The organism is Glutamicibacter sp. BW78 (genome assembly GCF_002332245.1).
Taxonomy (GTDB): Bacteria; Actinomycetota; Actinomycetes; order Actinomycetales; family Micrococcaceae; genus Arthrobacter_H; species Arthrobacter_H rhombi_A.
The window spans coordinates 113990-171660 of the sequence record NZ_NRGU01000042.1 but is presented as its reverse complement, the minus strand read 5'-3'; the positions used below and the strand labels follow the sequence as shown (position 1 = coordinate 171660).

General features: G+C 64.9%; 46 protein-coding genes (2 of these 46 running past the window's edge). 29 read left to right on the top strand and 17 right to left on the bottom strand.

Features of this window, described 5'->3' with window-relative positions; all coding sequences use genetic code 11:
• Positions 1-345, top strand: the end of a protein-coding gene (locus CIK75_RS15760; RefSeq protein WP_086994339.1) for a Gfo/Idh/MocA family oxidoreductase. It extends 666 nt beyond the left edge of the window; 345 of the gene's 1011 nt are visible here — the last part of the coding sequence; its start codon lies off the left edge, out of view; the stop codon is at positions 343-345.
• Positions 346-381: 36 nt separating this feature from the next.
• Positions 382-2274 carry a DUF2264 domain-containing protein gene (locus tag CIK75_RS15755; RefSeq protein WP_086994342.1) on the top strand — a complete coding sequence of 631 codons (1893 nt, stop codon included), beginning with the start codon at positions 382-384 and terminating at the stop codon, positions 2272-2274.
• Positions 2275-2284: 10 nt separating this feature from the next.
• Here the strand turns inward: CIK75_RS15755 and CIK75_RS15750 are convergent, their stop codons facing one another.
• The 3 genes from CIK75_RS15750 to CIK75_RS15740 are packed head-to-tail and all read right to left on the bottom strand — an operon-like array spanning position 2285 to position 5994.
• Positions 2285-3052: a copper homeostasis protein CutC gene (locus CIK75_RS15750; protein ID WP_086994345.1), complete on the bottom strand. Its 768-nt coding sequence runs from the start codon at positions 3050-3052 to the stop codon at positions 2285-2287.
• Positions 3053-3110: 58 nt separating this feature from the next.
• The gene (locus CIK75_RS15745) at positions 3111-4541 is read right to left on the bottom strand and encodes a sulfatase (RefSeq protein ID WP_158225985.1); all 1431 of its coding nucleotides are present in this window, start codon (positions 4539-4541) and stop codon (positions 3111-3113) included.
• Entirely contained in the window at positions 4534-5994 is a 1461-nt protein-coding gene (locus CIK75_RS15740; protein ID WP_086994351.1) for a sulfatase-like hydrolase/transferase, read from the bottom strand. The genes CIK75_RS15745 and CIK75_RS15740 overlap by 8 nt, the downstream gene beginning before the upstream one ends.
• Before the next feature lie 212 nt (positions 5995-6206).
• Here CIK75_RS15740 and CIK75_RS15735 point away from each other — a divergent pair, with 212 nt between their 5' ends.
• Positions 6207-7433: a substrate-binding domain-containing protein gene (locus tag CIK75_RS15735; RefSeq protein WP_241895506.1), complete on the top strand. Its 1227-nt coding sequence runs from the start codon at positions 6207-6209 to the stop codon at positions 7431-7433.
• Here CIK75_RS15735 and CIK75_RS15730 read toward each other — a convergent pair.
• A complete protein-coding gene (locus CIK75_RS15730) occupies positions 7411-9837 on the bottom strand; it encodes a polysaccharide lyase 8 family protein (RefSeq protein ID WP_086994357.1) in 2427 nt (808 codons plus the stop codon). The two genes, CIK75_RS15735 and CIK75_RS15730, sit on opposite strands and share 23 nt — an antisense overlap.
• A gap of 167 nt (positions 9838-10004) precedes the next feature.
• Here CIK75_RS15730 and CIK75_RS15725 point away from each other — a divergent pair, with 167 nt between their 5' ends.
• Positions 10005-10841: a sugar phosphate isomerase/epimerase family protein gene (locus CIK75_RS15725; protein ID WP_158225984.1), complete on the top strand. Its 837-nt coding sequence runs from the start codon at positions 10005-10007 to the stop codon at positions 10839-10841.
• A 194-nt stretch (positions 10842-11035) separates the two neighbouring features.
• Entirely contained in the window at positions 11036-14269 is a 3234-nt protein-coding gene (locus CIK75_RS15720) for a chondroitinase family polysaccharide lyase (protein WP_158225983.1), read from the top strand.
• Positions 14270-14276: 7 nt separating this feature from the next.
• On the opposite strand, the gene CIK75_RS15715 is transcribed toward CIK75_RS15720, so the two are convergent.
• A complete protein-coding gene (locus CIK75_RS15715) occupies positions 14277-15344 on the bottom strand; it encodes a LacI family DNA-binding transcriptional regulator (protein ID WP_086994366.1) in 1068 nt (355 codons plus the stop codon).
• 176 nt (positions 15345-15520) lie between these two features.
• On the opposite strand from CIK75_RS15715, the gene CIK75_RS15710 reads away from it, so the two are divergent.
• The 10 genes from CIK75_RS15710 to nrdF all read left to right on the top strand — a co-directional run bounded on the left by CIK75_RS15710 (position 15521) and on the right by nrdF (position 29902).
• Positions 15521-16690, top strand: coding sequence for a Gfo/Idh/MocA family oxidoreductase (locus tag CIK75_RS15710; RefSeq protein WP_086994369.1), 1170 nt, complete (start codon positions 15521-15523; stop codon positions 16688-16690).
• Positions 16690-17904: a dihydrodipicolinate synthase family protein gene (locus tag CIK75_RS15705; RefSeq protein ID WP_086994372.1), complete on the top strand. Its 1215-nt coding sequence runs from the start codon at positions 16690-16692 to the stop codon at positions 17902-17904. Before CIK75_RS15710 ends, CIK75_RS15705 begins: the two co-directional genes overlap by 1 nt.
• Positions 17901-18740, top strand: a complete 840-nt coding sequence (locus CIK75_RS15700; protein ID WP_086994374.1) for a sugar phosphate isomerase/epimerase — start codon at positions 17901-17903, stop codon at positions 18738-18740. Before CIK75_RS15705 ends, CIK75_RS15700 begins: the two co-directional genes overlap by 4 nt.
• A gap of 327 nt (positions 18741-19067) precedes the next feature.
• Positions 19068-22772 carry a nitrate reductase subunit alpha gene (locus tag CIK75_RS15695; protein WP_086994377.1) on the top strand — a complete coding sequence of 1235 codons (3705 nt, stop codon included), beginning with the start codon at positions 19068-19070 and terminating at the stop codon, positions 22770-22772.
• A complete protein-coding gene (gene narH / locus CIK75_RS15690) occupies positions 22772-24430 on the top strand; it encodes a nitrate reductase subunit beta (protein ID WP_086994380.1) in 1659 nt (552 codons plus the stop codon). Before CIK75_RS15695 ends, narH begins: the two co-directional genes overlap by 1 nt.
• Positions 24427-25086: a nitrate reductase molybdenum cofactor assembly chaperone gene (gene narJ, locus CIK75_RS15685; RefSeq protein WP_086994383.1), complete on the top strand. Its 660-nt coding sequence runs from the start codon at positions 24427-24429 to the stop codon at positions 25084-25086. Before narH ends, narJ begins: the two co-directional genes overlap by 4 nt.
• Entirely contained in the window at positions 25086-25835 is a 750-nt protein-coding gene (narI, locus tag CIK75_RS15680; protein WP_086994386.1) for a respiratory nitrate reductase subunit gamma, read from the top strand. The genes narJ and narI overlap by 1 nt, the downstream gene beginning before the upstream one ends.
• A 413-nt stretch (positions 25836-26248) precedes the next feature.
• The gene (nrdI, locus tag CIK75_RS15675; protein ID WP_241895511.1) at positions 26249-26683 is read left to right on the top strand and encodes a class Ib ribonucleoside-diphosphate reductase assembly flavoprotein NrdI; all 435 of its coding nucleotides are present in this window, start codon (positions 26249-26251) and stop codon (positions 26681-26683) included.
• Positions 26680-28833, top strand: coding sequence for a class 1b ribonucleoside-diphosphate reductase subunit alpha (nrdE, locus tag CIK75_RS15670; RefSeq protein WP_086994391.1), 2154 nt, complete (start codon positions 26680-26682; stop codon positions 28831-28833). Before nrdI ends, nrdE begins: the two co-directional genes overlap by 4 nt.
• 34 nt (positions 28834-28867) lie before the next feature.
• Positions 28868-29902 carry a class 1b ribonucleoside-diphosphate reductase subunit beta gene (nrdF, locus tag CIK75_RS15665; protein WP_086994394.1) on the top strand — a complete coding sequence of 345 codons (1035 nt, stop codon included), beginning with the start codon at positions 28868-28870 and terminating at the stop codon, positions 29900-29902.
• Positions 29903-29963: 61 nt separating this feature from the next.
• On the opposite strand, the gene CIK75_RS15660 is transcribed toward nrdF, so the two are convergent.
• Complete coding sequence (locus tag CIK75_RS15660; protein ID WP_086994397.1) at positions 29964-30713, bottom strand: NAD(P)H-binding protein; 750 nt, start codon at positions 30711-30713, stop codon at positions 29964-29966.
• Between the two features lie 138 nt (positions 30714-30851).
• Between CIK75_RS15660 and CIK75_RS15655 the strand changes: the two genes are divergently transcribed.
• Positions 30852-31190, top strand: coding sequence for a YnfA family protein (locus tag CIK75_RS15655; RefSeq protein ID WP_086994400.1), 339 nt, complete (start codon positions 30852-30854; stop codon positions 31188-31190).
• Between the two features lie 42 nt (positions 31191-31232).
• Here the strand turns inward: CIK75_RS15655 and CIK75_RS15650 are convergent, their stop codons facing one another.
• Positions 31233-32471, bottom strand: a complete 1239-nt coding sequence (locus CIK75_RS15650) for an acyl-CoA dehydrogenase family protein (protein ID WP_086994403.1) — start codon at positions 32469-32471, stop codon at positions 31233-31235.
• Between the two features lie 289 nt (positions 32472-32760).
• Here CIK75_RS15650 and CIK75_RS15645 point away from each other — a divergent pair, with 289 nt between their 5' ends.
• The gene (locus tag CIK75_RS15645) at positions 32761-34014 is read left to right on the top strand and encodes an acyl-CoA dehydrogenase family protein (RefSeq protein ID WP_086994405.1); all 1254 of its coding nucleotides are present in this window, start codon (positions 32761-32763) and stop codon (positions 34012-34014) included.
• 6 nt (positions 34015-34020) lie between these two features.
• Here CIK75_RS15645 and CIK75_RS15640 read toward each other — a convergent pair whose 3' ends face one another.
• The gene (locus CIK75_RS15640) at positions 34021-35160 is read right to left on the bottom strand and encodes a hypothetical protein (RefSeq protein ID WP_086994408.1); all 1140 of its coding nucleotides are present in this window, start codon (positions 35158-35160) and stop codon (positions 34021-34023) included.
• A gap of 93 nt (positions 35161-35253) precedes the next feature.
• On the opposite strand from CIK75_RS15640, the gene CIK75_RS15635 reads away from it, so the two are divergent.
• On the top strand, positions 35254-35847 hold the full coding sequence (locus CIK75_RS15635; RefSeq protein WP_086994411.1) for a TetR/AcrR family transcriptional regulator: 594 nt from the start codon (positions 35254-35256) through the stop codon (positions 35845-35847).
• Positions 35848-35971: 124 nt separating this feature from the next.
• Positions 35972-37510, top strand: coding sequence for an AMP-binding protein (locus tag CIK75_RS15630; protein ID WP_086994414.1), 1539 nt, complete (start codon positions 35972-35974; stop codon positions 37508-37510).
• A 55-nt stretch (positions 37511-37565) separates the two neighbouring features.
• On the opposite strand, the gene CIK75_RS15625 is transcribed toward CIK75_RS15630, so the two are convergent.
• The 6 genes from CIK75_RS15625 to CIK75_RS15600 form a co-directional block, all read right to left on the bottom strand.
• Complete coding sequence (locus CIK75_RS15625) at positions 37566-39032, bottom strand: DnaJ domain-containing protein (protein WP_086994417.1); 1467 nt, start codon at positions 39030-39032, stop codon at positions 37566-37568.
• A complete protein-coding gene (locus tag CIK75_RS16090) occupies positions 39029-39811 on the bottom strand; it encodes a hypothetical protein (RefSeq protein ID WP_143269160.1) in 783 nt (260 codons plus the stop codon). The genes CIK75_RS15625 and CIK75_RS16090 overlap by 4 nt, the downstream gene beginning before the upstream one ends.
• 164 nt (positions 39812-39975) lie before the next feature.
• Positions 39976-41397: an NAD(P)/FAD-dependent oxidoreductase gene (locus tag CIK75_RS15615; RefSeq protein WP_086994423.1), complete on the bottom strand. Its 1422-nt coding sequence runs from the start codon at positions 41395-41397 to the stop codon at positions 39976-39978.
• A gap of 57 nt (positions 41398-41454) precedes the next feature.
• Positions 41455-41742 carry a YrhK family protein gene (locus tag CIK75_RS15610; protein WP_086994426.1) on the bottom strand — a complete coding sequence of 96 codons (288 nt, stop codon included), beginning with the start codon at positions 41740-41742 and terminating at the stop codon, positions 41455-41457.
• Between the two features lie 51 nt (positions 41743-41793).
• Positions 41794-42483, bottom strand: a complete 690-nt coding sequence (locus tag CIK75_RS15605; protein ID WP_086994429.1) for a methyltransferase domain-containing protein — start codon at positions 42481-42483, stop codon at positions 41794-41796.
• Position 42484: 1 nt separating this feature from the next.
• Entirely contained in the window at positions 42485-42829 is a 345-nt protein-coding gene (locus CIK75_RS15600; RefSeq protein ID WP_086994432.1) for a hypothetical protein, read from the bottom strand.
• A gap of 190 nt (positions 42830-43019) precedes the next feature.
• Between CIK75_RS15600 and CIK75_RS15595 the strand changes: the two genes are divergently transcribed.
• Complete coding sequence (locus CIK75_RS15595) at positions 43020-44018, top strand: NAD(P)-dependent alcohol dehydrogenase (protein WP_086994470.1); 999 nt, start codon at positions 43020-43022, stop codon at positions 44016-44018.
• 88 nt (positions 44019-44106) lie between these two features.
• Here the strand turns inward: CIK75_RS15595 and CIK75_RS15590 are convergent, their stop codons facing one another.
• Entirely contained in the window at positions 44107-44652 is a 546-nt protein-coding gene (locus CIK75_RS15590; RefSeq protein WP_086994434.1) for a YceI family protein, read from the bottom strand.
• Positions 44653-44998: 346 nt separating this feature from the next.
• On the opposite strand from CIK75_RS15590, the gene CIK75_RS15585 reads away from it, so the two are divergent.
• A complete protein-coding gene (locus CIK75_RS15585) occupies positions 44999-46396 on the top strand; it encodes an NAD(P)/FAD-dependent oxidoreductase (RefSeq protein ID WP_256382367.1) in 1398 nt (465 codons plus the stop codon).
• Positions 46397-46546: 150 nt separating this feature from the next.
• Entirely contained in the window at positions 46547-47977 is a 1431-nt protein-coding gene (locus CIK75_RS15580) for an aldehyde dehydrogenase family protein (RefSeq protein WP_086994440.1), read from the top strand.
• A gap of 26 nt (positions 47978-48003) precedes the next feature.
• On the opposite strand, the gene CIK75_RS15575 is transcribed toward CIK75_RS15580, so the two are convergent.
• Complete coding sequence (locus CIK75_RS15575; protein ID WP_086994443.1) at positions 48004-49662, bottom strand: AarF/ABC1/UbiB kinase family protein; 1659 nt, start codon at positions 49660-49662, stop codon at positions 48004-48006.
• 67 nt (positions 49663-49729) lie between these two features.
• Here CIK75_RS15575 and deoD point away from each other — a divergent pair, with 67 nt between their 5' ends.
• The 6 genes from deoD (at position 49730) to CIK75_RS15545 (ending at position 56292) form a co-directional block, all read left to right on the top strand.
• Positions 49730-50437: a purine-nucleoside phosphorylase gene (gene deoD, locus CIK75_RS15570; protein WP_086994445.1), complete on the top strand. Its 708-nt coding sequence runs from the start codon at positions 49730-49732 to the stop codon at positions 50435-50437.
• A gap of 103 nt (positions 50438-50540) precedes the next feature.
• Positions 50541-52085 (top strand): DASS family sodium-coupled anion symporter, encoded by a 1545-nt coding sequence (locus CIK75_RS15565; RefSeq protein ID WP_086994448.1) that lies wholly within the window; start codon positions 50541-50543, stop codon positions 52083-52085.
• A gap of 30 nt (positions 52086-52115) precedes the next feature.
• Positions 52116-52523: a thioesterase family protein gene (locus tag CIK75_RS15560; protein ID WP_086994451.1), complete on the top strand. Its 408-nt coding sequence runs from the start codon at positions 52116-52118 to the stop codon at positions 52521-52523.
• A gap of 283 nt (positions 52524-52806) precedes the next feature.
• Positions 52807-54423, top strand: a complete 1617-nt coding sequence (locus tag CIK75_RS15555) for a ribonuclease J (RefSeq protein WP_086994454.1) — start codon at positions 52807-52809, stop codon at positions 54421-54423.
• Positions 54424-54557: 134 nt separating this feature from the next.
• On the top strand, positions 54558-54998 hold the full coding sequence (gene umuD, locus CIK75_RS15550; protein WP_342744331.1) for a translesion error-prone DNA polymerase V autoproteolytic subunit: 441 nt from the start codon (positions 54558-54560) through the stop codon (positions 54996-54998).
• The gene (locus CIK75_RS15545; RefSeq protein ID WP_086993875.1) at positions 54991-56292 is read left to right on the top strand and encodes a Y-family DNA polymerase; all 1302 of its coding nucleotides are present in this window, start codon (positions 54991-54993) and stop codon (positions 56290-56292) included. The genes umuD and CIK75_RS15545 overlap by 8 nt, the downstream gene beginning before the upstream one ends.
• A 56-nt stretch (positions 56293-56348) precedes the next feature.
• Here CIK75_RS15545 and CIK75_RS15540 read toward each other — a convergent pair whose 3' ends face one another.
• Complete coding sequence (locus CIK75_RS15540) at positions 56349-57353, bottom strand: NADP-dependent oxidoreductase (protein ID WP_086993872.1); 1005 nt, start codon at positions 57351-57353, stop codon at positions 56349-56351.
• 142 nt (positions 57354-57495) lie between these two features.
• On the opposite strand from CIK75_RS15540, the gene CIK75_RS15535 reads away from it, so the two are divergent.
• Positions 57496-57671 carry the beginning of a TetR/AcrR family transcriptional regulator gene (locus CIK75_RS15535; protein WP_086993869.1) on the top strand. 451 nt of this gene lie beyond the right edge of the window, so the window shows 176 of its 627 coding nt (coding positions 1-176); its start codon is at positions 57496-57498; the stop codon falls past the right edge of the window.

The window sequence follows — 57671 nt, the reverse complement described above, 5'->3', positions numbered from 1 at the left end:
GAGATCAACATCGTCATCGTCTCGGATCCACCGCAGCGGCTGGACGAGATCCTGTTGATCTGTGAGGAAGGCACGATCTCCTGCACCCCCGACCACGGGACCATCATTCGGCACCACGGACAAAGCAGTACGCTCCACGTCCCCTCGGCGGATAACATCCAGACGGGGTTCACCGCCCAGCTGGCCGACTTCCTAGCTACGGTCAACGGGGCCTCACCACAGGTGAGCAACAACCATGCCCGCAGCATCGTGGAAACCATCCTCGCTTCCTACCGTTCCGCCAGCTCACGGAAGACCGAACCCGTCCGTGCAGAAACCGTAGCGGATCTGCAACAGGCACTGTAGCGACAGCAGGTGGGACCGACGGAAAAAGAGCAGGACATGGAGAAAGCCCGGACCTTCACCGGATGGGGCCGCGTCGAGTGGGAACGGTTGGCCGACCGGTTGATCGCCGGGGCCCACCGCCATTCCTCTCCCGCGGGAGCACGCGTGGTCTTTCCGCCGGCAGCGGGACAAAATGCCACCGACCAGTTGGAGGGTTTCGCGCGGTCGTTCTTGCTGGCTGCGCTGCGCATCGCCGGTTCGGCAGGTTCAGATCCTGCCCTGGTGCAGTGGTACGCCGACGCGCTGGCGGCAGGAACCCGGTGCGGCGATGCCGAACAATGGCCGGGATTAACCGACCACGGCCAACCCACGGTGGAAGCCACCGCGATCGTCCTCGGCCTGCATTTCTCCCGCCCCTGGCTGTGGGACGGACTCGATGACGGGGTGCAAGCCCGGATCATCCACTGGCTCTCCGGAGCCACCGGCCAGGCCTCTGCCGATAACAACCATGTCCTTTTCGGGGCCACCATCCAGGCCTTCCTGGCCTCGATCGGCGCGCCCTGCGACCGGTTCGGCATTGAGGCCGCGTTGGACCGCATCGAGGATTGGTACGCCGGGGACGGCTGGTATTCCGACGGCGAGGGACGCCGATTCGACCACTACAACGCCTGGACCTTCCAGCTTTACCCGTTCTTCATCCTGGAGATGCTCTCCGGAACCGTGGCGGCGGCCACGGCGTCGGCCGAACGCCTGCGGCTCTACCGGGAGCGCCTGGAGATGTTCCTTCGGGGCTACCAGCACCTCTTCGCTGCCGGAGGGAGCCCGTTGATCCAGGGGCGGTCGCTGATCTATCGCTGGGGCGTTGTCGCACCTTTTTGGATGGGCGAGCTCCAAGGGGTGGAGGCATTGCCTCCGGGGCGGACCCGGCGGCTCGCTTCCGGGGTGGCCCGGCATTTCACGGATCGGGGCGTCGGGGACGACGGGGTGCTCCCGCTGGGATGGTGGGGGCCGCGATCCTCCATCCTGCAGTCCTATAACGCCCCGGGCTCCCCGTTGTGGGCGGCCAAGGGGTTTTTGGGGTTGCTGCTCCCGGCCGACCATCCGGCCTGGACCGCGCCGGAGGCGGCCCTGGAGATCGAGGGGGCCGATGTGAATCGGGTCCTGTCCGGACCGCAGTGGCTGGTCCGGGGGGACCACCGTGACGACATCGTGAAAGTCGCCAACTTCGGCACCGGGGGCCACCCGCGCCACGATTCGGCCCTGTATCGACGACTAGCCTTCAGCACGGCCAGTGCCCCGGTCCAGCAGGGCAGCCTGCGCGATAACGACCTCTATGTGCCGTTGGGCGACTCAACGAGTGTGCACCGCGGACCGGTGGCCGGGGTGGCCCGTCCGGGAGGTGGCAGCAGCAGATTCCGGCTGGACGCCGCGGGACGTGATGTCGAGGTCGACTATGCGACGGCGCTGCTGCCCGACGGCGTGGAGCTGCGTGCCGCGCGTATCCGTGGTGCCGTGGCCATGCCCCTCGAAGCCAGCGGCTATGCCTTGGCTGGTGATACCGAGCCGGAATCCGTGCTCACCGCCGCGGGAGCCCTGGCCGCCGGTGCGGACGGGTTGCGCTCCGCCATCCAGTTCGTCGGTGCCCCGGAAGATGACACGGTAGCGGCCACTCCCCGCATCCGCGAAGCCTCCGGATCGATCCTTGGTGAACGGGTTGCCGTACCGGTGATCACGGTGGATCCGGCCGCTGGCGCGGAGACGCGATGGTCCTGGCTGGTCTGCTTCACCCGGCGGAACATCGATCTGGAGGCGGTGGCCAGGCGCCTCGTTCTGAACTGGACGCCCGACGGGCTGCAGGCGTCGGACGGGGCCATCACCGCGAATCTGTCGTGGATTCGCCATGAACGATGGCCGGCCGACGCGATCAATCAGGGAGTCTTCGGGGCCTGAAGCCGATGGGTTAGCGCGAAGCGGCGCGGGCTTCCTTGACCAGTTCTCGGTCGGTTGCGGTTTCCTGCGACGGGGTCAGCACCATCGGCATGGTCCCGGTGCTCGTGCGAACCCCGGGGCTTGCAGCTGCTGCGCCGGCCGGCACCGGAGCGGGCTTCCTTCTGGCGGAGAGGTGTACGGCGTCCAGACCCGCGGCCTTCAACGCCGGGATATCCTCGACGACGAGCCCGCCACCAGCCATGACCTGAAGCCGTCCGGCGGCACGCTGGACCAGACGGGCGAGCAGGTCCAGGCCCGCCCCCACGGAGTCCTCGGCCCCCGAGGTCAACACCCGGGTAAAGCCGAGGCCGGCCAGCAGATCGATGGCTTCCAGCGGGTCGCGGCATTCGTCGATGGCTCGATGGAACGTGATTTCCATGGCGGGGTTGGCCCAGCGGGCCGCATCGAGAAGAGCGCGGGTTCCCGCCCGGTCGATCCAGCCATCGGGGGTGAGCGCCCCGAAGACGACGCCGTCGGCGCCTCGGGCGGCACAGGAGGCGATTTGTTCCGCCATGGTGCCCAGCTCTTCACCGGAGTAGACGAAGTTCCCGGGACGGCAACGGATGATCGGATGGATCTCGGTGGTGCCGGCCAACGGGCCGCGGCACGATTCGAGCAGGGCAGTGGAAGGGGTGAGCCCGCCGACCTCCAGATCCGCGCACAGCTCGACCCGGTTGGCGCCCTCCTCGGCGGCAATCAGTGCTCCGGGAAGGTCGACGACGGCGATCTCGAGTTTCATGGCGTCCTCTTCAGGGGATGGGGGCAGGCTGGCCGGGGCGGCTTGGGCCGATGCGGAATCAGGGTGACCAACGGTCCAGGTCCGCGACCATCGCCCGGAGGTCCTCCAAGGCCGGCCAGGTGTCGCCGGCGACTTCGAGCTCATGAAGCAACTGTACGCAGTATTCTTTGCCGCGCGCGTCCTCCATTGCTGCCAGATGACGCATTTCGTAGGGGTCTGCCCGCAGATCGAAGAGCCGCGGTGTGAGCAGGTACCGGCCCGGCCGGCTGGGATCAGCACGGCAATCGACCAGGAGCTTGGAATCGGCGGTGCGCAAACCGCGGATTCCCGGGCCGCAGTCGGGCGCTGGTGGGCCGTAGTAGATGGCCGATCCGGCTCCGTTGGAGCCGGAAGGCGTCCGGTCCACCAGATCGGCGGAAACGTCGGTGCCCTGCATGGCGTCGGGGATCTTGTCGGACAGTCCGGTCAAACCGAGCAGGGTCGGGGCAACATCCACCGAACCGATCAGCGTCCGTTCGTTACGACCGGCGGCAATATGTCCGGGCCAGCGGATGAGGAACGGCAGAGACATCGACTCCTCCCACGGAACGTTCTTGTACATCAGACCGTGGCTGCCCAGTTGCATCCCGTGGTCGGAGGTGAAGATGACGATCGTGTTCTCCCGCTGTCCGGTTTCCTCCAAGGACGCCAGGAGGCGGCCAATCTGTTCATCTACGGCAGAGACGGCGGAAAAATAGTCGGGGGCCTTCTCCACGGCCTCCCGGCCGGCCGGCGTCCCAAGGTCGACGTTGGGCCGGGTCAACAGTTCCTCGGGTGCCAGGGCGGTATAGCGATCCCGGAACGTGGTCGGGGCCTGGTCGAAGGGTTGGTGTGGGGGATTATGCGAGACCACCAAGGCGAAAGGACCCTCGGACGTGTCCACGGTTCGCAGGAAATCGACCGCGACGTCCGTTTCGTGTTCGACCGACCACTGTTCGACGATCGTCTTTTCCTCGCGCGGCGCGTCACCCATCCAGTAGTGCGGACGCAGATGATTGTCGGCGGCGCCGTAGGAATACCAGAAGGAGAAGCCGTGCCGGCGATCCGGTGGGGAATAGGCGTCCCAGACGGCGCCTTCGCGGAAGCCCTCGCCCCAGATGGCGTCCTCGGCGGTCACGGCCTCCAGATGCCATTTGCCGATGTACCCGGTCTGGTAGCCGGATTCCTGGAGAACCCTGGACCAGGTGTCGATGTCTGGTGGAAGCCCGGCACCGGTGTTGGAGTTGATGTTCACCGGCACCCCGTTGCGGTGCGGGTGTTGGCCGGTCATCAGCATCGCCCGATGCGGGCTGCACACCGGGTAGCTGCTCACGGCATGGGCGACATCGGCTGATTCCCTGGCCAGGCCGTCGAGATTGGGCGTGTAGGTGGGGTCGGCATCGCGGAACCCCAGCGCCGCATCGCGGAACTGGTCCGCCATGATGAACAGCAGGTTCGGTTGCTCAGGCATCATGGTGTTCCTTCCGTGCTGCGTCCCCGATCGGGGTTCCGTCCCAATTCGGGGCAGTGAAGGCGCCCAACGGGTTCCCGGTGAGCGGATGCAGTTGTCCGGCGCCGGCCACTGGCAGGGAACTGCCGTCGAAGTCCTCAGATCCGTAGGTGTCGAACCACTCCTGCAGTTCGGCGCGCATCTCGGCGACCCGGTCGGCATGGGCCGGGTTATCAACCAGGTTCTCCCGTTCCTCCGGGTCGTTCTCCAGATCGTAGAGCTCGTGTGGGCCGTGGGGGTAACGGTGGTTGTACTTCCAGAAGCGATTGCGGATCATGCGGGAGGGGCCGTATTCGTCGAAGACCACTACGGGCCGGGGAACGGCCGCCGCCTCCGTTTCCTGGCCAGTCAACACTGAGGCGAAGGAGCGACCGGGCCCCGTCTCGAATTCACTCGCCTCGAGACCGGCTAGTTCCAGCAGGGTGGCGGCGACGTCATAGGCGGAGAGTAGCTCCTGCGCTACCCGGCCGGTCTGGATGCTGCCGCGGTGGGAGAAGATGGCGGGAACCTTCACCGAGGAGTCGTAGAGGTTCTGCGGGAAGGTGCCGTTACCCTTGCCCCAGATGCCGTGATGACCACAGTTGAAGCCGTTGTCGCTGGAGAAGACCACGATCGTGTCCTCACGCAGTCCGAGTTCCTCGAGCCGGTGCAATACGCGCCCGATGCCGGCGTCCATGGCGCTGACCGCCGCGAAGTAGCCCACCAAGGCCGCACGGGTATCGGCCTCGCCGCCCAGCGGGACCCCGCCCACGGTGGTGGTCCACGGGTGCATGGGTTCCTGCGGGCAGGAGGCGAAGGCCGTGTCCTCGTAAAGTCGCGTGAACTCTTCGGGGTGCTGGTCCTTCCACGGCATATGTGGGGCCGTGTAGTTCAGCGCCAAGAAGAACGGGGCATCCTGGCGTGCAGCCTGCTCGATGAACCCCACAGAGTCGTTGGTGATCGCGTCCGTCAGGTAGTCGGTGACCAATTCCTTCTCACCGTTGCGGTATATGGTGGCGTGGTCGTAGGGGCATCCGCCACCCTCCAAGGCGTACCAATGGTCGAAGCCATGGCGGGCCTCGTCATTGGCGCCAAGATGCCATTTGCCCGACAGGCCCATGTAGTAGCCAGCGGCCGCCAACTCATCGGTGAAGAGTGGTTGGCCGGAGAGGAAGTCCGTGGCGTTGGGGCCGGCCTCGACGCCGTGCAGATAGTCGTGGACTCCATGCCGGGAGGGTGGTTGGCCGGTCATGAGGCTCGCTCGGGCCGGGGAACACACGGGTGAGGCACAAAAGAAGTTCTCCAACCTGGTGCCTTCGGCAGCCAACGCGTCCAAGGTGGGTGTCTGGATGTCCTCGTTGCCCGCGCATCCCATGGCCCAGGCGCCCTGATCGTCGCTGAGGATCATCAAGATGTTGGGTGGGTTCCGATTCACGGGCACTCCTAGTCCTACACGGGATATGGCGGGTGTTCCTTACTTCATACCCGGCATTGTCGAGAGGAATAAAGAATGACTAGGTGGCATCAGCGTCCGCCTGGCGAGAAAAAACGGCTAAAATCCAACGATTTCAGAAATCATTGACGAATCATCCCTTAAAACTCCTTCAATGATCGTGCATTATGGAAGGAATGACCAAGGGAGTATCCGTGCCAGACTACCGACGGCTCGTCGCCGACCAGGGGGAACTGCGTAACGTCCGCAAGCAGCCCCTGAAATTTCAGGAACTCAGTGAAGACCTTCGCCGGGAGATCCTCGCGGGCACTTGGGCCGTGGGCAGCAAGCTACCCACGGAGGCCCAACTCGCCCGGGAAACCGGCCTGTCCCTGACCACGGTCCGGCGTGCCTACGAGGATCTGGTCGAGAAAGGGCTCGTCATCAGGCGGCAGGGCGCCGGCAGCTTCGTCGCCACCCCACCCTCGCGGGCCTTGAAGAAACCGCGCTACACCATCGGTGTTCTGCTGCCGGATACCCAGCTGTACTATCCGAAAGTCCTGCAGGGGATCGAGGAGCACCTCACGGCGCAGGGGGCCAGCCTGCAGTTGTCGACCTACCATTACGATCTGAGCCGGGAGAACTCCAGCATCCAGTTCCTGCTCGACGCCGGCGTCGACGGGCTGCTGCTCGTACCGACCCTGACCGGCATTCCCGATCCGGAGCGGAGGGTCGCCGAACTGGCGGCCCTGCCGGTCCCGGTGGTGCTGCTCGAGCGCAGCCTCGAGGACCTCGGGGCTGCGGATCGGACCGAACACATCTGCTCGGACCACCAGGGCGGGGCCTACGACGCGGTGAAGCACCTGGCCGGACTGGGGCACGAACGCATCGCCGTGCTGACGAGGTCCAATGTGGCGGGCAAGAGCGCCAACCCCACCCAATCGGCCGTCGTCGCCGGGTACCGCAGTGCCGTCGCCGACCTCGGACTTTTTGCCGACGGGGAGGAACTGCCGATTTTCAGTTCGACAAAACCCGAATGGGAGCAGGATCAGGCCGAGGCCATGTATACCCGGCTACGGGACAGCGGTGCGACGGCGGCCTTGGTGTTCGGGGACCGCGAAGCGACACTGCTGCAGACCGCCGCCCTGAGGCGTGGGGTGAACGTGCCCGAGGAACTATCCCTGGTCTCCTATGACGATGAGATGGCCGATATCGCCCCGATCCCGTTGACGGCGATCTCGCCCGCGAAGCACCGTTTGGGCATGATGGCCGCAGAGATCCTGCTGCGCCGGCTGAAAGAAGGCGATGCCTGCCCGATCTACCAGATCCGTCTGCGACCGCGCATTGTGGTGCGCGAATCCTGTGCCACCGTGCCGGAGGCCGCTACCGCGGGCCCGACGGACCGCCGGGCCCCGGCCGCTACCGCGGGCCCGACGGCGTGAAGGTCCGCGGGCCCTTGGCCTGAACGGCGAGGTGCACCGTGGCCCCAGCCAGGCCGCGGGTATCGACCTCTAGCGTCGTCGACCCGTCGGCGTTGCGGGTCAGCCTGGCTCTATCACCCTCGAGGAGCCGGTAGCGCCGCCTGGTCCTGAAGGTCAACGAGAGCGAGGAAGCGCCCTGGGTGGGTTCGCTGAGCGACAACTGAAGCCGGTTTCCGTCCTCGCGCTGGACGACGCAGGCCGGGCCCGACAGTTCGAGGTCGGCGACCGTGCCCTGCCCCCAGAACGTGGCGGCCAGCGTCTTCTCGTGGGCGAAGGAGACCGCCTGGGCGACCGCGTCATTACGCAGCACCGTGTGCTGCTTCCGTCGGGCGAGTTTCGCAGCCCCCTGGATCGAGGCGCCCGGGGCGATCAGGTACGCGTAGCCGGCCTGCTCCGGTGAGGTGCCGTGATCGAAATAGAGCGTGGCGTAGTTGCGTTGCTGCACCTCGGTGCTGCCCTTGGCGTTGACATCTGACCAGGACCCCGACCGGCGTTCGCGCAGTACGTGAAGTGGCGCTTCGTCCAGCGCGACGTAAGCGCCGAAGCCCTCTAGATGGACCCAGCGGTCCGATGAGAGGACTGACTCAGCATCAGTCGTAGCTGCGACGCGCCCCGAAGCGGTGACCAAGGCGTTGGAGCCCTGGTGCAGGTTGCGGTGGTCCACGATGGTTTCCACCGGCGCCAAGGAACCGGTGTGGATGTCGGAGCCCAGACACACGATGACGTCCTCGCTGACGAACCATGACTTCCGGGCACTGAGTCCGGTGCCTCCGGGGCCGATGAGGTGCTGTCCGACGGCGGCGATCTCCTCGTTGGCGCTCGAGCCGGTCCATTCGTTGTCCGGTGTCCCGGCCCCCCACTGGCCCTCGACCTGATCCGGCAGGGACGTGGTGTCCACGGTGGTCCCGGGCAGCCTGACATGGTTTGCGGTGGCCCAGAAGGCGTCGTCGTACTGGCCCAGATCGGCGTCATGGACATAGGTCATGCCCGAGCCGGAATGGTAGCCCCGGTCATTTTCGCCGTTGCCGCATTCGTACCAGGAGATCCGGTTGCTGCACATCGCCGTGGACAGTGACCACTGGGGGCCGCGGTGCATGGTGCGGTCCATCGCCGGGAACAGGAAATGGCCGGCCAGTGGGGCCGCCGGCGACAGGCCCAGCGACAGGAGTTCCTTCACCAGTGCCGTGCGCGCGACGCTGGCTCCGTCCAGAATGGGGGCGTGGTCGTTATCGGTGATCCATTGCAACGCGCGCCGGCGCCAGCGCTTGGCGGTGGGTGCGTCGACGGCACGTGCCAGCAGCAGCACGGCCTCGATGGTGCTGGCCCCCAAATCGAAACCGGTGTTTTCCTCGCGGGAGACGCTGCGCCCGCGCACCGAATCGGCCATGGCCCCGGCCATCAGGCAGGGGGCAAAGGAGTCCTCAACGGTTGTGAAGAGGATGTCCCGGCTCGGATCGGAGACCGCGGCATCGGTTCCGCCGAGCAGTGCGAAGAGCTTGGCGAGACCACTGAGCAGAACCACCCCGTAGGAGCCGGTATAGGGGGTGGTGCTGTGCTGGATGAAGGAGCCGTCGGCAAAGAAGCCGTTGCCGCTGGTGACGTACTGCCACACCTCGGAGAGTCCGGCGACGGCATGGTGGAGCTTCTCTTCGTTCCCGTCGACCAGTGAGCGGACGATGATGCCCTGGCACAGGTCCACGCGGTTCGCCCCGACCGAGGTGATCTTCCCGCGCGAGGGCGGGAACTGCTGCCACGGGTCCGGCACGAAGTGGTCGATCGCTGCGCAGTGCGCGGCCCGCTCGTCCTCGTCCAGCTCGTCGAAGAGCAGTACCAGCGTGTCCGCCAGGGCCCGGGGAACCCCGATTTCCCAGGCCCACCAGTTGCCCTCCTCGTCAGTGGTGTCGTTGTAGCGCAGCCGGTGGGCGTCGGACAGCCCGGCACGGATCTGCTTCAACAAGGTGCCCTGGCCGAAGGAAGCCGCCCCGGGGGTGGCCCAGGCAGTGGCCATCTGGGATAAGCGCACATACGTATAGCGCAGGTCCCCGGCTGCGGCCAGGTCCAAGTCCGTGAAGATCCGGGTTCTGGCCGTGGAGGAGTCCAAGGTGGCCACGGCCGATGCGGCGGCGTGGTCCAGAGTGGCCAAGGCGTTGGCGAAATCCCGGTCGCCGGCAATGAATTCCCTCCGGCCGGTGAGCTGGTCCACCCAGGTGGAGCGCAGTGTGGCGAAATCGGCGCTGGTCAAGGCCGGGGTTTCCGCGGCCCGGGCGGGCTGGGCGGTTTGGCTGATGAAGCTCAGGAGCAGGCCGGTCACGGCCACCCCTCCGGCGCCCTTAAGCGCGGTCCTGCGGGATAGTTCCTGGTCCATGACTTCGCTCCTGATGTCCGTGACGGGGCCGGCCCTGAGTGCCGGTGCCCTGTTGGATGGGAACTCAACGGCACGTCAAGGTAAGGAATAAAGCAGTAGCGCCTGAACGGAACATGGCCAACAATGGAGCACACCACCGTCAGCGATACCAAGGAGCACCACGCCCCATGCAACTTTCCTTCTCCACGTTGGGATGCCCAGACGCCGATGTCGACGAAGTGCTGGCGCTCGCCGGCGAGCACGGGGCCACCGGCGTCGAACTGCGGATGCACGAGGGTGGAATTATCTCCGCCAGCATGGACGACGCCGAGCGTGGGAAGGTCAAGACCGCCTTCGCCGATGCCGGGATCACCATCTTGGCGGTGGGGAGCTATGTCAAGATCTGCGCTCCCGGAAAGGACATCGACGTCTTTCGGGAACTCGAGGCCGCGCTGCGGCTCGCGGCAGACATCGGGGCGAAGGCCGTGAGGGTCTTTCCCGGTGCCGGACTGGATTCAACCTCCGAGGCCGACCGCGAGGAGGCCTTTGAGCTGGAGGAAAATGCAGTCCGGAGGCTGACGGCGGCCGAAGGGCCGGCGGCCATGCATGGGGTCCAGCTCTTATTGGAGACTCATGATTCGCATCCACGCGGGGTCGACGCCGCACGCATCCTGTTCCCCCTGGGGCCGCAGGGCGCGGTGCGCACCATTTGGGATGTCCTGCACCCGTGGAAACGCGGGGAGGAACCCGAAGCGACCGTGAAGGCGCTCGCCGGGCGCATCGAGTACCTCCAGCTCAAGGATGCCCGCCGTGGCTCCACCGCCGATGCCCCGATCCTGACCCTGCCAGGGGAGGGGGACATCCCGTTGGAGAAGATGCTCCGGCTGTACGGGGAACAGGCGCCGACCGGAGTCGATCCCTGGGTGTCCTTGGAATGGGAGAAGGCCTGGAACCCCGATTTGCCGGAGCTGGGCGAGGCGCTGGCCGCCACCCGGAAGATCCTCGACTCGCTGTCCTCGAGCTAATCCGCCGTCCGGCTTGAGGCCCGCGCGGCCGGACAGAACTTCGGGGTGCTCATTTATTCCTATGGTGTACGTCACCTTGACTGACCGTGTCCCAGCTGGAGGCACCCGGTGAAATGCCGGAGGTGTCTACCAGATTGAGCTCATGGAAAGCCCTTCCGGTCGCCCGTTCGCGTACCGGAGAAGATTGGAAAACAATGAACTGGACCAACCTCGAATTTAACCGACGCACCCTCATCAAGGTCGGCAGCGTCGCCAGCGCGGGGGCTGCGTTCGCGCTCAGCGCCGCACCCGCCCAAGCCGCCGGTGCCCGGGCCCCGATGGCCCCCGCGGTTCCCGGTGACGTCGAAGCGAAGGCCCTGGCCCTGCAGCCGCCGACCTTCCTCTTCGAAACGAAGGTGCCCGAGCAGGTCACTGCGGTCTCGGGGGCGGAGCCCGCGATCAGTGACGAGCAGGCCATCATCGGCAAGCACTCCCTCCGCTGGGACTACTCCGCCGGCTCCATCCTGCAGATCGATGCGGCACTGGACGCCGAGGACTCCAGAATCCCGGAGGACGACGAGACGAAGCTCGGATCGTGCAGCACCTTCGGCCTGTGGATCTACAATTCCACGGCCCGCCAGGGCACCCTGCGCCTGGAATTCGGCCGGCAGGGAAGCAAAGACGCCTGGTGCGACCTCCATCTGGACTTCACCGGCTGGCGAACCGTCTGGATCCGCCTGGCCCAGGACCTGAAAGGCAAACCGCGCCGCGACATGGATACCCTGCGGTTCGTCGCCCCGTCTTCGGGTTCCGGGACGCTCTTCCTGGACCAGCTGGTCCTGAACATGTCCATGCGCACCGACCATCCGATGCGGAGCGAGCAGGCCCCATTCGTCAATCCGGAAGCCGATACGGCGCAAAATGCGCATTGGCTCGCCCTGCTGAAGTTCCAGGAACTACAGGATGCCCAGGCGCCGGCACCGGTCACAGATGCGACGTTGCTGGCCGATGTGTCGACGGTGAAGTCAAGATACCTTGAGGCCTACCTCACCGGTGGCGGCGCGACCACGGGCGCGCAGGTGGCCGATCTGACGGCGCAACTGGCCAAGCTCGGCATTCCCGAGCGGTCCACCAGTGGGCCGGCGACACCGGTCTTCTTGAACCAGCAGGCCATCTTCCCGCCTCAGATCGCCCCCGAACTGGCTGCGCTGGCTGGAAGCGCCAAACTGCGCACGCTCACGGATCTGATGCAGAAGATCGCCCGGGCCTGGGAACGTGCCGATGCCACCCGCAGGCCGCTGGTGGCCGAGCTGTACGTCCGGGCCGTCTTGCATCTTCGCCGCGTGGGTTGGGCCAAGGGCAGTAGCCAGGGCAGTGTCCACCATCTCGGATACAACATTCGTGGGTACTACGACTCCGTCTTTATCATGAAGGACGTCCTCCAGGATGAAGGATTGCTGGAGGAAGCCCGGGCCGATATCGACTGGTTCGTCGGCCTGGGGCGCGTTCTCGAACGCCCGCTGCGACGCGATGGCATCATGGACATCTACAACACGAATGTCCGGGGCCTTGTGGCAGCGGCCATGCTGCGGGAGACTCCTGGCGAACAGGCGGCTTGGCTCTCAGCCGTCCGCGACTTCCTCGATATCACCCTGCAGCCAAGTGACGGTTTGCAGGGCGGAATCAAGGCCGATGGCTCGGGATTCCACCATGTCGGGTTCTACCCCGCCTACAGCGCTGATGGCCTCTCCGGACTGGCGCCAATGGTCATGGTCCTGGGTGGCACGTCGTTCCGTCTGTCCGAGGCGGCGCACTCCCTGTTGAAAAAGGCGGTGCTGGGGATGCGCACCTTTGCCAATAAATTCGAATGGTCGCTGACCGTGTGTAACCGCCATCCGAAGGCGGGCCAAACACTCAAGCTCGATCCCTTCCAGTGGCTGTTCCAGGCTGGCACGCCCGACGGGAAGAAGGCCCTGGACCCCGAACTGGGGGCTGCCTTCCTACGCCTGCTGCCGGAAAAGCAGTCTTCGATCCACCAGCGGTTGGCCGCCAAATTGGCTGCTACCGGGGTCACCGTGGAAGATTCCCCGACGGGCCACTGGACCTACAACTACGGCGCCCTCGGAGTGCACCGCCGCGAGGACTGGTCGGTGACCGTTCGCGGACACAACCGCTACCTGTGGAGCTCGGAGACCTACGAAAACGCCAATATCTATGGCCGCTACGGCACCTACGGGCAGATCAACGTTCAGTCCACGGGCGACCCGATCACCCTGCTGGATAGCGGGTTCTCCCAGGAAGGCTGGGATTGGGGGCGGTTCCCGGGCACGACGGCGATCCATAAGCCGGTTGATGACCTGTTCATCGACCTCGGGCTCGGAGTGGAAATCATGCCGCTCTCGGATTCGCGCTTCGGCGGGGCCACCAACATCGATGGCCGGCACGGCCTCTTTGCCATGGACCTGCACGAGATCCCTTCCTGGGATCCCAGCCACCGGGCCCGCAAATCGGTGTTCCTCTTCGACGAGCGGGTCATCGCGGTGGGTACGGGGATCGAAAACAATGACCGCCGAAACGAAACGGGGACGACCCTGTTCCAGAGCCACCTGGCGGCGACGTCGGAGCCCACCTACATCGACTCCACCCGGCCCGTCGCCGACTTCCCGCTCGAGCGCAAATCGCGCAAGAAATCCAAGCATGCACAATGGCTGGCCGACGGGAAGGGCAATGGCTACTACATCCCGGCCAAGCAGCACCTGGGGATCGAGCGTTCCACGCAGAAGTCGAAGGACCAGAGCTCCGGAGAACCCACCAGTGGGGACTTCGCCACGGCGTGGCTGAGCCATGGGACCAAACCGAGGAACGGCTCCTATGAATACGCGATGTTGATCGGGCGGACTCCACAACAAACGGCGGCCTTCGCGAAAGCCATGGGCGGCCGGCGAGCCCCCTATGAGGTGTTGGAGGCGCGCTCCGACCGGCATGCAGTCCGCGATCGGGAGACCGGTATCACCGGCTACGCGGTCTTCGAGGCGGGGCACGGGTTCGAGGGCGATATCGAAGGGGTGGATACTCCTTCGCTGTTGATGACCCGGCGTGAAAAGAACCGTCTGGTCATGTCGGTGACGGATCCGGATCTCCGCCTGTATTCGGGCAAAGACCCGGACCAATACGATGCCAAGGGCCGTTTCGTCGGCGGAGTCCTTCCCTACGTGGTGTCCTGGAGGGAAAACGCGAGCCAGGCCCACACCCTGACCGTGAAGGTCAAGGGCTCCTGGAAGCTAGCCGAAAAGGTCGACGGCGTGAAGGTCACTTCCCGCAAGGGCCACGGCGGCCACGACCATCATGGAGGACGCCACGGCCATGATCATGGCCGGCAGGGGCATACCGAGATCGCGGTCCGCACCCGGGACGGGCTGCCGGTGCAGTTCAGCCTGGCGCGGCACTAATACCGCGTTAGCCCTGCCCCGCCGCGGTGGTGCTGCGTCGGAGCACGAGCTCGCCGGTGACGGTGGGCTCGGCTCCGGCGGCACCTCCAGGGAGTGCCACGGTGCTTTCGACGGCGATCCGTCCGATGTGCAGCAACGGTAGCCGCACGGTGGTCAATCCGGGATGGAAATCCCGCAGCGTTTCGATATCGTCGAATCCCGCGACGGCGGCGTCGCGCGGAACCTGGACCCCGCCCTCACGCAGCCCGGCGACCAGCCCGATGGCCATCACGTCACTGACCGCAAAAAGGCAGACAGGGGCCCCTTCCCGGTGAGCCGCGGCGACCCGTGGTGCCAGCTCGGCGCCGGTGGCATGGCCGCCAGCTCGGTCCAATCCGGTATGCAAGACCTCGGCCGCCGGAACACCCGCGGCGTGTAGACCATGTTGGAATCCACGGACCCTATCGTCCGAGGTGGCCAAGCCCTCGGGGCCCGCCACAATCAGGAAGGGGCCGCGATGGTTGGCGGCCAATGCGCCCGCCAGCTGACACGCCAGGTCTTCGTTGGGAATGGCGATGACGTGGTGGTGTTCGGGGGAACCGGTCCCCTCCACGGGGCGACCGATGACGGCCACCTGGCCATCATTACGGCAGTAGAGGTCCAGCTCGTTGGCCAAGGTGCTGTTGGCTTCACGGTCCGCAGCAGCGGTGGTCCGCGAGCCCGCCAGGATGATGGCATCAGCCCGGTGGGCGGCGAAGGCGGAGACTGCGGTGGCCTCCTCTGCAGGGGTGCCGCCGGTGGTGGCGAGCATGACGAGTTTATTGCGTTCCCGGGCAGCTTCCTGGACGCCGTGGGCGATGGCCGCGAAGTACGGGTCGGCGATGTCGTGGACGATGAGGCCGATGACCCCCGAGCTGGATTTCGCCAGCCCCTGAGCTTGCGCATTGGGCACGTACCCCAGTTCGAGGGCCGCCCGCCGGACGTTTGCGGCAATCTCCGGTCCGGGGATCCGCGCCGAACCATTGAGCACCCGGGACGCGGTGGCGGCGGAGACTCCTGCCTTGCGGGCCACCTCGGCCAGTGTCGTTGCGGACATCGCTACCCCTTCGCCGGCCGTCACGGCTCACATGGTGGACAAGAGTTCCAGTATCGCATGACAGAAAAGTTTGGGAAAGCGCTTGCCAAGCATTGTTTGGATGGGCATGATGGACACAACGGGAATGCGCTTTCCCGATCAGATTTCATACCATCCACCCCTAGCAAAGAGGTCCCATGGGCTCGACACCACGCACCATCCGTATCGCCATGAACGGCATTACCGGCCGGATGGGCTACCGCCAGCACCTGCTGCGATCCATCCTGCCGATCCGCGACGCCGGAGGCTTCACCCTGGCCGATGGCAGCCGCGTCCAGGTCGAGCCGATCCTCATCGGGCGCAACGAAGCCAAGGTCCGCGAACTTGCAGAACTGCATGGGGTAGCCGAATGGAGCACCGATCTGGACGCGGTCATCAACGACCCGACCGTCGACGTCGTCTTCGACGCCTCGATGACCAGCCTGCGCGCCGCGACGCTGAAGAAGGCCATGCAGGCCGGCAAACACATCTTCACCGAGAAGCCCACCGCCGAAACCCTCGACGAAGCCATCGAGCTCGCCCGCATCGGCACCGAGTCCGGGGTGACCGCCGGCGTCGTGCATGACAAGCTCTACCTGCCCGGGCTGGTGAAGCTGCGCCGCCTCGTCGATGAGGGATTCTTTGGCCGCATCCTGTCCATCCGCGGCGAATTCGGCTACTGGGTCTTCGAAGGCGATGTGCAGTCGGCGCAGCGTCCGTCCTGGAACTACCGCAAGGAAGACGGCGGGGGCATGACCACCGACATGTTCTGCCATTGGAACTACGTCCTCGAGGGGATCATCGGGAAGGTCAAAAGCGTCAACGCCAAGACCGCCACCCACATCCCGGCCCGCTGGGACGAGCAGGACCAGGAATACGTCGCGACCGCCGATGACGCCTCCTACGGCATCTTCGAACTCGAGACCCCCGCCGGCGACGAGGTCGTCGGGCAGATCAACTCCTCCTGGGCCGTGCGGGTCTACCGCGACGAACTCGTCGAATTCCAGATCGATGGAACCCTCGGCTCGGCAGTGGCCGGCCTGAATAAGTGCGTCGCCCAGCAGCGCGCCCACACCCCCAAGCCGGTCTGGAACCCCGACCTGCCGGTCACCGAATCCTTCCGCGACCAGTGGCAGGAAGTCCCGGCCAACGCCGAGCTGGACAACGGCTTCAAGCTGCAGTGGGAAGAGTTCCTGCGCGATATCGTCGCCGGACGTGAACACCGCTTCGGTTTGCTGTCCGCAGCACGCGGCGTCCAGCTCGCCGAACTGGGGCTGCAGTCCAATGACGAGCGCCGCACCATCGACATCCCGGAAATCACGCTCTGATGGCCTCGCTGATCCTTCCCGCTACCGGCGGTGGAACCCGAAGGCACCAGCTCGCCGAGGCGCGGACCTGGCTCAAACCCAGCACCCCGATCACCTCCCGGCACGCCTACGCCGCGGCCCACGTCATCCCCGACGTGCGCGCCGAGAACGTGCCCGGCGCCCCGGCGCAACTGGACTGGGATACCACCCTGGCCTACCGCCACGAACTGTGGTCTTACGGCCTGGGTGTCGCCGATGCGATGGACACCGCCCAGCGCGGCATGGGTCTGGACTGGGCCGCGACCGGAGAACTGATCCGCCGCAGTGCCGCCGAAGCCGCGGCAGTGGTCTCCTCAAAGGCCTCCGCCACCGCCGGCAAATCGGTGCGCGATCTGCTCGCCTGCGGCGCGGGAACCGACCAGCTGGACCTGGCCACCGTCCCCTCGGGCCCTGCCGGGCTGAACGTCGTGCTCGAGGCCTACCGCGAGCAGATGGCCCTGGTGGAGGAGGCCGGAGCGAAGACCATCCTGATGGCCTCCCGTGCGCTGGCCGCCGTGGCCACCGACGCCGAGGACTACCTGCACGTCTATTCGACGTTGCTGCGTGAGGCCAAGCAACCGGTGATCCTGCACTGGCTGGGCACCATGTTCGATCCGGCCTTGGCCGGCTACTGGGGCTCCGATGACGTCGCCACGGCGACCGATACGTTCTCCTCGCTGGTCAGCGGTCATGCGGAGAAGATCGACGGGGTCAAGGTCTCCCTGCTCGACGCCGGCCACGAGGTCGCACTACGGGCCTCACTGCCTGCAGGGGTCAGGCTCTACACCGGGGATGACTTCAACTATCCCGAACTCATCGACGGGGACGGCAGTCACCACTCCGATGCACTGCTGGGCATCTTCGCAGCCATCTATCCGGCGGCCTCCGCAGCGCTGCAAAGCTACGACGCCGGTGATCCGGTGGCGGCACGAGCCACCCTGGACTCGACCCGGGAACTGGGAAAGCACATCTTTAGCGCCCCCACGTTCTACTACAAGACGGGCATTGCGTTCCTCTCGTGGATCAACGCGCAGCAGCCTGGCTTCCAGATGGTGGGCGGCCTGCATTCTGGCCGGTCGCTGATGCACCTGAGCCGGACGTTCGAACTCGCCGACGCCGCCGGGCTGCTCCTGGATCCTGAGCGCTCAGCGGCCCGGATGTCTACGTTCCTGCAAGCCAATGGGGTGGGCGCATGAGCGATTATTCGCGGTTGGCCCTGAACAGCGCCACCACCAAGAAGTGGACCCTGCCCGAGGTCGTGGACGGCTGCGTCCGCGCCGGCATCCCCGCGATCGGCCCCTGGCGGGACATCGTCGCGGACCACGGTCTCGCGGAATCGGCGCAGCTGATCCGCGACGCCGGCCTGAGGGTCTCCTCGCTGTGCCGGGGAGGATTCCTGACGGCAGCCGATGCCGAAGGCCAGGCCGCGGCGCTGGCCGATAACCGCGCGGCAATCGAAGAGGCCGTGGCGCTGGGCACCACCGAGTTGTTCCTGGTGGTCGGCGGTCTAGCCCCGGGGGAGAAGGACGTCATCGCGGCCCGCCAACGCGTGGCCGACCGCCTGAAGGACTTGGTGCCTTTCGCCGTCGAACACGGGGTGCGACTGGTCCTTGAACCGCTACATCCGATGTATGCGGCAGACCGGGCCCTGATCTCCACGCTAGGCCAATCCCTGGACCTGGCGGCACCCTACGATCCGGCAGCCGTCGGCGTCGCCGTGGACACCTTCCACGTCTGGTGGGACCCTGATCTGAAGGCGCAGATTGAGCGGGCCGGCCGCGAACAGCGGATCGCCTCCTACCAAATCTGCGATTTCAACCTGCCCATCGCCGCCGACGCACTGCTCTCCCGCGGCATGATGGGCGACGGGGTCATCGACTTCGCCACCATCGGCTCCTGGGTCCGCGATGCCGGCTACACCGGTGACATCGAGGTGGAGATCTTCAACCAGCAGATCTGGGATGCCGACGGCCACGAGGTGCTGGCCACCGTGAAGGAACGCTACGCCGAACTGGTGCTGCCTTTCGCCTAGCCCACGGTGGCTGACCTGCGACCCGCGAGCGTGATGGTTCCGGTTCCCCTTGAGCCGCGTCCGCGCCGATCAGCTCTTCGAAGGCCGCTCCCGCGGGGGCGGCCTTCGTCGTTCCCTCCGCGGGCCGGAACCTGAGAGCGTGAAGAATTTCCCCTGTCACCTGCAGTTTTGTTGATTGCGACTATGTGATGGTGGTCTCATTTTTTCCCTGCTACTGTGAGTTTCATCGACGCGGGGTCTTTGATTCCACCGGCTTCGGAAACCCCCTGTCCGAGGAGGCATACGGCCTCATGGCGGGCCGTATACGGCGAATGCGGGAGGGCCGACATGAGCACGACCATGAATAGCGGACTACAAGATGCGCTGATCAGGACCCGGAGGTTTTTCAAACCGAAGGAAGTCGTCTCGCCCGATGGGCGCACGCTACTCAAGGTCGGTGGTCGGTCCGGTGATTCCTTCTACCGGGATCGTTGGAGCCACGACAAGGTGGTCAGATCGACCCACGGGGTGAACTGCACGGGGTCGTGCTCCTGGAATGTCTACGTCAAGGACGGCATCATCACCTGGGAAACCCAGGCCACCGATTACCCCACCACCGGCCCCGATAAGCCGGAATACGAGCCGCGCGGTTGCCCGCGCGGCGCTTCTTTTTCCTGGTACACCTATTCGCCAACCCGAACCCGCTACCCATACATCCGCGGCGTCCTGCTGGAGATGTACCGGGAGGCCAAAGCCCGGCTGAAGGACCCGGTCCTGGCGTGGGCCGATCTGACCGAGGACCCGGAGCGGGCCGTGAAGTATAAGAGCGCCCGGGGCAAGGGCGGTCTGGTGCGCGCGTCATGGGACGAAGCGGTCGAGATCGTCGCGGCGGCTCATGTGCACACCATCCGCAAATACGGTCCCGACCGAGTGGCAGGGTTCTCGCCCATCCCGGCCATGTCGATGGTCTCGCACTCCTCAGGTGCCCGGTTCGTGAACCTCATCGGCGGGTCCATGCTCAGCTTCTACGACTGGTACGCCGATATGCCGGTCGCTTCCCCCCAGGTTTTCGGCGACCAGACCGACGTACCCGAATCCGGGGACTGGTGGGATGCCGGCTACCTGGTCATCTGGGGCACCAACGTCCCGGTGACGCGGACCCCCGATGCCCACTGGATGATCGAAGCCCGCTACCGGGGACAAAAAGTGGTTGTCGTTTCCCCCGACTTCGCCGACAGCACCAAATTCGCCGATGAATGGATGCCCGCCGAACCGGGAACCGACGGTGCCTTGGCCATGGCCATGGGGCACGTCATCCTCAAGGAATTCCACGTGGACCGGCAGACCCCCTACTTCACCCAGTACGTGAAGAAGTACACCGACCTGCCGTTCCTGGTCACCCTCGACGAAGCGCAGGACGCCGACGGAGAACGGATGTTTACTGCCGGCAAGTTCCTGACCGCCGCCGACCTGGACGGAGAGATCGAGCCGGAGGCTGAGAACCCCGAATTCAAGACGGTCCTGGTTGATGCGGCCACCGACCGCCTGGTGGTGCCCCCGGGCACCCTCGGGCACCGCTACGGCGAAACCGGTGAGGGCAAATGGAACCTGGACCTCGGGGATATCGACCCCAAGCTGACCCTGATCGATGGTGCCGACGAAAACGTCTCCATCGACATGCCACGCTTCGACGCCGGCCAGGGCAATATCGGTGTCATCCGCCGCGGCGTCCCGGCCCGTCGAGTGGCCGGACGGCTGGTTACCACGGTCTTTGACCTGATGCTGGCCCAATATGGTGTGGGGCGCCCCGGGCTGCCGGGGGAGTGGCCCACGGGCTACGACGACGCCGAATCGCCGAACACCCCCGCCTGGCAGGCCAATATCACCGGCGTCACGGCCGAGGCCTGCGAACGCATCGGTCGGGAATTCGCGCAGAACGCCGAGGATTCCAAGGGCCGCTCGATGATCCTGATGGGAGCCGGCACCAACCACTGGTTCCACTCGGACACCATCTACCGCACCTTCCTGACCTTGACGACCGTCACCGGTTGCCAGGGCGTGAACGGTGGCGGCTGGGCGCACTACGTCGGACAGGAAAAGGTCCGTCCACTGACCGGATACAACCAACTCGCAAACGGACTGGACTGGCTGCGTCCTCCCCGCAACATGGTGCAGACGGCCTACTGGTACCTCCACACCGACCAGTTTCGCTATGACCAGTTCGGTGCCGATGCCCTGACCGCCCAAACCGGCAAGGGGCAGCTCGCCGGAAAGACGACGGCGGATATCATCGCCCAATCGGCACGGCTGGGCTGGATGCCTTCCTACCCGACCTTCGACCGCAACCCGCTGGTCATCGGGGCCCAGGCTCGGGAAAAGGGGCAGTCGGCCAAGGACTACGTGGTTGACGAGATCAAGGCGGGTCGGCTGAACTTCGCCGCCGAGGACCCGGATGCCCCCGATAACTACCCCCGGGTGCTCTCGCTGTGGCGCTCGAACCTGATCGGTTCCTCGGCCAAGGGCAACGAATACTTCCTGAACCACCTGCTCGGGGCCTCGCACACCATCAGTGCCGAGGAGACCGCAGAACGCTTCCGCCCCAAGGACGTGAAGTGGCGGGAGAAGGCTCCGACGGGGAAACTCGACCTGCTCACCACGCTGGACTTCCGAATGACCAGCTCCACGCTGCACTCGGATATCGTGCTCCCGGCGGCCACCTGGTATGAGAAGTACGACCTGTCCACCACTGACATGCACCCGTTCGTGAACTCCTTCAACCCGGCCATCGCCCCGCCGTGGCAATCCCGTACGGACTGGGACGCCTGGCAGGAAATCTCCCGGGTGTTCAGCCGTCTGGCGGAACCGCACCTGGGCAAGCAGACCGACGTCGTCGCGGCGCCGCTGACCCATGACACCCCCGATGCGATGGTTTCCCCACATGGGAAGGTCAGGGACTGGAAATACGGCGAATGTGAGCCCGAGCCCGGGGTCACCATGCCCAAGATCATCGAAGTCGAACGCGACTACACGAAGATCGGCGACATGATGCGCTCGATCGGACCCCTGATGGACACGCTCGGGGCCACGACCAAGGGCATCACCTTTGACGTGAGCCGGGAAATCGAAGAACTAAAGATCAAGAACGGAACCGTGAGGGGAGGTGCGGGCCATGGGCGCCCCGACATCCTCAAGGACTACCAGGCCTGTGAGATGATCCTGACCCTCTCCGGCACCACCAACGGACATTTGGCGACCCAGGGTTTCAAAACGCTGGAAAAACGCACCGGCACCTTGCTGCACGACTTGTCCTCGGAGAACGAAGGCCACCGGGTGACGTTCGCCGATACACAAAACGGTCCGGCGCCGGTGATCACCTCACCCGAATGGTCAGGTTCTGAAACCGGCGGCCGGCGGTACTCCCCGTTCACCATCAACGTTGAACGGCTCAAACCGTGGCATACCCTGACCGGCCGGATGCACTTTTATCTGGATCACGACTGGATGACCGAACTGGGGGAGGGATTGCCGATCTTCCGGCCACCGCTGGACATGACGGCGCTATTCGATGAACCGGCCATCGGTTCCACCTCCTCCAAGGGCGTGTCCGTCAGATACCTGACCCCGCATAATAAGTGGTCCATCCACTCCGAATACCAGGACAACCTGTTCATGCTCTCGCTGTTCAGGGGCGGCCCCGGAATCTGGATGAGTCCGCTGGATGCCGAGAAGATCGGTGTCAGGGACAACGAATGGATCGAGGCCGTCAACCGCAACGGCACCACCACCGCACGAGCCATCGTCTCGCACCGGATGCCCGAGGGCACCGTGTTCATGTATCACTCGCAGGACCGGCTGATCGATATGCCCATCTCCGAGACCAGCGGCCAGCGCGGCGGCAACCACAACTCGCTGACCCGTCTGATGATCAAGCCCACACATATGATCGGCGGCTACGCCCAGCAGACCTACGCCTTCAACTACATGGGGCCGACGGGAAACCAACGCGACGAAGTCACGGTCATTCGTCGCCGCAACCAGGAGGTGACGTACTAGTGCGTGTCATGGCCCAAATGGCAATGGTGATGAACCTCGATAAGTGCATCGGATGCCACACGTGTTCGGTCACGTGCAAGCAGGTCTGGACGAACCGCTCGGGAGCCGAGCACATCTGGTTCAACAACGTCGAAACCCGGCCCGGTCAGGGGTATCCACGCACCTACGAGGACCAGGAAAAGTGGAAAGGCGGCTGGACGCTGACCAAACGTGGTCGGCTCAAGCTCAAGGCTGGAGGCCGGCTGAAGAACCTGATGACCATCTTCGCCGCACCCAATCTGCCAGGCATCAAGGACTACTACGAGCCGTGGACCTACGACTACGAGAACCTGACCACGGCTCCCGCCCAGGACCATATGCCGGTGGCACGGCCCAAATCGTTACTCACCGGGCAGGACACCACCGTCACGTGGTCGTCCAACTGGGACGACGACTTGGCAGGTTCGGTGGAGAACACGCATAACGACCCGATCCTGCAGAAGGTCGGGGACAAGATCAAATTCGAATATGAACAGACGTTCATGTTCTACCTGCCCCGCATCTGTGAACACTGTCTGAACCCCTCCTGCGTTTCCTCCTGCCCCACCGGCGCCATCTATAAGCGTGAAGAGGACGGTATCGTGCTGGTGGACCAGGATCGTTGCCGCGGTTGGCGGCAGTGCGTGGGTGGTTGCCCATATAAGAAGATGTACTTCAACCACAAGACCGGCAAGGTCGAGAAGTGTACGTTCTGCTATCCGCGCATCGAGATCGGCCAACCCACGATCTGCTCGGAAACCTGTGTTGGGCGCCTGCGCTACCTCGGCCTGATGCTCTACGACGCCGATCGCGTGCTCGAAGCCGCGTCGACCCCGGACGAGCACGGCCTATATGAAGCCCAACGCGAGGTGTTCCTGGATCCGAACGATCCCGAGGTCATGCGCGAGGCGGCGCTGGCCGGGATTCCGGAGGACTGGATCGAGGCCGCCCAACGTTCTCCGATCTACGCGCTGATCAATAAGTACAAGGTGGCCCTGCCGTTGCACCCGGAGTACCGCACCATGCCGATGGTCTGGTACATCCCGCCGCTCTCACCGGTGGTGGACGCGGTCAGCGACACCGGCGAAGACGCCGAAAAGCAGGACAACCTGTTCGCGGCCATCGACAAGCTCAGGATTCCCGTCGAATATCTCGCGGGTCTCTTCACGGCCGGGGACACCCAACCGGTGGATCTGGTGCTGCATAAGTTGGCGGCCATGCGCTCCTATATGCGCGATATCAACATGGGATGGGAACCCAAGGAGTCCATTGCCGAATCGGTGGGCATGACCGGCCAGGAAATCCAGGACATGTACCGTCTGCTGGCCATCGCGAAATACGAAGAACGCTATGTCATCCCGTCAGCCCACTACGAAGACGCCCATAAATTGGAGAACATCGCCACCGAGTGCTCGCTCGACGTCGACGGCGGTCCGGGCATGGGCGGCATGGACGGTTCTTTCGCCCAAGACCCAGATCAGGGCAAGGATCCAGGCATCGGTTCCCCCGACGTACCGGGACGTCCCGAAGGAGTGCGGATCAATCTGTTGAACTGGGACGGTCAAGGCACACCCGAGGGCTTGTTCCCCGAAACACCGTCGGGTTCGGCGGCTTCCACGCAGGGAGGAACCTCGTCATGACACCGCCCAAGGCCCCAGCACTCAAATATTCCGCCGAACAGCTCACCGGGATCTGGCAGTCAGCATCCATCCTGTTGGACTATCCCGATGAGGAACTGTTCTCGCGGCTGGAACTGCTCAGTGAAGTGGCCGCCGGCCTGCCCGCCAAGGTCGGTGCCGGCTTGCAGAAGACGATCCGTCATCTACAGCAGGGGACGCTGCGCGAGATCCAGAGTGAGTATGTCGACACCTTCGATACCCGCCGTCGGGGGTGTTTATTCCTGACCTATTTCTCCAATGGGGAGACCCGGAAGCGGGGCCTGGCGCTCCTGCGCATCAAACAGGTCTATGTGAAGGCCGGCCTGACGTTGACCGACGACCAGTTGCCAGACCACCTGTGCGTAGTTCTGGAATTCGGGGCCATGACCGACGTCAAGGCGGGGCTGAAGATCATCCTCGACAACCGGGCAGGCCTAGAGCTGCTGCGGATACATCTGCGGGAAGTGGAATCCCCGTGGTTCGGGGCCATCGATTCCGTGTGCGCCACCTTGCCAGCACTGAAGGGCAAGGACCACGAAGCCGTGCAACGGCTGATCGCCGAGGGTCCCGAAGAAGAGGAAGTCGGCTTGGACACCTATGGAACGCCGGATCTGGCGCCGATGCCGGGAGGCATGTAATGGACGACCCGTTGAATGTCTTTTTGTGGCTGATCTTTCCCTATATCTGTCTGACCATCTTCATCCTCGGACACATCTGGCGGTATCGCTATGACAAGTTCGGATGGACCTCACGGTCGAGCCAAATGTATGAGAGCAGCATCCTGCGCTGGGCGAACCCCATGTTCCACTTCGGCATCCTGGCGGTCTTCCTCGGTCACGTCATGGGTTTGGGAATTCCCCAAAGTTGGACCGATGCCGTCGGGATCTCTGAAGGGATGTACCACTTCATGGCGATCTCGGTCGGAGCCATCGCGGGGGTCTTCACGATCGTCGGATTCATCGGGCTGCTGTATCGGCGACGCTTCACCAAGGCCGTACTGGGCGCCACCACCAAGATGGACAAGACGATGTACTTCACCCTCGGGCTGGTCATCGTGGCAGGACTGGCCAATACCGTTTCGGGCGTGGCTGGAGCCTATAACTACCGCGAAGGCGTTTCCATCTGGTTCCGCAGCATCTTCTATTTCAACCCGCAGCCCGATTTGATGGTCGATGCCCCGTTCACGTTCCAGTTCCACGCGCTGATCGCCATCTTCCTCTTCGCGCTGTGGCCCTTCACCCGCCTGGTGCACGTCTTCACGGCGCCAGTGGGGTACATCTTCCGCCCCTACGTCCTCTACCGCAGCCGTGATGCCCATGCGGGATCGCGGGACGTCCGGCGCGGCTGGGAGAAGGTCGACACCATTCCCAAACGTCGTCCCGACTGATCGGAAAAGGACAACAGCAGATACTCCTCCCGGCGAGGGGGTGCCAGGTGCACCCCCTCGCTGTGCTGTCATATCGCCCCGGACCACTGTCCGGGGCGCCGACGTCAAGCGCATTTCCGCACGCAAATCCCTGTTTTCATGCTCTTGAGCTTCAATGGTCCGGCATTTCCTGCGGGGGCATCTCAGAGGTAATCACAAAGTTTGGCGCTTCGAACTAAATACTACGAGGTCACGTAGACAAATGTTCCAGCAAGGTGTTATTACTAGATGTAGGCCACCAAGGGTCTACTGACCACAACATCTAGATCCGCCGCCACGGCGGGAGCCAAGGAGCCTTGCGCATGAAGACGACTGAATCGGGGCGTTTGGACGGGGCCGGGCGCACGGCGTCCACCCCGCTCGACAAGGACACCTTGCCGGAGGTGGTGTATTTCTCCAGCGTCTCAGGAAACACCCGACGCTTCATTGAACGGCTGGACCTGCCCGCGGCGCGGATTCCCTTGCGCCCCCGGGTCGAGGGAGACCTGCGGGTGTCCCGTCCGTTCGTCCTGGTCGTACCCACCTACGGGGGAGGCCACCGTTCCACCGCAGTGCCGAAGCAAGTGATCGGTTTCCTCAACGATCCCGTCAACCGCGGCCTGCTGCGCGGGGTGATCACCGCCGGGAACACGAACTTCGGTGAGGACTATTGCCTGGCCGGCGCGGTCATTTCCGATAAATGCCAGGTGCCCGAGCTGTATCGGTTCGAACTGCTGGGTACCGAACGCGACGTACACAGGGTCCGCGAGGGCCTCTCCAGCTTCTGGCACAACCACCACGCCACCACACCACTCGAGGAGTACGCATGACCACCGACATCATGGAGCCCACCACCGAGGGCATCGGCGCCCGCAAGGACTACCACGCGCTGAACGCGCAACTGAACCTCTTCGCCGCAGACGGTTCGATCCAGCTGGATAAGGACCATGAGGCGGTCGAGGCCTACCTCTGCGGCCAGGTCGAGCCGCAGCTGATCCGCTTCGACGACCTCGAAACCAAGATCGACTACCTCGTTGCCAACGACTACTACGAGGAGGCGCCCATCCGCGCCTACCCCTGGTCGTTCGTGAAGGACCTCTATCGCAGCGCCTACGCCTACGATTACCGTTTCGCGACCTTCCTGGGAGCCTTCAAGTTCCATGCCGGCTATAGCCTGAAGACCTTCGACGGCAACAACTACCTGGAATCCTTCGAGGACCGGGTGGTTTCCACCGCCCTGTTCCTGGGCCGCGGGGACGAGGAGTTGGCCAGCAGTCTGGTCCAGGAGATGCTCAGCGGACGGTTCCAGCCGGCCACCCCGACATTCCTGAATGCCGGCAAAGCCCAGCGCGGGGAACTCGTCTCCTGCTTCCTGCTGCGCATCGAGGACAACCTTGAATCCATCGGGCGCAGCGTCAACTCAGCCTTGCAGCTCTCCAAACGTGGCGGTGGCGTCGCACTCTTGCTGACGAACCTGCGTGAGCAGGGGGCGCCGATCAAGAAGATCGAGAACCAGGCCTCCGGCGTCGTCCCGGTCATGAAGATCCTGGAGGACTCCTTCTCCTACGCCAACCAGCTCGGCGCCCGGCAGGGCGCCGGCGCCGCCTACCTGCACGCCCACCACCCAGACATCCTGGCGTTCCTGGACACCAAACGGGAGAACGCTGATGAGAAGATCCGCATTAAAACCCTCTCGCTGGGTGTGGTCATCCCCGACGTCACCTTCGAACTCGCTAAACGGGGCGAGGAGATGCACCTGTTCTCGCCCTATGACGTCCAACGGGAATACGGCACCGCACTGTCCGACCTGTCGGTGACCGAACACTATGACGACTTGGTCGCGAACCCGAGGATCGGGAAGAAGACCATCAGCGCACGGGCATTTTTCAGGACCATTGCCGAACTGCAGTTCGAATCCGGCTATCCGTACGTGATGTTCGAAGACACGGTCAATGCCGCCAACCCGCTGAAGGGGTGGATCAACATGTCGAACCTGTGCTCGGAGATCCTGCAGGTCAATGCCCCGTCGGTCTACGACCGGGCGATCGGATACCAAGACGTCGGCCGGGACATCTCCTGCAACCTCGGGTCGCTGAACATCGCCGCGGCCATGGCCTCCGGTGATCTGGGGGCCACGATCGACACCGCGGTGCGCGGGCTGACCAGTGTCTCGGAACTCTCGGATATCGACGCTGTCCCTTCCATCGCCCACGGCAACGAGCTCTCCCATGCGATCGGCCTGGGGCAGATGAACCTGCACGGCTATCTGGCCTCCCAGCGCATCCATTACGGCAGCGAGGAGGGCGTGGACTTCACCAACATGTACTTCTACACGGTCACCTACCACGCATTGCGCGCCTCGAACCGGATCTCGATCCAACGCGGACGGGCCTTCGGGGACTTCGAGAACAGTTCCTATGCCGACGGTTCCTACTTCGAAAAATACACCGAAAGGGTCTGGGAGCCGGCCACGGCGAAGGTCCGCGACGTCTTCCGGGACGCCGGCGTGGACATCCCGACCCGGCAGGACTGGCAGGAGCTGAGTGAATCCGTGCAAAAGCACGGGATCTACAACGCCTACCTGCAGGCGGTGCCCCCGACCGGGTCGATCAGCTACATCAACAATGCCACCGCATCGATCCACCCCATCGCCTCGAAGATCGAGATCCGCAAGGAGGGCAAGCTCGGACGCGTGTACTTCCCGGCCCCGCATATGGACAACGACAATCTGGAGTTCTTCAAGGACTCCTACGAGATCGGCTACGAGAAGATCATCGACACCTACGCGGCGGCCACCCAGCACGTGGATCAGGGCCTGTCCTGCACCTTGTTCTTCCGTGACACCGCCACCACCCGTGACATCAACAAGGCCCAGATCCACGCCTGGCGCCAGGGCATCAAAACGCTCTACTACATCCGGCTGCGGCAGATGGCCCTGACGGGCACCGAAGTTGAAAACTGCGTTTCCTGCGAACTCTGACCCCACCAACCGACGAAGGAAGGCACCAAAACCCATGAGCTTGTCCCCAGAGGCCCCGGTCGCCGAACACCTCCTGCGCGACTCAGTCACCCCTCCCTCCTACCGAATCGACCCCGCAGCCCGGCTGCGGCCGATCAATTGGAACCGGGTCACCGACGAGAAGGACCTGGAGGTCTGGAACCGTTTGACGGCAAACTTCTGGCTGCCCGAGAAGGTCCCGCTCTCCAACGACATCCCTGCCTGGCAGCGCATGTCCCGGGAGGAAAGAACCCTCACCATGCGGGTTTTCACCGGGCTGACCATGCTTGACACCGTCCAGGCGACCGTCGGGGAGATCAGCCAGATCCAGGACGCCCGCACCGAACACGAGGAGGCCGTCTACACCAATATCGCGTTCATGCAGGCCGTGCATGCCCGCTCCTATTCCTCGGTCTTCTCCACACTGACCAGCACCCGGGAGATCGACGAGGCCTACGAATGGGCCGTGGGGAACGACCAGTTGCAGGAACGCTGCAAGAAGGTCCTGCAGCACTACTACGGGGATGATCCGCTCAAGCGCAAGGTCGCCTCCACGTTGCTCTCCTCGTTGCTGCTTTATGCGGGTTTCTACCTTCCCCTGCACTTTTCGGTGCACGCGACGCTGACCAACACAGCAGACATGATCCGCCTGATCCTGCGTGATAAGGCGGTGCACGGGTACTACTCCGGCTATAAGTTCCAGCGGGGCCTGGAGACCCGCAGCCGGGAGGAACAAGAAGAAATCCGGGCGTTCACCTATGAGCTGCTCGAGGAACTCTACGCGTTGGAACTGGAGTATTCCGGGGCGCTCTACGAACCGTTGGGACTGATGGAGGACGTCGCGGTCTTCGTGCGGTACAATGCCAATAAGGCGCTCATGAACCTGGGGTACCCCGCGCGGTTCCCTGCCGAGGAGACCGAGGTCAACCCGGAGATCCTGGCGGCCCTGTCGCCGGCAGCCGACGAGAACCACGACTTCTTCTCCGGTTCAGGTTCCTCCTATGTCATCGGCAAGGGGGAGGACACCACCGACTCCGACTGGGCGTTTTGAGCCGAGCTTCCCGAGGATGTGGGCACCCCGGGAAGTATGGGGCGGGGGTGCCGGTCACGGGCTAAGAGGGGAGAGCAGGTCGTTCCTGTAGGTATTGTGCGAAGGTCTGGTCTCCGAAGGGTTCTCCGGGGACCAGGTTCGCACCGGCGTCGAGCCCCTTGAAGACCTGGAGGAACGGCAAGCGCACCCGTAGCGAGGGGCGTCTGCCTCCCCGGACCGTACGCCATTGGCGGTACATCTGACCGATGTCCAGCTGTTCGGGACCGCCGATATCCGCCACCCGTCCACGGGGGACGCCGGCAGCCAGTTGCGCCAGCCGACCGGCCACCTCGGAGACGGAGATGGTCTGGAACCGCGCTGCCGGCGTCAGCACGACCGGCAGATGTCGTTGGGCGGTGAAGAGCCCCTCGATCAACGAGTGGAATTGGGTGGCCCGTTGCAACGTGAACGGGACGCCGGAGCCCTGCACGATCATTTCGATGGCGAGCCGCTGGTTGTAGTAGGCCAGCGGGATGTCCTCGATGCCGACGATCGAGATGAGCACCACATGTCCGATGCCGGCACGCTGGGCCGCGGCCACCAGATTCCGTGCCAACCTCAAGTCCCGTGCCCCTCCCGTATGGGCGCAATGGATGACCGTATCCACGCCGCGCAGGGCCTCGTCCAGGCCGTCCCCGGTGAAGAGGTCGACCGGGAGCAGGCCTGGGCGCCCTGAGCTGGAGGTACCCACTGCCTCCTGGCCGGCGGCCTCCACCGCGGCAAACGTCTGGGCCCCGAGTTGTCCACCGGCACCGGTGACCAGGATCTTCATCTCTGCCCCTTCCCTGCAGCGTCCGGGGGAGCGCCGGTTCGCGGTTGATCGTGTGACTAGTCTGCCCCGCTACCGCCACGAAGGGTACACCCGAGACCAACGACGACCGGGCGGCTCGGCGTCGGCCAGACTAGGGGCATGACCATCACGAAATCCGTCATTCTCTTCGCCCTGGCGGCCGTCGCCGAAATTGGTGGCGCCTGGCTGATCTGGCAGACCGTGCGCGAGGACCGGGCCTGGTGGCTCGCGGGCCTCGGCATCATGGCCCTGGGAGCCTACGGGTTCGTGGCAACCTTGCAGCCCGAGGCCAATTTCGGCCGCATCCTCGCCGCCTATGGGGGAGTGTTCGTCGCCGGCTCCCTTCTCTGGGGGATGGCCTTCGACGGGTTCCGGCCCGATCGGTGGGACCTCTTGGGCGCCATGATCTGCCTGGCGGGCGTCGCGGTCATCATGTTCGTTCCCCGGCAGGGAAGCTGAATCGGGCCGGGTCTGGGCGGTTTCCACCCTCGGCCCCGGGGATCAGGTGTACCAGGAGGGCTCGGGCAGACGGCCCAGGAGTTCGTATTCACCGACTTCACGCTTCTTATGGGCCACCGGGTCATGCAGTGAGTGGGTGCGGATATTGCGCCAGTAGATGTCCAGACCGACCTTATTCGAGGTCGCCCGCGCCCCGGTCAGCTCGAAGATCCTGTTGGTGGTCTCCAGTGCGACGTCGTTGGCGACCTGTTTCGCTGCCGCGACCCGTACCGCGACCTGGCCGCGCTCGCCGGCGGTGAGCTCCCCGCGCGGGGCATGGAGCAGCCCCGAGAGTTCGGCGTCCACCGCCCCGGCGAGCGCCTGGCCGGCCCAGAGCCGGGACCGGAGTTCGCCATAGGCCTGCAGGATGTAGGGGGCCTCGGTGGCGGAGTCCTTCGGGTCGGATCCGTAGGGCCAGGCCCTGGTCCTCTCGCGGGTGTAGGCGCCCGCGGTGGCCAAGGCCCCCTCGGCGATGCCCAGGTAGATCGCGGTGAAGATCTGCTGGGTCAGTGGCAGGTTCAGCGTGTTGTAGACCAGCGGCTGGAACTGCTGGTCGACGTAGCCGGCCGCTTGATCCCAGCCGACCTCGACCCCGGTGATGCTCACCCCGCCGGATTCGGAGAGGCGCTGGCCCAGGTTGTCCCAGTCACCGGCGAAGACGATGCCTTCCTGCGCCGTCGGGACGATCGCGAAGACGTGGTCGCCCCCGGGCAGCGCGCCTTCGAGGACCACCAGATCCGAGACCCGCGCCCCGGTGGAGAAGGACTTGCGGCCAGTAAAGACGAGGCTCCCGCCCAAGTCCTGGATCGCCAGGTCATGATCGCGCGGGTTGACGGCACCACCGAAGAACAGGTTGCCGGTGGTGTAGAGCTCCTCGACCGCCGCGATCTGCGCGTCCGTCCCCACCAGACGTACGGCCCAAGCCCACAGCAGGTGGTATCCGAGCAATTGGCCGATCGAGGCGTCCCCTGCCGAGACGGCACGAATGGCGCGCAACGCCGTCGTCCACTCCTGGCCCCCACCGCCATGCTCGACGGGACCCAACAGGACGGTCAGCCCCGATTCCTTGAGCAGACGGACCTCCGCCCACGGCGTGGCACCGGCGCGATCGCGTTCGACGGCGTCCAGGGTCAGGATCGCCCCGACCTCCTCGGCGCGAGTGATCCAGGCGGCGGGCGTGGCCGGCGCCGGCCGGCCGGACCAGGGTGAGGCGGCCAGTGCCTCGGTGAGCGTGGTGGTCATGGGTGGTCCCTTCATCGAGGGCGTCATGCGCCCGGTTCAACATCGGTGCACCCCACGCTAGGAACCGGGGCGGCCGCGCAACAGCAGATGACCGGGAGGGACGTCCCGCGACCGATTGCGTCCCGGTATGACACCGAAAAGTCATGGTACGACGGCGGCTCACACAGTTTCTGGATTGGCTCCGCGTCATCTTCGGTCACCGGGCGTCATCCGCTGTCACGGTGCCCCGGCAGGTAACCATCGGGACTAGTTTCGGCCCAAGAGCCACGAACCAACGTCAGGAGCAACCATGATCCAGCAGACCGCCGAACCCACCACCGTGTCCTCCCCGGAACTGGCCGCCCGCTTCCGCCCCATCTTCGGGCGCATCGCCGCGGGCGCCTCGCAACGGGAGAAGGACCACGAGCTGCCTGCCGCCCAGATCCGTGAGCTGGCCGACGCCGGGTTCGGTGCCCTGCGCGTGCCCGTCGAACACGGCGGCCTTGGCGCCTCCCTGCCACAACTCTTCGCGCTGCTGACCGAGCTGGCCGGCGCCGACTCGAACATCGCCCAGGCCCTGCGCGCCCACTTCGCCTTCGTCGAGGACCGCATCCTTGCCGGGCCCGGTCCGGGGCGGGACGTCTGGCTGGATCGGTTCGTGCGGGGGGAACTCGTCGGCAACTCGTGGACCGAAATTGGTGCCGTGGAGGTCGGACAGGTGCAGACCAAGGTCGTCCCTGCTCCGGATCTGGGGCCGGGGAAGTTCCGGGTGAACGGGGCCAAGTTCTACTCCACCGGCAGTATCTTCGCCGACTGGATCGATGTCTACGCCGAACGTACCGACACGTCCACCCGCGTCATCGCCGCGGTCGACGCCCACCAGTCCGGGGTGCGGCACGGCGATGACTGGGATGGCTTCGGACAGCAGACCACCGGCTCGGGATCCTCCACGTTCACCGACGCCGTGGTGACGGAGGAGAATCTCATCGACTTCGGCACCCGGTTCAAATACCAGACGGCCTTCTACCAGGCGGTGCTGCTGGTGGTGCAGGCCGGCAGCATCCGGGCGGCCCAGCGCGAGTTCTCCGACGAGGTCCGCACCCGGACCCGGACCTTCAGCCACGCAGCGGCACCGGTATGGCGCGAGGATCCGCAGATCCTGCAGGTCGTGGGCGAGCTGGCCGCCGCCGGGTTCGCGGGGGAGGCGATCGTCGACAAGGTGGCGGCTGCCCTGCAGGGGGCCCACGACGCGGCTCTCCAGCTGCGGGCCGGGGACATTACCGGCGAACAGGAGGAGCAGGTCAACGACGCCGCCGAACTTGCCTCGGCACAGGGGCAGGTCGCGCTGACACCGCTGTCGGTCAACGCGATTTCACACGCCTTCGACGCCCTGGCCGCCTCGGCGACGTCCACGACGAAGAACCTGGACCGGCACTGGCGCAATGCGCGGACGGCCTCGAACCACAACCCGTACGTCTTCAAGGCCCGCCTGATCGGCGACCTGGCGGTGAACGGGGCCTCCCTGCCCCGAGTCTGGGCCATCGGCGCCTCGGCGAAGGGGTAGGTGACCTCAGGCGAGGTGCTTGGCCATCGTTCGCGACCCGGCAGCCTGCCCGGCATCCTCGTGGGGCCCGTCGATCGTGGCCACCGGGTGGGCGTGCCTGCCGGATTCCTGCCTGGTCGCCACGGCGTCAGTGGAGCCCTGGACGTGGACGACTTCCTGGTTTCGATAGTGACCTGCCAGTGTGAAGACCAGGCCCAGCAAGGCCCAGCCGACCAGGACCAGCCACTCGAAGGAGGTGTTCACCGCCGGGAAATAGGACAGATCCTTCAGCAGGGTCGTCGAGGATCCCGGGACGAACCATTGGCCGATGGCCCCGAACGGTTCGGGCAGGAACTGCGAGGGGGCCGTGGCACCCGAGATCGGGTTGGCCACCAGCATCGTCAATACGGCGCCCACGGGTATGCCCAACGTTCCGAGGAGTGAGTTCAGCCCCACGATCAGTGAGCTGGTTCCCAGCAAGGCCAATCCGGCCGCCACCAGGTTGAGCAGGGCGTTGCCCTGCAACACCCCGTACATCCCCTGCATGAACACGGTGATGATCGCGCCGCCGAGGAGGGCGTAGACCACCAAAGCCGTGAGGCGGCGCCGATTTCCTGTGATCAGCAACGAGACCAGGATCCCGCCGAGCATCCCGCCCAGCGTCAGGGGGAAGGAGGCAAGCGCCAAGCCCGAACCGTTGGAGTCCGCCGAAAGCAGGGGAACGACGTCGGTGAAGGTCACCTGAGGTGCTTCCCGGCCGTTCGCACCGGCGGCTTTGGCCAGCTGCCCCTGCAGCTGCTGGCCGAGCCCCTTCATGAGCTGGGTGACGGCGGTTCCGTTGGCGCCGCCGTCGAGCACTTCGGGGTGGGACCCGAGGATGACGGCACCGAAAGCCTCGCGGTTCTTGACCAGATCGACCGCGTCGGCACGGCTGTCGACCGTCGTGATCTCGAAGACCCCATCGGCTTCCTGCCCGAGAGCATGGGTGACTTGACGGACCTGGGCGTCGGGCCCCGATACGGCCACCGGGATGTTCTGGGGTGATGAGTTCATCCCCGGCCAGGTGAAGGCGAGCAAGAGGATGCCGACGACCGCGGCAGCGGCGACTGCGAGCACGATGACGCGCTGCCATCTGGTGTGTGGGGTCGAGGTGGTGGTGTTGGACATGGGTGCCCCTCGCTAGTAAAAAGAATGAACGTTCTCTATAGTGGGGGTTGTTAGCTTTCCCGTCAAGAACGATCATTCTTTTTGGAGTGGATCATGCCGAAGGTCACCGAGGACTACCGGGCGGCCCGCCGCCTGGAAATCAGCCAAGCAGCGCTGCGCTGCTTCGTTCGAAAGGGCTTCCAGGGCGCTTCGATGGCCGACATTATTGCCGAATCGGGGCTCTCCGCCGGGGCGATCTACGGGCACTTCAAGAGCAAGGACGAATTAATCGAGGCGGCCATCCACGAAGTGGTCGAGCTTCATGAGGGCCTGGTGTCCGAGGCGGACGAGGACGGGGCGCTCCCCTCGCCGCATCAGGTTCTGCGGCGCTTCATTATCGGGTTGACGGGTCGGTTCGAGGACCTGGGCCTGCTGGTCCAGGTCTGGGCCGAAGCGACCACGGATGCCTCGTTCCGGCGGACCGCCGCGGGTGCCGCCGCCGGACTGCAGGCGATCTTCGAACGCTATGCGCTCGCCTGGTTGACCCGACCCGGCTCCATGGTGGAGGGGGATCCGGCGGGACTTTCCCGCCGATACGGCGCCGTCATGCTGGGCGCCTGCCAGGGGTACATCGTCCAGTCGGCGCTGCTGGAGGATTTCGATGCCGAGTCCTACCTGGCCGGGTTGGAGATCCTGCGCCTGCCCTGAATGACCGGGGCTACTCCGGCCCCGACGACGCTTCCTTCAGCTGCCCGTGAAACGGAGTTTCTTGACGTGGGCCTCGGTTTCATTACACACTGATGTGACATACCCCACGAGCCGAGGAGCGGCAATGTTCGCCACCCTGTCAGTTGCCGCCATCATCGCGGAATCCGCACAACGCTTCGGCGACCGCCCGGCCATGACGCTGGCCGGAGAAACCGTGACCTACACGCAGCTGTGGGAGCAGACCCGCACCTACGCCGGTGCCCTGCGTGATCGAGGAGTCGGCCCCGGATCCCGGGTGGCCGTGCTCATCCCCAATGTCATCGACTTCGCCCGCACCTACTATGCGGTGCTGGCCCTTGGCGCGACGGTTGTCCCCGTACACGCGCTGTTGAAACGCCACGAAATCGAATACATCCTCAACGACGCTGAGGCGTCTCTCTTGGTCTGTGCAGCCCCGCTGTTGGGGGAAGGCGCGAAGGCTGCCACGGCAGCCGACGTCGATCTAGTAACTGTCTTGGCCCCGGAAGGTGAGGGTCCTGACCGCCTCGAGGACCTGGCTGGCCAGGCAACCCCCATCGACACCTACCTGCCGATGCGCCCCGACGATACTGCGACGATCCTCTACACCTCGGGCACCACCGGCAAATCCAAGGGGGCGCTGGGCTGCCACTTCGCCCTCCTGGAGCAGGTCAACGTGCTGCTGACCAGCACCTTCGACTACCGCGAGGGCGACCGGGTCTTCGGTGGACTACCCCTGTTCCACACCTTCGGGCAGACAGTGGTGCTCAACGCGGGACTCCGTGCCGGAGCGGAAATCATGTTGCTGCCCAAATTCACCCCCGCCGCCGCCCTGGATCTGTTGCTCGATCAGGACGTCGATATTTTCTGCGGGGTGCCCACCATGTATATGGGACTGCTGCAGGCCCACCGGGATCGACCGGAGAAGCCGACCAAACTGCGTTACGCAGTGTCCGGCGGCTCGGCACTACCGGTGGCCGCGCTCCACGACTTCGAAAAGGGGTTCGGTGCCCCGGTCCATGAGGGCTGGGGGCTGACCGAGACCTCACCGGTGGCCGCCTTCAACCACGTGGGCGACGTGCCGGTTCCCGGCAGTGTCGGCAAGGCCATCTGGGGTGTGGATATCGAGGTCGCCCGTCCCGAGGTGGCCGAATCGATCGAATTCCTGCCCCGCGGAGAGCTGGGCGAGTTCGTGGTCCGCGGACACAACCTCTTTTCCGGCTACCTCAACCGCCCCGAGGCCACCGCCGAAGCGGTCGTCGACGGCTGGTTCCGTACCGGAGACTTGGGCACCAAGGACGACGACGGCATCCTGCGGATCATGGACCGCAAGAAGGAAATGATCCTGCGCAACGGCTACAACGTGTATCCACGCGAGGTGGAGGAGTTCCTGATGGAACATCCTGACATCGACAGCGTTGCCGTCTTCGGCGTGGAGGATGCAACCCACGGCCAGGAGGTCGCGGCAGCGGTCTCGTTGGTCCCGGGTAGCAAGCTCACCGCAGATGACATTCGTGCCTATGCCAAGGATGGGGTGGCTGCCTATAAGTACCCGCGGATCGTGCAGATCGTCACCGAGTTCCCGGTCGGACCCAGCGGCAAGATCCTCAAACGCGAACTCGTCGCCCAATACTCCAAGGAGTAGCCCCGATGGTCGTCCGGGGCGCTGGGGGCCCCGCACGGCCGTGACGGCTGGGCACTTAGTTACCTGGTGGGGCCATGAAAGTGAAGAGCAAACGCGATAGTTGCCGTCGATCCGTTTTCACAACGGCTCCTTCGGACAGCCAGTTGCCGATATCTCTCAAAAAGGGCTCCGGCGTGTGAAGAGCCGGCTTATCCCCCGCCTGTCGATTGTTGGTCCGGATGACTCCTCCGTCTCGGCTGTGGAGGATGTACCAACCCCGGACCTCCAGTTTGGGGAAATGGTGCTGGTAGGTGGCAACCGTCGTCGGAAAACTGGTGGCCACCATTTGGGGTTGCTCGTGGGGACGGGCATGGAGCAGGGAGTGCCCCAACCAGTAGTAGTCGCCACGTGGCCAATTTTTGGAATCGACGAGGGCCAGCCGGTTGCCGCAGAGTACGGCTTGGATAACGTCAGACGTGGCGCCACCGGGGGAACCCAAGCCGTGAATGATCTTAGTCCCGGGAATTTTGATCAGCGTTCCCATTAGTTGGCCGGTCATGATTTTGCTGAGCGCTACGGCGCTAATGTTTCGCTGGTTGTTGTGGCCGTGTGCGGCAGCTGTCCCGCCGTCAGGATTGCCCCAGGTATCGAACACCTTGAAATCTTTGGTGGGGAGCATCTGACTGGCTTTCAGATTTCTTCTCGAGGAACTGGCATGGAACAGCTCAACCGTGAGGATGAAGAGCACGAGCCAAGCTGCTGGCATCAGCCAACCGGGCCCGGGCTCGCTATAAGCGATATACCACGTTGCCGCAGCGCCGAGGAGCAAACCGATGATGTAGCGCACCAGGCCGAGATGATGACGGGCGCGTGCATAACCGAAGAATAATGTGATGGCGGGAAGCACCGCCACGAAGATCAGAACGTCGGTAACCCAATTATCTGAGCGTGAAGTCTCGAAGGCGCTGATGAGCGCAGGGATGATGTAGAGCAAACTCAGCATGGAGAAAGCCAACCAGGCAAAGAACCGTTGGCTCCGCTTGAAGATCTTCGGCCAGGTGATTCCCGGAGCGGGCTTTTTGGGTCCCGAGTACTCCTTTCGGAACCATTCCATGGAATTGAGATCGATGGATTCGCGGTCGAATACGTTGTAGCCAGCGAGTCGGGATGGATCCTCGTTTGCAAAATCGGGGACAGCGGACTTCGCGTCCGGTGTCTTCTGGCGAGTGGTGGGGGAGACGTCTTGCTCTTGACCCCAGCCGACATCTGGCTCGCGCTCCGGTTCAGTTGGAGAGTCCGCTTTACTATTCTCCGCGTCGTTTTGGGAACGCATGCGCGCGAGCGCGCGGTCGAAATCTGCCCGTTCCTGTGGGTTGCTGAGTACCCGGAACGCCTCGTTGACCGAGGCAGCCATGGCAACGTCACCGTTGGCACCCGAGTCGGGATGCACTTCCTTCATCCAGGCGCGGTGGGTCGCCTTGATGACGTGGAGTGGTGCTTGGTCCGCAACGCCAAGCACCTCATAGTGATTTTGAAAACTCATGCGATTCCCCGTCCGGTGGAAGACGGGAGGCTTGCCTCATTTTTGCGTGGGGCCAACCGGTACTGCAGCTGCTGCACTTGCCAGTGACGAGAACCATGCTGGCGCGAAGCCTGGATGGCGACTGCTGTATCTTCGGACATTCGCAGGGCTGAAACGCTGTGCCGGCTGACGTCCCCCTCCGGGGAGGAATGGCGGACGGCTTGGCATTGGAAAAAGGTAGGGCTTGGAACCAGGTCCGTCAGTCCCTTACGGACTGCGTGGGGCAGGTACTGCAGTTGACCATGTGCTTCGGCATAGACTGCTTCGGATGAGGGCACGTCGGCGCTGGTAGAGGCGGCCCCGGTGCTTCGTGAATCGAACTGCATATTCTCGGAATCGTCGATCACATCACCAGTGCGCTCCTTGGCAGTGCCTTCTATCGCATATTCGTCAATGCTGGAAATAGCCCATGGCCCTTGTGGTCGGAAACGACCGTCTGGCGATGGGGCTACTTCACGTTCAGAGGTGACGACGAGGATGCGTTGAAGTTGGGCCTGCCAGCCGGTGCGCCGGAGGAAGTGCCGGCCACTTTTCTTGCTGCGCCGTACTTTTCCATCGCTGCTGGCAGCGTTGATGACGACCGCCCCACCCCCGGGCGAAGGGCGTGCTTTGAGATCTTCGAAGGAGATGACCGTACCGCTCCAGCTGCCTTCAGAGACATCGGCTCCCTTGCTCCCGGCTTCGGGCCGTCGCGCTGGCGACTTGGACCCTTGTGACGCGTACGCGGATATTTCACCCATGGGATCCCCCACTATCGACTTTTGAGACTATGGCGATCGTACTCATCCGGGTATGAGGGATACAAAGCAGACGGGATCGTATCGATGGGGCCGTCGCTGTCCGAGCGCTGCTCGACTACGACGAAGCGTATGGACTGGTCGGCGCGGGTGGCACCCGCGCGCGGTCACCGGTCCCACTGTGGTTTTCTGGCCAGTCGTGCGCGCCGGATTCGGGCCAGCAGGCCCAGAACAAGACTCATCGGAGGGGCGGCCAACCGGCCCCGGACCTCCTCCAAGGCGGCCTGCTGCAAGGCCTCGGAGTAGGTCGGATACGGGTGGATGGTTCCGGCGATATCTGCCGCGCCCAGTTTGGCCCGTACCGCCAGCGTGAGTTCGCTCAGTTGGTCCCCGGCCCGTGGTCCCACGATCGTGCCGCCGACGAGTTTGCCCTTCCGGTCCACCACGATCCGGGTATAGCCCTGCGTCCGGCCCGCGGTGATGGCCCGATCCAGCTCGTCATGCCAGCGCGTGTGCACGCGGTCCCCCGGTTTGGACGCGGTGATGCGCCCGACGGCGGCGACTTCAGGAGAAGTGAAAGTGACCCGCGGAACGGCGCTGGGGATCCGGCGGCGTAGACCGAGTGCCGCGTTGGAGGCGGCCACGCTTCCGTGGGTTCCTGCCACATGGGTGAACTGTTCGTGGGTCGTCACATCACCCGCTGCGCGGACGGACGGGTTCGACGTGCGCAGGGTCCCGTCGGTGACGATGCATCCCTGCCCATCCAGTTCGACACCGAGGTGCTCCAACCCCAGCCCACGGGTCCGCGGCCTACGCCCGGTGGCCAGAAGGACCAGATCGGCGTCGACTTCCTCCCCGGTGTCCAGCAGCAGCCGGGCCCCACCTGCTGCACGGGTGGCTTCGGTGATACCGATGTTCTCCAGGATCCGCAGGCCGTCCGCTTCCAGGCTCCGGCGCAGGATGTCCGCCGCATCCTGGTCTTCCTTGGGCAACAGGCGGGAACGGACCACCAGGGTCACCTTCGATCCCAGCCGGGCGAAGGCCTGACCGATTTCGCAGCCGACTGGTCCGCCTCCGATGATGACCAGGCGGTCCGGTAGTTCGGTGAGGTCCCAGATCCCCTCCGATGTCACGGTCAAGGCCGGGTCCAGGCCCGGGATATGGGGGACGGAGGGAGTGCTGCCGGTGGCCAGGAGCCCCTGCCGGAAACGGATGGTGCGCCCCTCGACTTCGGCCACGCCCGGCCCCCGGAAGCGGAGTGTTCCCTGGAGGACCTCGACCCCGGCGGCGCGCAACGCCTGGGGCGAATCCATGGGTTCAATGGTCCTGATTGCAGCGGCGATGTGCTCCCGTACCGTCGAGAACTCCAGTGCTTCTCCGGCGGCTTGTTGGCTGGCGATCGATGCTTTTGCTGCCGTGAGCAGCGTCTTCGAGGGGACGCAGCCGAAATACAGGCAGTCTCCACCGGTGCGTTCCTGTTCCACCAGCAGTGTCTGGACGCCGAATTCGGCGGCTGTCATGGCGCCGACCATTCCCGCTGCCCCACCGCCGACCACCAGGAATTCGACGGTCCGGTCCCGAGCTGTCATGTCTGGCCTTCCGCTTGCTGCGTTTCTTCGAATGCTACGACCGGGACATGCCCGCGGCTATGGGGTGGCTTGTTGGTTGCCGCCTCCGGAGGCCTGCAGCTCGTCGAGACGCGCGAGCTTGATTTCACGGATCAGCCGCAAGGTCGGTTTCAACGCGAAGCAGAGGGAACCGATCAGGAAGAGCCAGGTGGCGAAGAACGTGGTCGACTCCGAGAAGAAGAAGATGCTGCCGACGATGAACAGGAGCGCGGCCAGGAAATCGACGCTGGTGTAGGCGATCTCGTACCGGGCCGTGAGTCGGCTGTGTTCCCGGCTTTGGTGTTGGTGGTCGCGGGTGAAAAGCATGGGGACCCCTGATTCGTGGTTGGTTTCGGCCGGGGCGGTCGGTCCTGGTCATTATCCACCCGATGCTCCGGGGTCGTGCCCTGTTGATCCGTGGGGACGAAGGGGAATCCTTCCGGCGCGGATCTGTAGATGGCCCCCACGGGCCTGGTCGGGGACGACGTCGGTGCATTGCTCCTCCACGGCGGTCCAGGGGTGGGCGGTGATATCGGAACCACCGAGCCGGCAGGCGGCTTCCGCCAGCCAGCCCAGCGCACGGGCCGCCCCGAGAGGGCGCTGCATATCAACGACGCAGATGGTCCCGCCGGGTACCAACGTCGAGCACACGTGGTCGAAGGCCGTGTGCCAGTGAGGCATCAGCGATAAGGAATAGGTGGCCAGGGCCTTCGCCGAATGCGGGCGGGCCCCCTGCTGGCGCAGCGTTGAGGACAGCTCGGCGGCGGTCATGGTTTGGGCATCAGCCTGGATCAGCGCCACGTTGGTCCACCCCCGGGCTTGCACTCTGCGACGTGCCTGCCGGAGCATCGCCGCGCTGCTGTCGATGCCCACGATGCGTCCGGTCTTCCCGATCCCGGCCTGCAATGAGGCGAAGTTCAATCCGGTGCCGCAACCGATATCGAGGATCTGATCGCCCGGCGCCGGTTGCAGGGCACGGATTCCGCGGACCCGACCGGCCCGGTAGACCGGCCATTCCCCGGAGAGGGCGTCGTAGAACGGGGCGAACCTGGTGTATTTGTCCGGCATATCAGCTCGTCGCGTCAGGGGATGCGGGCGACGGGTGGCCAGCCCGGCCGGAGAGGGCAGGGCAATGCTCGAAGACCAGAGAGAGGATCCACGAGACCTCGGTCCCCATCGCGGGGCAGTCCCGACGCATCCTGCGCCAGGCATCCACGTAGACATCGTGAAGAACTGATTGGGCCCGCAGCGGATCACCGAGGATGTGGCAGGCCAAGCCGTAGGCCCGCCGGCACGTCAGTTCATAGAAGGCCTCCATCGCCCCGGTGCCGCCGTTGGCCAACCGCCGAACCAGATCGGTCTCCGTCGTTCCCTCCGCAGGGGAAGGAGTCCGGTCTTGAGGAGCATCAGGCATCGAAGCCACCATGAGCAGGGCCCCCTGACGTGAATATGTCCTGCACGCTTCCCCCCGGATGATGACTACCTGTGCTCCACACTAACGCCAGTCGTAAGATTTTCTAGTAACTTTTCAGAAAAGAAGTAGGTTGATTTCCTGGACCGCCGATGCTGCCAGGCTGCCGGCGGGAGGCGATAGCATCAGAACCATGGAAAATCCCAGCGCAGTTCTTCGTGGCATTCGCGACGTCGTCATCGAGGACCGGCCGGTTCCGGTCCCGGGCCATGGTCAGGTCCTGGTCGCGGTGAAGGCCACCGGCATCTGCGGCTCGGATATCCATTACTACGAGCAGGGCCGGATCGGGGATTTCGTGTTGGAGGCCCCGATGGTGATCGGTCATGAGTCGGCGGGCCTCATCAATGCCGTCGGCTCGGGGGTCGATCCGTCGAGGGTGGGCGAGCAGGTCGCCTTGGAGCCAGGGGTGCCCTGCCGGCGCTGTCTCCAGTGCCGGTCTGGACGCTATAACCTGTGCCCCGACGTCGTCTTCTTCGCGACCCCACCGGTGGACGGTTCCATTTCCAGGTACGTGGTGATCGACGCCGATTTCGCCCACCGGGCTCCGGAGGAAATCTCTCTCGAGCAGGCGGCCCTGGCCGAGCCCGTCTCGGTGGGGGTGTGGGCTGCCCGCAAGGCCTCCATCACCGCGGGGGATCGGGTGCTGGTCGCCGGGGCGGGACCGATCGGCCTGCTCGCGGCGCAGGTCGCCCGCGCCCAGGGGGCGGATGGGGTGACCGTGACGGACGTGAACGAGTATCGACTGTCGGTGGCCAGCGCGATGGGGCTGGAGGCGGTGCGGGCCGGGGAGGAACCGCCCGGGGACTTCACCGTTCTGCTGGAATGCTCCGGCGCTGGAGCCGCACTGGATCACGGACTCCGCGCGCTGGCTCCCGCCGGACGGGCCGTGCTGGTCGGGATGGGTGCCGACGAGGTTTCCGTGAGCGTGCCGCTCATCCAGGGCCGGGAGCTGACCATCAGCGGGGTCTTCAGGTATGCGAACACCTATCCGACGGCTTTGGGGCTCATCGCCTCCGGTGCCGTCGATGTGGAGGCCGTGATCACCCACCGTTTCGCTCTGGAGGAGACGGAATCCGCGCTGACGCTGGCCGCGCGGGAACCGGATTCCCTCAAGGCAGTGGTGCTGAACTAGCGACTTCCAGGGGCGCTGGGCCACAAGAGGCCAGCCACCACCCCGTGTCGGGGCGTGGCTGGCGTCGTGATCCGTTGACCTGATCCGGCTAGTCTGCGGCGGGCAGGACGAAGGCGGAGTCGACCGTGATGGTGACCTGATCTCCGACCAGGACTCCGCCGGCCTCGAGCGCTGCGTTCCAGGTCATCCCGAAGGCCTTGCGAGAGATCCGGGTGGTGGCCGAAAACCCGGCCCGGGTGGTGCCGAAGGGGTCGACGGCGACGCCGCCAAATTCCACAGCGAGCTCGATGGGCAAGGTCGTTTCCTTGATGGTCAATTCACCGGAGAGGGTGAATTCCTCCGTGGAGCCCTGCGCTCCGGTGGAAACGAACGTCATCTCGGGAAACCCCTCGACGTCGAAGAAGTCAGCGCCCTTGACGTGTCCATCGCGATTGGGGTCCTTGGAATCGAAGGAGTCGGTCTTGATGGAGGCCCTCACGGTGGAGGAAGCGAGGGAATCGTGGACTTCCAAGGTGGCGTCGGCGTCGGTGAACGACCCGCGAACCTTGCTGATGCCGGCATGCCGAACACTGAATCCGATGTCCGTGTGTGCGGTGTCGAGCTGCCAGATGCCGGGGGTCAAGGTTGCTGCCATGTCTGTCTCCTGAGGGGTGTCGATCAAGCAAATTTTGTATGCGTATGCATCTATCGTGAACGAATATAGTTGATGCGTCAAGTTAATATGTGTTTGATTCCCCAGGTCGGCCTCCGGGAGCGTGTCCGACGGGCGGCAGGGCAAAAACCTACCCGGTGGTAAGGTCGGAGGATTCACGGTGCGGATTCCACGCACCCACCGTCCGTAAGAACCGCAGCGGAACTTCAGCGCGGCAGGCGGTATGACAGACGACTGAAGCCGTGCGTCGAGGTGTACTACCGGTTCTCCGGGACTCCGTGCGGCCCAGCTGATGCAGGGGCCGAAGAGGCCGGAAGGATGGATTTTCGTGGCACAACGCGTGGCAATTATTGGGGCCGGACCCAGCGGCATGGCACAACTGCGCGCCTTCGAGGCAGCACGGCAGGCAGGTAAGGACGTCCCGGAGGTCGTCTGCTACGAAAAGCAGGACGACTGGGGCGGGCAATGGAACTACAACTGGCGCACCGGGATCGATGAGTTCGGCGAGCCGGTGCACTCGAGCATGTACCGCAACCTCTGGTCCAATGGCCCCAAGGAAGCGCTGGAATTCAGCGACTACAGCTTCGACGAACATTTCGGCCGCCCGATTTCCTCCTACCCACCACGACCGGTGCTGTGGGACTACATCGACGGGCGGATGGCCCAGTCCGGGCTCAAGGAGCAGGTCAACTTCTGCCATGCGGTGCGGTGGGTCCACTATAGCGAGCAGTCGCAGAAGTTCACGGTGGTCGTGGATGACCTGTCCGCAGGCACCAGCAAGACCGAGGAATTCGACCACGTCGTCGTCGGTTCCGGACACTTCAGTTTCCCCAACGTCCCCGACTTCGCAGGCATCGAGACCTTCCACGGGACCTTGCACCACGCCCACGACTTCCGCGGTGCCGAGAAGCTGGCCGATCAGGACGTCCTGCTGATCGGCGCCAGCTATTCAGCCGAGGACATCGGCGTCCAGGCCTTCAAGATGGGTGCACGTTCGGTGACGCTGAGCTACCGCAGCGGCCCCATGGGCTACGACTGGCCCACCGGCATGCAGGAAGTACCGCTGATCGATCGGTTCGAGGGCCAGATCGTCCACTTCGTCGACGGCACCTCCCTGCACGTTGACGCAGTGATCCTGTGCACCGGCTATCTGCATAAGTACCCGTTCCTTCCTGCCGACGTGGCGCTGAATTCGCCCAATAACGTCTACCCGGACGGCCTGTACCGCGGCGTCGTCTCCGACGTCAACGAGAAGCTCTTCTACCTCGGTGCCCAGGACCAGTGGTTCACCTTCAACATGTTCGACGCCCAGGCCTGGTATGTGCGTGATGTGATCCTCGGGGAAGCCCAGCTGCCCTCGGCCCAGGAGCGCACCGAGCATATGCGCCGCTGGCGTGAGAGCTTCCTGGCCATCGACGGCGATGCCGATGAAGTACGGTTCCAGGCCGACTACATCCGTGACCTGCTCGAGGCCACCGACTACCCGCCCTTCGACGTCGATGAGGTCGTGGAGATCTTCCTGGCCTGGAAGGAAGATAAGCAGAAGAACATCCTGACCTACCGGGACAAGACCTACAGGTCGGTGAAGACCGGAACGATGGCGGCCACGCACCATACCCCGTGGCTGCGCGAATTGGATGACAGTCTGGAACGCTATCTTTCGACCCCTGAAGTCGACCCCCTGGAGGAGATGGTGGACGGCGAGGTCCAGGAGGCGGGCCGGTAGTACTTCCCGGGCCGGCACCGGAACGCTGCGCTGGTATCCACCCCAGGAACCCGGAAAGACAAGACACCCGAGGTGTTCCACGGCAGAGTGGAGGTTAGCGACCACCACGCGTCCTCACCACGAGCGGCGCACGCAGCAAAGGAGCAGCCCATGAGTACGCAGCCGGCCCCCCAGCCATTGACCTACCAGGACCTCATGGGGCGGATCTCCGCACCGGGGGAGGGGCGGAGCATCACCGACCCGGCGACAGGGCAGGAAGTCGGGCGGTCCCCGGCGGGGACCGTCGCCGACCTGAACGCCGCCGTCGCCGTAGCCAGGTCGGCTCAGCCGGGGTGGGGTGCCCGCTCCCACGGCGAGCGCAGCGGATACCTCAACGCTGCCGCCGACGCGGTGGAGGCTTCCGCCGAGGCGTTGGCCGAACTACTCTCCCGCGAACAGGGCAAGCCGCTGAACGGGCCCAACGCCCGCTTCGAAGTGGGGGCCTGCTCGGCCTGGCTGCGGGCGGCAGCCGCTTTCGAACTCGAACCCGAGGTCGTGGTGGACGACGGTGAAACCCATGCCGTGGTGCACTACCGTCCACTGGGGGTCGTGGGGGCCATCGGCCCGTGGAACTGGCCGATGATGATCTCCGTCTGGCAGATCGCCCCGTCACTGCGCATGGGCAATACGGTGGTCCTCAAACCCAGCGAATACACCCCGCTATCGGTGCTGGGCCTGGCAGCCGTGCTGAACCAGGTGCTGCCCGAGGGGCTGCTGCAGGTCATCCCCGGGGGCCGCGACGTCGGGGAGGCACTGTCGGGGCATGCGGATGTCGACAAGATCATGTTCACCGGCTCCACCGCCACCGGAAAGGCGATCATCCGCTCCTCCGCCGATACGGTGAAGCGCCTGACCCTTGAACTGGGCGGCAACGACGCGGGGATCGTGCTCGACGACGTCGACCCCCAGGCCATTGCCGAGGACCTGTTCTGGGGCGCCTTCATCAACACCGGGCAAACCTGCGCGGCCATGAAACGGCTCTACGTTCCGGAGGCCATCTACGAACAGGTCTGCGATGCCCTGGTCGAGGTCGCTGCCAAGATGCCCATGGGTGTGGGGCTGGACGAGAACAACGTCCTGGGGCCCCTACAGAACCAGGCTCAATACGACGTCGTGGCCCGGCTCGTCGACGCGGCGAAGGCCTCGGGGGCCCGGGTGCTCATCGGTGGGGAACCGGAATCCGGTCAGCCCGGGTACTTCTACCCGACGACCCTGATCGCCGACATCGACAACGCCAACCCGCTGGTGGCCGAAGAACAGTTCGGCCCGGCCCTGCCGATCATCCGCTACTCCACGATCGAGGAAGCCGTCGAGATGGCCAATGGCCTGGACGTGGGCCTGGGGGCCTCCGTCTGGTCGGCCGACCCGGCACGGGCCCGGGAGGTCGCCGCCCGGATCGAGGCCGGCACCGTATGGATCAACAAGCACGGTGCCGTGGACCCACGGATCCCCTTCGGCGGGGTCAAGCAGTCCGGCTACGGACTCGAATTCGGTGTTGCCGGGCTCAAGGCCCTAGGCGTCCCGCAGGTCATTGCCGGCTGACCCGTCGGCACGGGACGTTTCCCGTGTCAGCTTCGCCGCCGGCGTGAGGTCCAGGCCAGATAACCACCCAGGGCGCCTACTCCTCCCACGCCGGCGGTGAAAAGGGCTTGTGGCCACCGGTGCCAGCGGGTCGGCTGGCTGCCGACGAGTCCGCCGACAGCGGTGATCAGCGCCGCGGTGACCAGCCCGGCCACGATGCGGTTTCCGGTATGGTCCAACCGGTCCATGAGCTCATCGAGTTCCTCGGTGCGGATGCGCACGTCCACGCCTCCACTTTCCAAAATCTCGGTGGCCCGGCGGATCAGCTCGGGGGCTTCGGCCCCCAGGTTCATGGCCTCCGAGGCGATGAGCTTGAGATGTTCGGCGACGGCACCGGGGGAAACCGAAGCCAGCATCAGCCGCCGCGCATAGGGGGAGACCTCGGAGAGCAGATCGAAGGACGGGTCGACCTCCTGGCCCAACCCCTCGGCCATGGCCAGCATCTTGATGAGCAAGGCGGTATCGGGTGGGAGCCGGAGCTGGTGGCGACGCAACATGGCGACCACGTCATTGACGATGAGCGTCAGCGGGACCTCCGCTAACGGTTGATCGGCATAGCGGTCCAACAGCTGGGCCAGGTGGGCCTGGAGTTCGGCCCGCCGGCTCGTCTGCCCGGCCCCGCACAGCCGCAACAGGGCCGTGGTCATCCGGTGGGGGTCCCGGAGGACGATGGCTTGCAGCAGCTTCACGAGTTGGCGTTTCAGCTCGTCGCTGACGTGTCCGACCATGCCGAAGTCGATGATGCCGAACCGTCCGTCGCCCTCGACGAAGAAGTTCCCCGGATGCGGATCGGCATGAAAGAAACCGTGTTCGAAAACCATCCGCAGCAGCACGTTGCACGCCCGGGACGCCACCTCGGAGGGGTCCAGGCCTGCGGCATGCAGGCCCTGCACATCGGTGATTTTCAGCCCGCGCATCCGCTGAAGTGTCAACACCCGCGACGTCGTCGTACTCCAGAAGACCTCGGGGATATGGACCTTCTCATCGGTGGCGAAGTCCTTGGCGAACCGTTCGGCGTTGCGGCCTTCCGCCAGATAGTCCAGTTCCCCGCGCAACGTCCGGGCAAACTCGTCGACGGTATCTGCCAGCCGCAATCCCCGGGCCGTGGCCGAAGCCTGTTCGGCCAGCTTGGCGATCTCTGCCATGATCTCCAGGTCGTTGTTGACCTGTTCCACGATTCCGGGGCGGCGCACCTTGACCACCACGTCACGTCCCTGGACCGTGGCCACATGGGCCTGACCGATGGAACCGGTGGCCAGTGGGGTGGGATCCATGGTGGACAGAAGTTTCGCGGCTTCGGGACCCAGCTCGGCCTCGATCACTGCCCGGATCTCGGTGAAGGGCACTGAAGGGGTTCCGTCCTGGAGTTGAGCCAGTTCGGCCACGTACTCGGCAGGCAACAAATCAGAGCGGGTGGAAAGAACCTGCCCGAACTTCACATAGACGGCCCCCAGATCCTCCAGGGCGAGGCGGAGTCGTTGGGGGAGGCCCTGGTCCTTTCCCTGGCCGGCGGGGAACCGGGCCGCCGGACCCAGGATGCGGGCATCCACCCCGAGGGCGGCGAGCAGGAAGCCCAAACCGTGCCGGCTGAAGGTCTCGGCAATATCGCGGAAGCGTTCGCGGCGACCGGTCATGGCATGCCACATCGTAAGCAGGTTCCCATGTCGGTCATGCTATCGTCCCGTGCAACCACCCCAACCATCCAGGAGCGTCATGGCCACCCCGCATATCTCAGCAGAACCCGGCGACTTCGCACCCCATGTGCTGATGCCCGGGGATCCGCGACGCGCCCAGCGCATCGCCGAAACCTTCTTGGAGAACCCGAGACTGGTGACCGAGGTCCGCGGCATCCAGGGGTATACCGGAACCGTCGACGGCCAGCCGGTATCGGTGATGGCCTCGGGGATGGGCAGTCCCTCGATCAGCATCTACGCGACCGAACTGGCCAGGTTCTATGGGGTGAAGCGGATCATCAGGGTCGGCACCATGGGCAGCATGCAACCGCAGCTGAAGGTCGGAGACGTGGTGGCTGCCGCAGCAGCCCACACCACCTCGGCGATGACCGCCGTCAGTTTCCCCGGCGTGCATATGAGCCATACCCCCGATTTCGGGTTGTTGCGCGCCGCCGTCGCCCACGGAGAAGACAGCGGGAAGAGGGTCCACGTCGGTTCCGTGCTGACCAGCGACGACTTCTACAACGGCGATCCCGAGGCCATGGCCCGACTCGCCGACGCCGGAACCCTGGCGGTGGAGATGGAAGCTGCCGCCCTGTATGCGGTGGGCATGCGCGAGGGCATCGAGACCCTGATGCTGGGCACCGTTTCCGACGGCAGCCCCGGTTCTTCCGACCTCACCGCGCAGGAACGTGAGGAGACCTTCACCGAGATGGTGGGGTTCGCGCTGGCGGCCTTGCGCTCCTGAGGTCCGCGCCGGCCCGCGTGGTGCTCTGGGCAGAACAGGCCGTATCGGAGATAGTGGGCGGACGGGACCGAACCATCCCGTCCGTGCCAGCAGGAGGACCGTGATGACAACGCCGTCAAACGAACCAGACACCCGACCGAACGAAGCCCCTCGAGACACCGCAGAGGACGACGAACAGGCGCCCGGGCTCCGCGAACCCGCCGAAAGCCCGGCCATCTTGATGCGCAAACGGATCGGGCTGTTCGCCGGGCCGGTCCTGGCCGTCGTCGTTTTCTTCCTCCTGCCCGGTGACCTGGCCCAACCGGCACGGCTGACGGCAGCGGTGGCGACCGTGATGGCGCTGTGGTGGATGACCGAGGCGATCCCGTTGGCTGCCACCGCGCTGCTTCCGCTCGTCTTATTCCCCGTGCTTAACATCGCCGGCATGGCGGATGCGGCCACACCCTATGCGAATCCGATCATCTTCTTGTTCATGGGTGGATTCATGTTGGCGTTGGCTTTGCAGCGGTGGAACCTGCACCGGCGGATCGCGCTGGCCACCGTATTGCTGGTGGGCACCAAACCCCGCCAACTGATCGGCGGGTTCATGATCGCCACCGGGTTCATGAGCATGTGGGTTTCCAACACGGCCACGGCGGTCATGATGCTGCCCATCGGTATGTCGGTGCTGGCCTTGACCGCACGGATGAGCGAGGACCAGAAGGTCCCGCCGAAATTCGGGATCGCCCTGATGCTCGGCATCGCCTACTCCGCCTCCATCGGCTCGCTGGGAACCATCATCGGCACCCCACCGAACGCCCTGATGGTCGGCTACCTGCAGCAGGCCCACGACATCAACATCGGCTTCGGCCAGTGGATGCTGGTGGGCGTTCCCATGTCGGTCGTCTTCATGGTCATGGCCTGGTACCTGCTCACCTTCGTGATCTTCAAGCCCGAGATCACCGAGATCCCGGGCGGACGCAAGCTCATCTCCGATGAGTACCGGAAGCTGGGCCGGATGAACGTCGGCGAGAAACTGGTGCTGGTGATCTTCGTGCTCGCCGCCGCCTCCTGGATCACCGTCCCGCTGCTGTGGCCCGATACCTCCATCGAGGACGCCGTGATCGCGATGTGCGTCGCCGTGGCCCTGTTCATCATCCCGGCCAATCCGCGCAAGGGCGTCCCGCTGCTGAACTGGGGCGCCGCGAAGGAACTTCCGTGGGACATCCTGTTGCTCTTCGGTGGCGGGCTGGCACTGTCGGCACAATTCACCGAAACGGGCCTGAGCAAATGGGTCGGGGAACAGGTGGACGGCCTGGGTTTCCTGCCCGTGGTGATCCTGATCGCCGCCGTGGCACTCATTGTGCTGGGCCTGACGGAACTGACCAGCAACACCGCCACCGCGGCCGCCTTCCTGCCACTGATCGGAGGGGTCGCCGTCGGCCTGGGGCTGGACCCGATGCTCCTGGTGATTCCCGTAGCCATTGCCGCAACCTGCGCCTTCATGCTGCCGGTGGCCACCCCACCGAACGCCATCGCCTACTCCAGTGGCTACGTCGAGATCTCCGACATGCTCAAGGCGGGCATCTGGCTGAACCTCATCTCCCTGGTCCTCACCACGCTGACCACCATGACCCTGGCGGTCTGGGTGTTCAACATCGTCTACTAGCGTCCGGGGCCCGAAGGATAGGGTGAAGCGATGAGTTCCACTGACTTCACCATTGCCTTGCGCTGGTCCGACCAAGACGCCAACGGCCACCTGAACCACGCGCGTATCGTCACGCTCATGGAGGAAGCCCGGGTGCGGTGGACCCGCATTGAGGACGGGTTTGCCCAGCTCCTGCTCGGTGTTGTCGTCGCATCGATGACCGTGGACTACCTGGCCCAGGCCGAATACATCCCGTCGATGACCATCAGTCTGGGCATCGAACGCATCGGGACGAAGTCCTTCACCCTGCGCCATACGGGCATCCAACAGGGGACGACGGTCTTCGTGGGCACCACGGTCATCGTCCCACTGGCGGAGGACCGTACCGGGGCACGTGCGCTGAGCGCTGAAGAGCGCAAAGCGTTGGAACGCCACCGGCTGCAGGACCCGACGAGCTGACCTGCCAGCGGCACTCGTCGTCCGCGGGAAGCCCGGAGATTTCACGCTGTCCCCGGACGGCGGCATCCCAGCGCCCCAGCGGTGGTAAAGTCGAGGGAGATTTGCTTCTGCCGCCCGTGGGTCGCTGAAGCCCTTGATTTTCCCGGTTCGCTCCGGCGTCGACTATTCACTTGACGCTGCCGGCCGGATACCGCAGAAACCACAACAGCACAGAGAACGGACACTCTTGAGAAAAAAGCAGCACCAGACACCGCCCGCCCTCGCCAAGGGAGCCCTGCGGGTCATGCCCCTGGGTGGCCTCGGCGAGATCGGCCGCAACATGACCGTCTTCGAATACGGCGGCAAGTTGCTCATTGTCGACTGTGGTGTCCTCTTCCCCGAGGAACAACACCCCGGCGTCGACGTGATCCTGCCGGACTTCTCGGCGATCCGTGACCGTCTGGACGATGTGGTGGGCCTCGTGCTCACCCACGGCCACGAAGACCATATCGGTGGCATCCCGTACCTGCTGCGCGAACGCGCAGACATCCCACTGATCTCCGCACGCTTGACGCTGGCCTTCGTGAAGACCAAGCTGCAGGAACACCGGATCAAGCCCAACGTGGTCCAGGTCAAGGAAGGCGAACGCAAGAAGTTCGGGCCCTTCGACCTCGAATTCCTGGCCGTCAACCACTCCATCCCCGATGGCCTGGCCGTGGCGATCCGCACCGGTGCCGGCACCGTGCTGGCCACGGGCGACTTCAAGATGGACCAGTTCCCGCTGGACCGCCGCATCACCGACCTGGCCGGCTTCGCCCGTCTGGGGGAGGAAGGCGTGGACCTGTTCCTGCCGGACTCCACCAACGCCGAGGTTCCGGGTTTCATGGCCGCCGAAGCAGATCTGCTGCCCGCGATCGACAATGTCATGCGTACCGCCCCGCGCCGCGTGATCGTCTCCTCCTTCGCCTCGCATGTGCACCGCATCCAGCAGGTCATCGACTCCGCGCATAAATACGGCCGTAAGGTCGCCTTCGTGGGCCGTTCGATGGTCCGGAACATGGGCACGGCCCGCGAGCTGGGCTACCTGAAGATCCCGCGCAACGTGCTCGTGGACTTCAAGGAGGTCGACAAGATGGCGCCGGAAAAGGTCGTCATCATCTGCACCGGTTCACAGGGTGAGCCGATGGCCGCCCTGGCACGGATGGCCAACCAGGACCACATCATCGACCTCGTCGAAGGCGACACCGTCCTGCTGGCCTCCTCGCTGGTTCCGGGTAACGAGACCTCGATCTACCGTCTGATCAATGATCTGACGAAGCTCGGCGCCAACGTCGTGCATAAGGGCAACGCGAAGGTCCACGTCTCCGGACATGCCTCGGCCGGGGAGCTGGTGTACTGCTACAACCTGGTGCGCCCGAAGAACGTCATGCCGGTCCACGGCGAGCACCGCCACCTCAAGGCCAACGCCGAGCTGGCGATCCGCACCGGAGTGGATCCCAAGAACGCACTGGTCCTCGAGGACGGTGTGACCGTCGACCTCAAGGACGGCGTCGCCCGCGTCTCGGGCAACGTCGCCGCCGACTACGTCTACGTCGAGAACATGGTCGCCGGCGCGGCCACGGAGGAGTCCCTGCAGGACCGCATCCGCCTGGCCGAGGACGGCGCGCTGACCGTGCTGGCCATTGTGGACCCGGAGACCGGTGCCCTGGAAGAGGACCCGGAGTTCTTCCCCGTGGGCTTCAGCTTCTCCGATAAGGACCTCGGCAAGGCTGTCGGCATCGTCGAGAAGACGCTCAACGGTCTCAAAGGTGTCAAGACGGGACCCGACGCGGAACGTGCGATCTCCCAGGCCCTGGTGCGCTGGTCCGATCGTGCCCTGCGCCGCAAGCCCGTCGTCACGGTCATCACCGTCGACGCCTAGGCTTCGCACAGCGACCGAAACCGGCCCCGATCACCACGATCGGGGCCGGTTTTTTGGTGCCCGAGAACGGCTCGGGAACCAAGGTATCCGATGCTAGGCTGGTCATCGAATCTTTGTTCTATTAAGGGGTTGTCGTGTTCGGTCAGGATCCCGTCTATGTCCCGCCGGCCGGCACCATGCCCGGAGACGATGTGAGCGGAGAGCCCACGGCGGAACGCCAGGCCAGCGGCTTCCCGTCCCCGGCCCGCGACTACTTCCACGGCGGGATCGACCTGAACCGGCATCTGATCCGTGACCGGACATCCACGTTCATCATGCGGGTCGCGGGGAACTCTATGGCCGCCTCGGGGATCTGCGACGGGGACGAGGTGATTGTGGACCGCTCCTTACCGGCCCGCGACGGCCGGGTCGTCATCGCCGTCCTGGAAGCAGAAATGGTCATCCGGCGGCTGGGCATCGATGCCGGCGGAGTCTCTTTGCATACCGACGACCCCTCAACCCGGCCGGTCCTGGTCGAAGCGCTGGAGGACCTCACCGTCTGGGGTGTGGTCACCCGCTGCCTGCACCATGTCTGAGCCGGGGCCCGGACGCGGGCGCATTGGCCTGGTGGATGTGAACAACTTCTACGTCTCCTGCGAGCGGGCCTTCGACCCGCGGCTGGAAGGACGTCCCGTCGTCGTGCTCTCGAATAATGACGGCTGCGTGGTTGCCCGGTCACCCGAAGCGAAACGACTCGGCATCAAAACCGGCACCCCGTGGTTCCAGGTCGCCGGCAGTGCTCACGAAACGGGGTTGGTCGCTCGGTCCAGCAACTACGAACTCTATGGCGATATGTCGGCCCGTGTCATGGAAGTCATTGGACGGTTCGGGGCCTGGCAGGAGGTCTACTCGATCGATGAGTCGTTCATCGGACTGCCGGGGGACGAGGCATCGCTGCGCGACACTGCCCGCCAGATCCGGGAAGCTGTCTGGCGGAACGTCGGTGTCCCGGTCTGTGTGGGGGTCGCGCCGACGAAAACGTTGGCGAAATTCGCCAACCATGTGGCCAAACGCAACCCAGGCTTGGGTGGGGTGTGTTCGCTGGATAGTGTCCCGCCGGAGGAGGTCCACCGCATTCAATCACGGGTTCCAGTCACCGGGCTGTGGGGCGTCGGGGCCAGGAACGGGCAACGGCTCAACGCCCTGGGGATCGAGTCGATCGCCGACCTGCGGGCTGCCGACCCGCTGATGATCCGCAAAAAGTTCTCGGTGGTGCTGCAACGCACCGTCCTTGAACTCAACGGCACACCGTGCATTCCCGAGGTCGAGGAGCGAGCCGATAAGGCGCAAATCATGTTCTCGAGGAGCTTCTCCACCCCGGTGACCACGGCCTCGGATATGGACCAGGTGATGGCCCTCTACGCCCAACGAGGAGCCGCACGGATGGCCGCCGAGGGGCTGCGGGCCACGATGCTCACCGTCAGCGCCGGGGTCAGCCGCTTCGCCGGCCAATCGGGTCAACCCGGGGCCAACCCGGTGGTGACCGTGCGGTTGGCGGCGCCGACGCAGGATCCCATCGTGCTCACCCGGACCGCCGTTGCTGCCATGCGCGAACGCCTGGTCCCCGAGACCCGCTACGTGCGGGCCGGGGTCGTGTTCTCAGGACTGGAATCGGCAGCCGGTCAGGAGGCTTTCGACACATTTGCCGCGGAGGGGGAGGAGCGGCAGATGGGGACGCTGCTCGGGGATGTGCGGGCCCGCTTCGGCCAAGCGGCAATCGGCTTGGGCCATGCCGGGTTGGCCGAGCCCGCGGCCTGGACGATGAAACGCGAATTCGCCTCCCCCCGCTACACCACCGAATGGTCCGACCTGCCCGTGGTCTCCGCATGAAGGGGTCCCGGCTCCAGGAGATCAAGGAGCCGGGACCGGTCATCGACCTGTGGCTGTTAGAGCTTGACGACCATCTTGCCGGTATTGCCACCGCGCATCAGGCTCAGGAAGGCATCGACCGCGTTCTCCAGCCCGTCGACCACCGTCTCGTCGAAGACGAGATCGCCGGCGGCAACCCAAGCCCCGGCCTGCTCGGCGAAGGCGCCCAGGTGTTGTGCGTAGTTCCCCACGGTGAAGCCTTGCAGGCGCAGGCCGCGGGTGACCAGGTTGGCCATGTTCCGCGGGCCGGGCCCCGGCTCGGTGGCGTTGTACTGCGAGATGGCCCCGCACAGTGCCACGCGGCCGCCGTCGTTCATCGCGCCGATGGCCGCTTCGAGGTGTTCGCCCCCGACATTGTCGAAGTAGACGTCGATGCCTTCGGGCGCGGCTGCTGCCAGCTGCCCGGCGATATCGCCGTCCTTGTAGTTGAAGGCGGCATCGAAACCGTATTTGGAGGTCAGCAGGTCGATCTTTTCCTGGCTACCCGCCGAGCCGATGACCCGGGCGGCGCCCTTCAGGCGGGCGATCTGGCCGACCATGGAGCCGACGGCGCCGGCAGCGCCGGACACGAAGACCGTATCGCCCGGCTTCATCCCGGCGATTTCGAGCAGGCCGACCCAAGCGGTCAAACCGGTCATCCCCAGGGTGCCCAGGTAGACGGACAGCGCAAGGCCGGGCAGTTCCTCCACGGCCCGGAATTCGGAGGCCGGGCCCTGGGCGAGGTCGCGCCAGCCCTGGTTGTGCAGGACCGGGGTACCCACGGCCAGGGTCTCATCGCGGCTCTCGATGACGCGGCCGACGGCACCGCCATTCATGACCTCCCCGACCTGGAACGGCGGAACGTAGGACTTGCCCTCGTTCATCCTGCCCCGCATGTAGGGGTCCACTGACATGAACTCGTTGGAGACGCGGACCTCGCCTTCGGCCAGCGCCGGGAGATCGACAACGGCGGTGCGGAAGTTTTCGTGGTCCGGCCAGCCGGTGGGACGCTTGGCGAGCTGGATCTGTGTACTGGAAGTCATGGGACTACTCCCTTGGGGTAGGTGGCATCGCGTTCTGCGATGGGTCTAGAATATTGGAACGATTGATACAAAATAAACATTTTGAGGCGAAGTTCACCCCGAGCGCAATGCCGAGGGGGCCGCTGGGGCCGGGAGGAGACACGTGGCACGGAGCAAGGCATTCGACATGGACGAGGTCATCCAGGCGGCCCGCGACGTCTTCTGGATCGCCGGATACGACTCCGCGTCCATGCCCGAATTGGAGCGGGCCACCGGGCTGGGCCGCTCCAGCATCTACAACGCTTTCGGCTCCAAACGGGGCCTCTTCGACGCGGCGGT

Bases quoted from the DNA above. Each gene is read 5' to 3' on its own strand.
- CIK75_RS15645 (WP_086994405.1), top strand. From the start codon at position 32,761: ATGATCCAGCAGACCGCCGAACCCACCACCGTGTCCTCCCCGGAACTG.
- CIK75_RS15705 (WP_086994372.1), top strand. From the start codon at position 16,690: ATGGCCTCGCTGATCCTTCCCGCTACCGGCGGTGGAACCCGAAGGCAC.
- CIK75_RS15635 (WP_086994411.1), top strand. From the start codon at position 35,254: ATGCCGAAGGTCACCGAGGACTACCGGGCGGCCCGCCGCCTGGAAATC.
- CIK75_RS15555 (WP_086994454.1), top strand. From the start codon at position 52,807: ATGCCCCTGGGTGGCCTCGGCGAGATCGGCCGCAACATGACCGTCTTC.
- deoD (WP_086994445.1), top strand. From the start codon at position 49,730: ATGGCCACCCCGCATATCTCAGCAGAACCCGGCGACTTCGCACCCCAT.
- CIK75_RS15630 (WP_086994414.1), top strand. From the start codon at position 35,972: ATGTTCGCCACCCTGTCAGTTGCCGCCATCATCGCGGAATCCGCACAA.
- CIK75_RS15545 (WP_086993875.1), top strand. From the start codon at position 54,991: ATGTCTGAGCCGGGGCCCGGACGCGGGCGCATTGGCCTGGTGGATGTG.
- CIK75_RS15720 (WP_158225983.1), top strand. From the start codon at position 11,036: ATGAACTGGACCAACCTCGAATTTAACCGACGCACCCTCATCAAGGTC.
- CIK75_RS15540 (WP_086993872.1), bottom strand. From the start codon at position 57,353: ATGACTTCCAGTACACAGATCCAGCTCGCCAAGCGTCCCACCGGCTGG.
- CIK75_RS15575 (WP_086994443.1), bottom strand. From the start codon at position 49,662: ATGTGGCATGCCATGACCGGTCGCCGCGAACGCTTCCGCGATATTGCC.
- CIK75_RS15625 (WP_086994417.1), bottom strand. From the start codon at position 39,032: ATGAGTTTTCAAAATCACTATGAGGTGCTTGGCGTTGCGGACCAAGCA.
- nrdE (WP_086994391.1), top strand. From the start codon at position 26,680: ATGACCACCGACATCATGGAGCCCACCACCGAGGGCATCGGCGCCCGC.
- CIK75_RS15750 (WP_086994345.1), bottom strand. From the start codon at position 3,052: ATGAAACTCGAGATCGCCGTCGTCGACCTTCCCGGAGCACTGATTGCC.
- CIK75_RS15560 (WP_086994451.1), top strand. From the start codon at position 52,116: ATGAGTTCCACTGACTTCACCATTGCCTTGCGCTGGTCCGACCAAGAC.
- CIK75_RS15660 (WP_086994397.1), bottom strand. From the start codon at position 30,713: ATGAAGATCCTGGTCACCGGTGCCGGTGGACAACTCGGGGCCCAGACG.
- narI (WP_086994386.1), top strand. From the start codon at position 25,086: ATGGACGACCCGTTGAATGTCTTTTTGTGGCTGATCTTTCCCTATATC.
- narJ (WP_086994383.1), top strand. From the start codon at position 24,427: ATGACACCGCCCAAGGCCCCAGCACTCAAATATTCCGCCGAACAGCTC.
- CIK75_RS15725 (WP_158225984.1), top strand. From the start codon at position 10,005: ATGCAACTTTCCTTCTCCACGTTGGGATGCCCAGACGCCGATGTCGAC.
- CIK75_RS15650 (WP_086994403.1), bottom strand. From the start codon at position 32,471: ATGACCACCACGCTCACCGAGGCACTGGCCGCCTCACCCTGGTCCGGC.
- CIK75_RS15730 (WP_086994357.1), bottom strand. From the start codon at position 9,837: ATGGACCAGGAACTATCCCGCAGGACCGCGCTTAAGGGCGCCGGAGGG.
- CIK75_RS15595 (WP_086994470.1), top strand. From the start codon at position 43,020: ATGGAAAATCCCAGCGCAGTTCTTCGTGGCATTCGCGACGTCGTCATC.
- CIK75_RS15590 (WP_086994434.1), bottom strand. From the start codon at position 44,652: ATGGCAGCAACCTTGACCCCCGGCATCTGGCAGCTCGACACCGCACAC.
- CIK75_RS15605 (WP_086994429.1), bottom strand. From the start codon at position 42,483: ATGCCGGACAAATACACCAGGTTCGCCCCGTTCTACGACGCCCTCTCC.
- CIK75_RS15710 (WP_086994369.1), top strand. From the start codon at position 15,521: ATGGGCTCGACACCACGCACCATCCGTATCGCCATGAACGGCATTACC.
- CIK75_RS15700 (WP_086994374.1), top strand. From the start codon at position 17,901: ATGAGCGATTATTCGCGGTTGGCCCTGAACAGCGCCACCACCAAGAAG.
- CIK75_RS15695 (WP_086994377.1), top strand. From the start codon at position 19,068: ATGAGCACGACCATGAATAGCGGACTACAAGATGCGCTGATCAGGACC.
- CIK75_RS15610 (WP_086994426.1), bottom strand. From the start codon at position 41,742: ATGCTTTTCACCCGCGACCACCAACACCAAAGCCGGGAACACAGCCGA.
- nrdF (WP_086994394.1), top strand. From the start codon at position 28,868: ATGAGCTTGTCCCCAGAGGCCCCGGTCGCCGAACACCTCCTGCGCGAC.
- CIK75_RS16090 (WP_143269160.1), bottom strand. From the start codon at position 39,811: ATGGGTGAAATATCCGCGTACGCGTCACAAGGGTCCAAGTCGCCAGCG.
- CIK75_RS15755 (WP_086994342.1), top strand. From the start codon at position 382: ATGGAGAAAGCCCGGACCTTCACCGGATGGGGCCGCGTCGAGTGGGAA.
- CIK75_RS15580 (WP_086994440.1), top strand. From the start codon at position 46,547: ATGAGTACGCAGCCGGCCCCCCAGCCATTGACCTACCAGGACCTCATG.
- CIK75_RS15600 (WP_086994432.1), bottom strand. From the start codon at position 42,829: ATGCCTGATGCTCCTCAAGACCGGACTCCTTCCCCTGCGGAGGGAACG.
- CIK75_RS15615 (WP_086994423.1), bottom strand. From the start codon at position 41,397: ATGACAGCTCGGGACCGGACCGTCGAATTCCTGGTGGTCGGCGGTGGG.
- CIK75_RS15640 (WP_086994408.1), bottom strand. From the start codon at position 35,160: ATGTCCAACACCACCACCTCGACCCCACACACCAGATGGCAGCGCGTC.
- CIK75_RS15745 (WP_158225985.1), bottom strand. From the start codon at position 4,541: ATGCCTGAGCAACCGAACCTGCTGTTCATCATGGCGGACCAGTTCCGC.
- CIK75_RS15715 (WP_086994366.1), bottom strand. From the start codon at position 15,344: ATGTCCGCAACGACACTGGCCGAGGTGGCCCGCAAGGCAGGAGTCTCC.
- CIK75_RS15655 (WP_086994400.1), top strand. From the start codon at position 30,852: ATGACCATCACGAAATCCGTCATTCTCTTCGCCCTGGCGGCCGTCGCC.
- CIK75_RS15565 (WP_086994448.1), top strand. From the start codon at position 50,541: ATGACAACGCCGTCAAACGAACCAGACACCCGACCGAACGAAGCCCCT.